The following is a 55,301-nucleotide window of genomic DNA, read 5'->3' on the forward strand; positions in this document are numbered from 1 at the left end:
GGCACGACGGCGGTTATTCGGCTGAAAAGTCCGCTTGCTCACAGTAGTAACTCCAAGACGATCATGTGATGCGCCTTAACCCGTTGCTACAAGGGGGAAGAACAGGCTGACGCTCGTATTCAACGTGGTGCGCCCGCCGCTCTCCAGGACCGCTTCCTCCACCCTGACAGGCGGTGGGAAGGGCGTACGGGAGCGCGGAAAACGCACACACAGGACTAAACAACGGTACGGGAGGCCGGGGCTCCGCGTCAAACCGGGCAGGCGGCATCGGCGTCCACATGCTGTGGGGACGGAATCCACAGCTGTGGACGAATCAGGTGTGAGGGGATCGGCCCGTCGCGCACCATCTTGCCCGCCTCATCCCCGGAACCACGGGATTCCCGCCGTGTCGCATCCCGGGCGCGCCGCCGTGCCGGCGGGGGCGATGTTATCCACCGACTGTGAATAACGCTGTGGATGACGGCTAGAATCGGAACTCCAGCGGCCCCGGCACCACGGGGGCCCGGACGCGGTCCGGATCGGACCGATCAACGACACCCGAACGACCAGCCAAGGGGCCGCATCCGTGAGTACCGACGAGTCGAACAGCGTGGGCAGCGCCTGGCGCCAGGTGGTCCGCAACCTCGAGCAGGACGACCGCGTCACGCCGCGCCAGCGCGGATTCGTCGTGCTGGCCCATCCCCTCGGGCTCATCGGAACGACCCTGCTGCTCGCCGTGCCCAACGAGTTGACCCGCGAGGTCATGCAGACCCAGCTCAAGGCGCCCCTCGATGACGCGCTGCGCCAGGTCTTCCAGGACGACATCCTGTGCGCGTTCAGCATCGACGCCGATCTGGTTCCCGAGCCGGCACCCGAGCCCGAACCCGAGGAGCAGCCGATCCGCAAGGACCGGGTCCCCGGCACGCGACCGCAGCCGACGCCGCCGTCGAACTCCCAGGAGTTCGGTCGCTTGAACCCGAAGTACATCTTCGACACCTTCGTCATCGGCGCGTCGAACCGCTTCGCCCATGCCGCTGCGGTCGCCGTCGCCGAGGCGCCCGCCAAGGCCTACAACCCGCTCTTCATCTACGGGGACTCCGGCCTGGGCAAGACGCACCTGCTGCACGCGATCGGCCACTACGCGCGCCACCTCTACAACGGGATCCGCGTCCGCTACGTGAACTCCGAGGAGTTCACGAACGACTTCATCAACTCGATCCGCGACGACGAGGGCGCGAGCTTCAAGCAGACCTACCGCAACGTCGACATCCTGCTCATCGACGACATCCAGTTCCTCGCGAACAAGGACGCGACGCAAGAGGAGTTCTTCCACACCTTCAACGCCCTGCACAACCACAACAAGCAGGTCGTCATCACATCCGACCTGCCGCCGAAGCAGCTCGCCGGCTTCGAGGACCGGATGCGGTCGCGCTTCGAATGGGGCCTGCTGACGGACATCCAGCCGCCGGAACTGGAGACGCGGATCGCGATCCTGCGCAAGAAGGCGACGGCGGAGGGCCTGTCCGCGCCGGACGACGTCATGGAATACATCGCGTCGAAGATCTCCACCAACATCCGCGAGCTCGAGGGCGCGCTGATCCGCGTCACGGCGTTCGCCTCGCTCAACAGCCAGGGAGTCGACATGGCCTTGGCGGAGCAGGTGCTGAAGGACCTCATCACGGACGAGGGCGCCCAGGAGATCACGCCGCAGGCGATCATCGCCCAGACCGCGGACTACTTCAACCTCAGCATCGAGGAGCTCAACAGCAAGTCCCGGACCCGGACGCTCGTCACCGCGCGGCAGATCGCGATGTACCTGCTGCGCGAGCTGACGGACATGTCCCTGCCGAAGATCGGGCAGATCCTCGGCGGCCGGGACCACACCACCGTGATCCACGCGGACCGCAAGATCCGCGAGCTCATGGCCGAACGCCGGGCGATCTTCAACCAGGTCACGGAGCTCACGAACCGGATCAAGCAGCAGCAGCGCGACGGCTGACCACCCCGCGGGAACGGTGCGTGGAGCCCCATCGTGCCGAAAGCCACAGCTGTGGATAATTCTGTGGATTCTTAAGTGGACGAGACGGGTCGGCCTGCGCATAACCCCACCCCCTCCTGTGGATCCCTTAAACGACGCTGATTTCTATCCACCGGGATCCTGTAGTTCACCGGAGCCGACCCAACACCTTGTCAACAGGGCAGATCCGGGGCGCCGCACGGCGCAGGCGGGTTATCCACAGCATCCACAGCAGTTATTAACACTACGAATCCCCCTTTTTCGAAGAATCCAGATAACAAGTCCCCTCCCTGCCGAACGACCCCGTTCCCCGGATGAACGCCATCCACCGATGCGGAGGATCCGGTGCGGTGCCCTGGCGCCTAGGGGCTAAGCTTGCACCGAATACTTGTCGCTCCATGGCTGTGAAAGGCGGAACACTAGGTGAAGTTCAGCGTCGAAAGGGACGTCCTTGCGGAAGCCGTTTCCTGGACCGCCCGTTCACTGTCCCAGCGTCCGCCGTCACCGGTCCTCTCGGGGATCCTGATCACCGCCGGCAACGGGATCGTCGCCCTCGCCGGCTTCGACTACGAGATCTCGGCCAGGATCGAGATTCCCGCGGACACCACGGAAGAGGGCTCCGTCCTCGTCTCGGGCAAGCTCCTCGCGGAGATCTCGCGCAGCCTGCCCCAGGCGCGGGTGACCATCGAGACCGAGGGATCCAAGGTCACCGTCAGCTGCGGACGCAGCCGCTTCCACCTCGCCACCATGCCGGTCGGCGACTACCCCGAGCTCCCGGTGCTGCCGGAACTGGCCGGGGTCGTGGACGGCGAGGCCTTCGCCCAGGCCGTGAGCCAGGTGATCGTCGCCGCGTCGAAGGACGACACCCTGCCGATCCTCACCGGCGTCAAGATGGAGATCGAGGACGACCTCATCACGTTCCTCGCCACCGACCGCTATCGCCTGGCGATGCGCGAGGTCTCCTGGAAGCCCACCGTTCCGGGACTCTCCACCTCCGCGCTCGTCAAGGCCCGCACGCTCAACGAGGTCGCGAAGACCCTGGGCGGATCCGGCGAGCTCAGGATCGCCCTGGGCGAGGACAGCGACCTGATCGGCTTCGAGAGCGGCAACCGCCGCACCACCTCGCTGCTCGTGGACGGGGACTACCCGAAGATCCGCTCGCTCTTCCCCGAGAGCACTCCGATCCACGCGACCGTGAACACGAGCGAGCTCGTGGAGGCCGTCCGGCGCGTCGCGGTCGTCGCGGAACGCAATACCCCGGTCCGCCTCGCCTTCACGGACGGGCAGCTCGCGCTCGACGCCGGCACGGGAGAGGACGCGCAGGCCGAGGAAGCCCTGGAGACGCACCTCGACGGCGAGGAGATCACCGTCGCGTTCAACCCGGCCTACCTGAGCGAGGGCCTGAACGCCTTCGACAGCGAGTTCGTGCGGTTCTCCTTCACCTCGGCCCCCAAGCCGGCCATGATGACGGCGCAGAAGACGATCGACGGCGAGGACGAGGTGGACTACCGCTACCTCGTCATGCCGGTCCGGCTGCCCACCGGCGCCTAGCTGGAGAGCCGCCGCCGGCGATCCCCGTACGGCGGCCCCATCCCAGGACCCCACCCAGGAGGACAACGTGCACATCGGACTCATCGGTCTCGGCAAGATGGGCTTCAACATGCGCGAACGCCTGCGCCGGGGAGGTGTCGACGTCACGGGCTACGACCGCAACCCGGAGGTCTCTGACGTCGCCGACCTCGACGCGCTCATCGCCGCGCTGCCGTCGCCGCGGATCGTCTGGATCATGGTGCCGGCCGGCGCCGTCACGGATTCGGTCGTGGACGACCTCGCCTCGCGATTGTCGACCGGGGATCTCGTGATCGACGGCGGCAACACCCGTTTCAGCGACGACCAGCGCCATGCGGAACAGCTGGCCGGCCGCGGCATCCGGTTCGTCGACTGCGGCGTCTCGGGCGGGGTGTGGGGCCTCGAGAACGGCTACGGGCTCATGGTCGGCGGCGCGGAGGCGGACGTCGAGGAACTCCTGCCCGTCTTCGACGCGCTGCGTCCCCAGGGCGAGCGGGCGGACAGCTTCGTCCACGTCGGGGCAGCCGGCGCGGGACACTACGCCAAGATGGTCCACAACGGCATCGAGTACGGCCTCATGCAGTCCTACGCCGAGGGCTATGAGTTGCTCGCGGCCAAGGACATCATCCGCGACGTCCCCGGGACGTTCGCCGCATGGCAGAAGGGCACCGTGATCCGCTCCTGGCTCCTGGACCTCATGGTCGAGGCGCTGCGCCAGGACCCGGAGCTGTCCCGGATCGCCGGATACGTCGAGGACTCGGGCGAAGGCCGCTGGACCGTGGAGGAAGCGATCGCCAACGGGGTCCCGGCGCCGGCGATCACCGCATCCGTGTTCGCGCGCTTCGCCTCCCGGCAGGACGACTCCCCGGCGATGAAGGCCGTCGCCGCCCTGCGCCAGCAGTTCGGCGGCCACGCCGTCAAGCGCCCGGGCGAGTGAACGGGGGTGTTCCGCCGTGTACGTCTCCCATGTCTCGCTGACCGATTTCCGCAGCTACGCGCAGGCCGACCTCGAGCTCTCGCCGGGCACCACGGTGTTGCTCGGGCCCAACGGGGTCGGCAAGACCAACGTCGCCGAGGCCATCGGCTACCTCGCGACCCTTTCCTCCCACCGCGTCTCCACCGATGCGGCGCTGATCCGCTTCGGCGCTGAGCGGGCGATCGTGCGCGCCCGCGCGGTCCGCGGGACGCAGGCCACCGCCGTCGAGCTGGAGATCACGGCGGGCAAGGCCAACCGGGCCCGCATCAACCGGGCCAATCCCGTCCGGGCCAAGGACGCCGCGGGGATCATCCGGACGGTGTTGTTCGCCCCCGAGGACCTGGCCCTCGTCAAGGGCGATCCCGGGAGCCGCCGGCGCTTCCTCGACGAGTTGCTCGTGCTGTTGCAGCCGCACCAGGCCGCGACGCGGGGCGACTACGAGCGGGTGCTCAAGCAGCGCAACGCCCTGCTCAAGTCCGCCCGGGCCGCGGGGCGCTTCACCTCGGCGCACGAGGCGACGCTCGAGGTGTGGGACCAGCACCTCGCCGAGGCCGGTGCACGCCTCCTGCGCGGCCGCCTGGACACGCTTGAACGCCTGGCACCGCACCTCGACGGCGCCTATGCGGGGATCACGGACGGGTCCAAGGACGTCGGCGCCCTCTACCGCTCGAGCATCACGGGCGAGGTGGACGACGACGGGGCCCCGGCCGGGGACGACGGCGGCGCCGGGGCGGAACTCGCCCGGGCGACGACGGCCGGGTTGGCCGAGCGCTTCCTCGCCGAGCTCGTGGCGCAGCGCCAGCGCGAGCTGGACCGGGGGCTGACGCTGGTCGGTCCGCACCGCGACGAGCTGCACCTGACGCTGGGAGGGGCTCCGGCGAAGGGCTACGCGTCCCACGGCGAGACGTGGTCCCTCGCGCTCGCGCTGCGCCTGGCGTCCTACCGCGCGCTGCTCGAGGACGATCCCCGGGAAGGGGCCGGACCGGTCCTCATCCTCGACGACGTCTTCGCCGAGCTCGACACGGGCCGCCGGGCCCGGCTCGCCGCGCTCGTCGCCGACGCCGAGCAGGTCATCGTCACGGCCGCCGTCGCCTCCGACGTGCCCGCTTCCCTCGGCGGGCGGGTCTTCGCCGTTGCACCGGGAAGCATCGGGATCCCGGCCGAAGCGGCCGGTGTCCCGCTCGGCGGGGTCGGCACGGCCGCGACCGGTCCCGCGGATCCGGGCGACGCCGATCGATCGGACCACGGCGCGGTCACGGACGGCGACGCGGCCCTCGACGACGCCGTGGTTCCGGGCGACGGGGAACCGGGGTCCTCATGAGCGCGGCGCGCGACGGCTGGGACCGGCACCGGGACGACCCGGACCGCGACGCACCGGAGCCGCTGCTGCCGCCGGCCAGGCCGGGCCCCGCCGCGGGCCGTGGCCAGGCCTTCGAGCCGGACGAGGTGGCGGAGCTGGACGCCGCCCGGGCCATGGTGAACAGGATGCGCGAGGCGGCAGCCCGCCGCGGCGAGGTGCGGATGGACGCGGCCCGCGCCCAGCGTGCGGGGGAACGCCGCGCCGCCGACCGGGCCGCCCGGAGGGCCGGACCGCGGGGCATTGAGTACGACGACGGGCGCGATCCCCAGGGGATCGGCACCGTGTTCGAGCGCATGCTCCGCGACCGCGGATGGTCCTCCCCCGTCGCCGTCGGCTCCGTCCTGACGGAATGGGACGCGCTCGTGGGAGGCCAGGTCGCCGCGCACTGCCGGCCCGAGAGCTTCGAGGGGACCACCGTCGTCGTGCGCTGCGACTCGACCGCGTGGGCGACCCAGCTCCGCCTGCTCAGCAACAGTCTCCTGAAGACGTTCGACGAGAAGCTGGGCCCCGGCGTCGTCACCGTGATCCAGGTGCTGGGACCCTCGGCGCCCAGCTGGCAGAAGGGGCGCCGGCGCATTGCCGGGCGCGGACCGCGCGACACCTACGGATGAGCCGGACGGGTCGCCGGGGCGGACCGCGGTTCCATGTGACAGGACTTCGACAGGGACGCGCCCTAGCGGCCCGTGGGGCTAGCGGGTGTGGAGACCCTCGTGGAGGGGGTGTCCAACGCGTCCTGAGCGGCATTTTTGGCTAATGGGTGGTGTTCGGGGCCGAATCGACGCGCTCCGGCGGGGCTTAAGCGGTAGAATCGTAGACGTGGCGTCTCGCCGTGAGGGTGAGACGCCGGTTCATGTGGTCTCCGCCGAGCGGCGGCGGCCCGCCGTCCCTGGACAAGGAGTCTGCAGCGCCTGTGGATACTGAGAACACCACCCCGAACGATCCGTCCGACGACGCGGCAGACACCGGGGCAGGATCCTCCGACACCGCCGCGGAGGCGCCGGAGGCCACCGGCGACGACGAGCGGATGGCCAACGGCAACCGCAAGGTGACCAACGAGTACGGCGCGAGCGCCATCACCGTGCTCGAGGGGCTCGAGGCGGTCCGCAAGCGTCCCGGCATGTACATCGGCTCCACCGGCGCGCGCGGCTTGCACCACCTGGTCTACGAGGTCGTCGACAACTCCGTCGACGAGGCCCTCGCCGGCTATTGCGACCACATCAAGGTCACCCTCCGCGAGGACGGCGGCGTCCGCGTCGTGGACAATGGCCGCGGCATTCCCGTGGACATCCACCCCACCGAGGGCAAGCCCACGGTCGAGGTCGTCATGACCATCCTGCACGCCGGCGGCAAGTTCGGCGGCGGCGGCTACGCGGTCTCCGGCGGCCTCCACGGCGTCGGCATCTCCGTCGTGAACGCGCTCTCCGTGCGCGTCGACACCGAGGTCCGCCGGCAGGGCCACGTGTGGAGCATGGGCTTCGCCAACGGCGGCGTGCCGCAGGGCGAGCTCGTCCAGGGCCCGGCGACCGCTGAGACGGGCACGACGCAGACGTTCTACCCGGACCCGGAGATCTTCGACACGATCGACTTCGACTTCGAGACGCTGCGCGCCCGCTTCCAGCAGATGGCCTTCCTCAACAAGGGCCTGCGCATCACGCTCACGGACGAGCGGGTCCTCGAGGAAGCCGGCGAGGAGATCGCCGAGGAGTCGGAGGAGGGCGCCGAGGAGGCGGCCGAGCCGAAGCACCGCGTCGTGGACTACCTCTACAAGGACGGCCTGCTGGACTACGTCAAGCACCTCAACGCGTCCAAGAAGGTGGAGCTCGTCCACGAGGACGTCATCGCCTTCGAGTCCGAGGACGAGGACAAGAAGATCTCCGTCGAGATCGCGATGCAGTGGACCACGGCCTACTCCGAGTCCGTGCACACCTACGCGAACACCATCAACACGCACGAAGGCGGCACCCACGAGGAGGGCTTCCGCGCGGCGATGACCTCGCTCATCAACCGCTATGCCAAGGACAAGGGCATCCTCAAGGAGAAGGACGAGAACCTCACGGGCGACGACATCCGCGAGGGCCTCACGGCCGTCATCTCCGTCAAGCTCGGCGAGCCCCAGTTCGAGGGCCAGACGAAGACCAAGCTCGGCAACTCGGTCGCCAAGGGCTTCGTGCAGGGAGTCGTCAACGAGGAGCTCGGCGACTGGCTCGAGCGCAACCCGAACACGGCGAAGGACATCATCCGCAAGGCGCTCTTCGCGGCCCAGGCCCGGCTCGCGGCCCGCAAGGCCCGCGACAACGCCCGCCGCAAGTCGCCGCTCGAGTCCTTCGGCATGCCCGGCAAGCTCGCGGACTGCTCCTCGAAGAACCCGGTCGAGTGCGAGGTCTACATGGTGGAGGGCGACTCCGCGGGCGGTTCCGCCAAGCGCGGCCGCGACCCCCGCACGCAGGCGATCCTCCCCCTGCGCGGCAAGATCCTCAACGTCGAGCGCGCCCGCCTCGACAAGGCGCTCGGCAACGCCGAGGTGCAGTCGATGATCACCGCGTTCGGCACGGGCATCGGCGAGGAATTCGACATGGCCAAGCTGCGGTACCACAAGATCGTCCTCATGGCCGATGCCGACGTGGACGGCCAGCACATCACGACCCTGCTGCTGACCCTCCTGTTCCGCTACATGCGCCCCCTCATCGAGAACGGCTACGTCTACCTCGCCCAGCCGCCGCTGTACCGGATCAAGTGGTCCAACGCGGCGCATGACTACGTGTACACGGACAAGGAGCGCGACGCCGCCCTGACCGCCGGCGCCGCGGCCAACAAGCGCCTGCCCAAGGACAACGGCATCCAGCGCTACAAGGGCCTCGGCGAGATGGACTACACCGAGCTGTGGGACACCACGATGGACCCCGACCGCCGCACGCTGCGCCAGGTCACCATGGAGGACGCCGCGGCCGCGGACCAGATCTTCTCCGTGCTCATGGGCGAGGACGTCGAATCGCGCCGCAACTTCATCCAGCAGAACGCCAAGGACGTGCGCTTCCTGGACATCTAGCCCGGACCGCCCGCCGAAGCCACGCAGACTTTGTGAACTGAGAGAAAGAACCCGATGAGCGACGAGACGCCCGAGACCCCGCAGGACCCGGAGCAGCAGCCCCTCGAAGGCCGTGTGACCGACCGCGTCGAGCAGGTCGACCTGCAGACCGAGATGCAGCGGTCCTACCTCGACTACGCGATGGCCGTGATCGTGGGACGCGCCCTCCCGGACGTGCGCGACGGCCTCAAGCCCGTGCACCGCCGTGTGATCTACGCGATGTACGACGGCGGCTACCGCCCCGACCGCTCCTACAACAAGTGCGCCCGCGTGGTCGGCGAGGTCATGGGCCAGTACCACCCGCACGGCGACAGCGCGATCTACGACGCCCTGGTCCGCCTCATCCAGGACTGGACCATGCGCTACCCGCTGGCGCTCGGCCAGGGCAACTTCGGTTCCCCCGGAAACGACGGCGCGGCCGCTCCCCGCTACACCGAGACCAAGATGGCCCAGCTGGCCATGGAAATGGTCCGGGACATCGACGAGGAGACGGTCGACTTCCAGGACAACTACGACGGCAAGAACCAGGAGCCGACGATCCTGCCGGCGCGGTTCCCGAACCTGCTGGTCAACGGCTCGTCCGGCATCGCCGTCGGCATGGCCACGAACATCCCGCCGCACAACCTACGCGAGGTCGCCGACGGCGTGCAGTGGTACTTGGAGAACCCCGAGGCCAGCCGCGAGGAGCTGCTCGAGGAGCTGCTCAAGCGCGTGAAGGGACCCGACTTCCCGACCGGCGCGCTGATCCTGGGCCACAAGGGCATCGAGGACGCCTACCGGACCGGCCGCGGTTCCATCACGATGCGCGCCGTGGTCAACGTCGAGGAGCTCCAGGGCCGCACGTGCCTCGTGGTCACCGAGCTTCCCTACCAGGCCAACCCGGACAACCTCTCCATCAAGATCGCCGACCTCGTCAAGGACGGCAGGATCCAGGGCATCGCCGACCTGCGCGACGAGTCCTCGGGCCGCACGGGCCAGCGCCTCGTGATCGTGCTCAAGCGCGACGCCGTCGCCAAGGTCGTGCTGAACAACCTCTACAAGCACACCGAGCTGCAGTCCAACTTCTCCGCCAACATGCTCGCGCTCGTCGACGGCGTGCCGCGCACGCTGTCCCTCGACGCCTTCATCCGGCACTGGGTGGCGCACCAGGTCGAGGTCATCGTGCGCCGGACGCGGTTCCGCCTGCGCAAGGCCGAGGAGCAGGCCCACATCCTGCGCGGCCTGCTCAAGGCGCTCGACGCCCTCGACGAGGTCATCGCCCTCATCCGCCGTTCCTCCACGGTCGAGGACGCGCGCGAGGGGCTCAAGGAGCTCCTGGACATCGACGACGTGCAGGCCCAGGCCATCCTGGACATGCAGCTGCGCCGCCTGGCCGCCCTCGAGCGGCAGAAGATCCAGGACCAGCACGCCAAGCTCGAGCTCGAGATCGCCGAATACAAGACGATCCTCGCCGATCCGGTCAAGCAGCGCGGCATCATCTCCGACGAGCTCGGGGAGATCGTCGACAAGCACGGAGACGACCGCCGCACCCGGATCCTCATGGGCTACGACGGCGACATGTCCATGGAGGACCTGATCCCCGAAGAGGAGATGGTCGTCACCATCACCCGCGGCGGCTACGTCAAGCGCACGCGCAGCGACAACTACCGTTCGCAGAACCGGGGCGGCAAGGGCATCCGCGGCGCGCAGCTGCGCGGCGACGACGTCGTGGAGCACTTCTTCGTCACGACGACCCACAACTGGCTGCTCTTCTTCACCAACCTCGGCCGCGTGTACCGGACCAAGTGCTACGAGCTCGCCGAGGGAAGCCGCGATTCCAAGGGCCAGCACGTGGCCAACGTCATGGCCTTCCAGCCCGGGGAGACGATTGCCCAGGTCCTGGATTTGCGCAGCTACGACCAGGCCCCGTACCTGGTGCTCGCCACCAAGAACGGCCTCGTCAAGAAGACCCGGCTCGCGGACTACGACACCAACCGCTCGGCCGGTGTCATCGCGATCAACCTGCGCGAGGGCGACGAGCTCGTCTCGGCGCAGCTCGTTTCCGAGACGGACGACCTCATGCTGGTCTCCCGCAACGGCCAGTCGGTCCGCTTCACCGCGACCGACGAGGCGCTGCGCCCGATGGGCCGCGCGACGAGCGGCGTGACGGGCATGAAGTTCCGCGGAGACGACGAACTGCTCAGCGCCGACGTCGTGACCGAGGGCTCCTACTCCTTCATCGTCACCGACGGCGGCTATGCGAAGCGCAGCTCCGTGGAGGAGTACCGCGTGCAGGGACGCGGCGGCCTCGGCATCAAGGTCGGCAAGTTCGCCGAGGACCGGGGGCACCTCGTCGGCGCGCTGATCGTGCAGGAGGAGGACGAGGTCCTCGTCGTCATGGAGGGCGGAAAGGTGGTCCGCTCCGCCGTGACCCAGGTGCCGGCGAAGGGCCGCGACACCATGGGCGTGATCTTCGCGAAGCCGGACAAGAAGGACCGGATCATCGCCGTGGCGAGGAACACCGAACGCGGCCTGGCGGCCGAGCCCGAGGACGATGCAGTACCGTTGGATGCAGATCAAGCCCGGGACGCCGTCGGCAGCGGTCCGTCGCAGGAAGCCCCGGCAGGTACCGCGGGATCCCCAGCGGAGGCCGCGGACGACGCCGGCCACGGCACCGAAGGCACCGAGAATGACGGAGGTAATGCGTGAGCACCCCCAACACCCCGCGCCCGGGAGCGCAGCGCCCGGCCTCCCAGCCGGGTGGCCGTCCGGCCGCACCGCGGCAGGCCCCGTCCGGCCAGCGCCCGGCGGCGCAGGGACAGCGTCCCGCCGGAACCCAGCAGCGCCCCGGACAGCCGCGTCCGGCGGGGCAGCGCCCGGCCCAGCGCCCCCAGCAGCTCGTGCGCCCGGCGCCCAAGGCCAAGGTCCGCAAGGCCCGCCTGCTCGTCAGCAAGATCGATCCCTGGTCCGTGCTGAAGATGTCCTTCCTGCTCTCCGTGGCCCTCGGCATCGTGACCGTCGTCGCCGCCGTCGTGCTCTGGACCGTCCTGGACCTCACGGGCATCTTCGACCGGGTCAACGACCTGCTGCGCGAGGTCGCCGGGACCGAGAGCAGCTTCAACCTCCAGGAGCTCGCCTCGCTCGGACAGGTGGCCTCCTTCGCGACGATCATCGCGGTCGTGAACGTCGTCCTGCTCACGGCGCTGTCGATGCTCTCGGCCGTGCTCTACAACATCTCCTCGACGCTCGTCGGCGGCATCGGCATCACGCTGACCGACGACTGAACCGCGGAACGCCTCGGCCGCTCCCCGCACGGGGGGCGGCCGATTTGTTTTCCCGCGGAATCGTCGGGTAAAGTCATATCTCGTCCTGATGGGACGGTGAGGGCGTATAGCTCAGGCGGTTAGAGCGCTTCGCTGATAACGAAGAGGTCCCAGGTTCAAGTCCTGGTACGCCCACGGAATCCCCACTGACGGTCCGGGAGGATCCCCATGAAACGACTGCTGTTCCTCGCGGCCGCGCTCGTGGGCATCGCTACCTACAATAAGTGGAAGGATGCCGAGGTGGAGAAGTCCACCTGGAGCCGGTCGACCGATTCGGTGGACTAGCCCCGTACGGGGGCATGGCGCAATTGGTAGCGCACCTGCTTTGCAAGCAGGGGGTTAGGGGTTCGAGTCCCCTTGCCTCCACCGACGACGAAGGGCCCCGGGCAGCAGCCCGGGGCCCTTCGCGCATCCCGATCGAATCCGCGAGGACAACTGCCCATTTCTCCCGAGCGTGGCATGGCGGGTCGATGCGACTCGCCGGGTTCCGGAGCACGGGAGCACCGGGAAGCGGGAAGAAGCGTCACGGATCGTGTCCGACGACGCAGCCGCCCGGCGGCGGTGGCACAGTGGTGGGGTGATCTTCCTCCTGGCGGCCATCGGCGTCCTCGGCGTCGGGGCGTCCGGCCCGCTCATCGCCGCGACACCCAGCGTGCCCCCGATGGCCATGGCCTTCTGGCGCAACGCGATCGGCGGCGTCGTCATGGCCGCACCCGTCCTGGTCCGCCGTCCCGCCTCCCTGCTCAGGGCGGGGCGGCGTGAATGGGGCTGGAGCGCGGCGGCCGCCCTCGCGCTGGCCCTGCACTTCGTCTGCTTCACGACGTCGATCCGCATGACGTCCGTCGCCGCCGCCACCGCACTCGTCTGCCTCCAGTCCGCCTGGATCGCCCTGTTCCAGGTGCTGCGCGGCGTGCGCTTCCCGCCGCTCGTGGGCATCGGCATCGGGGTGGCCTTCATCGGCGTCGTCGTCATCACCGGATTCGACCTCGGCGGCTCGGCCGAGGCCCTGCGGGGAGACCTCCTCGCCCTCGTCGGCGGGGCGCTCGCTGGCGCCTACACGCTCGCGGGGTCCAAGGCCCGCGAGACGATGTCGACCGGCGCGTACACCGGACTCTGCTACGTCCTCACGGCCCTGATCCTCCTGGCCCTGTGCCTCGTCTTCGACGAACCGCTGTGGGGCTTCCCGCCCGAGGGCTGGCTCGGGATCATCGCGCTCACCGTCTGCGCCCAGCTCCTCGGCCACAGCGTCTTCAACCACCTGCTCAACGCCCTCGGTCCGCTCACCGTGTCCACGATCATCCTGCTCGAGATCCCCGCCGCGGCGCTCCTGGCCGCCGGCTTCCTGGGCGAGCGGCTGCCCGCGGGAACCTACGGCGGGCTCGTGCTCATCCTCGCGGGCCTCGTGGCCGTCGTGCGGGGACAGCGGCGCCGTGGCCCCGGCGTCGTCCTCGCCGAACCCGGGCTCGGCGCCGACTGACGTCACGCTGCCGCTCGGCTCAGATGCCGCCGCGGCGCACCGGCTGCGAACTGCGCGCCGTGTGGAGGTAGCGCAGCATCTTCGCCGGGTAGTAGATCGACATGAAGATCAGCATCGGGATCTTCAGGACCTGCTTGTTGATCTGGTGGGCCTTGTACGTGCGGTCGAACCGCGTGACGTAGTACCGGTAGTCCTTCGGCGAGTCCTCGAGACGGCGTGCCGACATCCCCGAGACCATGGCCGGGACGTAGCGGATCAGCAGGTCGTGGTCCGCCAGGTGCAGCGAGATGTCGATGTCCTCGTGGAACTCGTCCGCCTCGTCGCGGCAGACCTCGCCCGCGATCTCGGCCCAAGCGGAGGCCCGCAGCGCCATGTTGGAACCGAAGAGGAAGTGGTACTGCTTGTAGGCGACCTTGAGGACCAGCTGGCGCATCTTGTCGTCCGCCTTCAGGCCCCAGCGGCGCATGGGCATGTCGTAGTAGACGACCGGTCCCGTGGCCGCCATGACCTCCGGGTCCATAAAGGCGGAGGAGACCTGTTCCACCCAATCCGGTTCGAGGACGGAATCCGCGTCGATGCGGCCCAGGACCTCGCCGCTCGCCTGGGCGAGGCCGAAGTTGCGGGTCGGGATCAGCCCCTGCTCACGGTCCTGGGAGACGAGCCGGATCGGGGCCTCCGGGTACTCCGCCTGCATCTGCGTCACGATGGCCGCCGTGGCGTCCGTGGACATGTTGTCCACCACGATCACCTCGTGCGCGGGTACGGTCTGGTAGATCGCGGCGACCAGGCACTGCCTGATCACGCTCTCCTCGTTGTAGGCGGGGATGACGATCGAGACGGCGGGCCTGTAGGGCCCGGATCCGCCGAAGGGTTGGTCCTCAATCACAGCGCCAATCTACCAGCGCCCGGACGCACGGAAGGGGAGGCCCGCGCCAACAGGCCTCCCCTTCCCGGACCACCGCTTGGCGGCCTCCGGGGTGCTACGTGGCGGTGTCCTCCGAAGAGGCCCGGCGCCCGCCGCGGGGACCGGGCTTCGGGGCGGCATCCTCGGCCTCCCCGGCAGCGTCGGCCGCGAGCTCGGCGTCGACGTCGCCGGCGTCCTCCGGAGCGGCGGCCTCCTCAAGGTGGGCGCGCACCTCCTCGACCGTGGACTCCGTCTCCGGGGCCTCGGGCGCCGAGGCAGCGGCGGCATCCGCCGCGGGGACATCGGCCGTGGCGGAGGTCGGGGCCGCCGAGGAGGACGGGACCGGGGCGGGCTCGACCGGGGCCGGCGCCTTCCACGGATCCTCGACCGGCTTCGAGGCGCGCCACGCGGCGACGCCCGCCGCAGCAGCGGCCGCGATGATCCCGAAGATCAGCAGTCCGCGCTTGCGTCCCTTGCGGGCCTGCTCCTTCTTGAGCTGCTTCGAGGCCTGCTTGGCGGCCTCGGCGGCGGCCGTCTGGGCGCGCTTGAGGGCCTTCTTGTCACCGGTCACGCTCGCGACGGCCTGGTGGACCGGCAGCGGGAAGCGCGCGGAGTCGAGCTTGTGGGCGGTGAAGTCCGCGGCCTCGCCGAGCTTCGCGCTGGCGGCCGGGATGTAGTCCTTCACCACGACGTCGCGGGCATGCTGCAGGGCCGGCGTCGCCTTGTCGAGCGTCTCCTGGAGCTTGGGCGATGCCTGGTCGACAACCTGCGAGATCTTCGGAGCGACCTTGTCCAGGCCTTCCTGGATCTTCGGGGTCACGCGGGCGACGCCGTCGGCGATCTCCGTGGCGGCCCGGTGCAGGCCCTCCTGGATCTTCGGCGAAGCGGTCTCGATCCCCTTCTCCAGACGGGGAACGGCCCACTGGACGGCTGCCTCCACGCGGGGTGCGGCCCAGTCGCGGGCCTCGCCGACTCCGTTGCCGACCGTCTCTCCCAGGTCGCGGGCAATGCGTTCTGTCTTCTTCACACGTTCCTCCCGATTTGTTGGAGCATCGTGGCCTAGCCTACGCCGTGGCCCCCGGGCGTGCTATTCCGTCCGGGGCATATGCGGCCCGGGCTCCCCGGTTGTTCACTGTCCGCGTAGCGGATCAGCAAGGCGGGCGGGGGCGTCGTGGAAGAATGGGGCGCATGACTGCAATCCCCACGCACAAGGCCACCATTCACACGAACCGGGGCGACATCCTGGTCAATCTCTTCGGCAACCACGCCCCGAAGACGGTCAAGAACTTCATCGGCCTCTCCACCGGCGAGCAGCAATGGGTGCACCCGGAGACGGGCGAGGAGAAGACCGGGACCCCGCTCTACAACGGGACGATCTTCCACCGCATCATCAGCGACTTCATGATCCAGGGCGGGGACCCGCTGGGCCAGGGCGTCGGCGGCCCGGGCTACCGCTTCGACGACGAGATCAACCCGGACCTCGACTTCACCCAGCCGTACAAGCTGGCCATGGCCAACGCCGGCATCCAGATGGGCCGCGGGACCAACGGCTCGCAGTTCTTCATCACGACCGTTCCGACGACGTGGCTGCAGGGCAAGCACACGATCTTCGGCGACGTGACCGACGAGGCCTCGCGCAAGCTGGTCGCCGAGCTGAATTCCGTCCCGACCGACGGCCGCGACAAGCCGCTCGAGGACGTCGTCGTCACCTCGATCGACATCGACGAGGCCTAGTCACGGCGCGGCCAGGGCCGCGCAACACGGCGGGTTCTGCCGCAGGGACCATGGAACCTGCGGCAGGACCCCTTCCGTTTAACCACCGACGATTCCACTGCAGGAGATCCCATGGCCTACGGCCTTCCCGAGCAGCAGCCAGCGGGCCAGGTCCCCGTCTGCCCCCGACACCCGGACCGCCCCTCCTACGTCCGCTGCCAGCGCTGCGGGCGCCCCGCCTGCCCCGAATGCCAGCGTCCTGCGGCCGTCGGCGTGCAGTGCGCAGACTGCGTCGACGAGGCGCGGAAGCGGATGCCGACCCAGCGCACCGCCCTCGGCGGCCGCGCCCGGGACGGCAGGCCCGTGGTGACCTACACGCTCATGGTCCTGTGCGCGGTGGTGTTCCTGGGACAGTTCCTGCTGCCCACGCTCTCCGACCGCCTGCTCTACGCGGGGGTCTACACCGGCAGCGAGCCGTGGAGGATGCTGACCGCCACGTTCCTGCACTCGACGAGCTTCCTGATGCACATCGCGTTCAACATGTACGCGCTCTTCGTGATCGGCCAGGCGCTCGAGCCGATGCTGGGCCGGATCCGCTTCCTCGCGCTGTACCTCCTGTCCGGCTTCGGCGGTTCCGTCGCCGTGCTGATGCTCGAAGACCCGAGGATCGGCGTCGTGGGCGCCTCCGGTGCGGTCTTCGGCCTCTTCGGCGCGCTGCTGGTGGTGATGCGGGCGCGTGGGGGGAACTTCACGCCGATCCTCGTGATCATCGGCATCAACCTGGTGATCGGCTTCATTCCGGGGCTCAACGTCTCGTGGCAGGCCCACGTCGGCGGACTGGCGACCGGGGCGGCGCTCGCCGCGATCATGGCGTACGCGCCGCGGGGGAAGCACCGTGCCACTGTTCAATGGGCCGGCATCGCTGCCGTCGCGGTCCTGCTGACGGTCCTGACGTGGGTGGGATGGCAGACCGTCCCCGCGCGCGTCTTCGGCGCCTGACCACGGAGCACGAACCATCCACAGGGTTTATCCACACTGTTAATAACTCACACCCGTGTAATTCACTTAGGCGTCCTTCTTCCCGTCCCCCGGGATGACGCCGCAGCAGCCCCGGCGGCCGGTTCAACGGCCCCGGGGCGCTTGAATATTCACATACTTCTGCACACCTGTGGATAACCCTTCTGCACATCCTGTGCGCGACGAATCCCCCGAGGATTAAGGGATGTGGGCCCGGCGATGCATCGACGGGCCCCCGGATTTCCACCGTTTCCCCAGCGGACAGGCGGAAATCTGTGAACAACCCCGGTGGTAGGGGTGATTTCCACAGCCTTCATCCACAGTGTTTATAACTCACACCCGTGTAACTCACCGACCCAACGGCTCCGCATCGGCCTTACGGCGGCGAATAGAACATACTTACCAACAGCTGTGTCCCCAGTTGTGGATAACCCTCTGCACACGCTGTGCGTTAAACGCGCTCTATTGATTGAATTCTCCCAATCACTGTACGCTGGACGCGCCCCACCGATCGGGCGCAGCACAATGCCGGCCGCGGGCCGGAGGAAGCAGGGAACGTGCCATGGCCCTTGAGTGGAGCACCATCACCGAGCAGGACACCGCCGAGTGGGCGCGGCTGACCAACGAACTGGCCGTGGCCGACCAGACGGAGGAGTTCTACGAACCCGAGGACCTGGCCGAGGAGCTCGAGGAGCCCGGCGTCGATCCCGCACGCGACACGTGGGCGGTCCGCGAGGACGGACGGCTCGTCGCCTTCGGGCAAGTGCGGATCAGCGACGCCCTCCGCGACGGCTTCGCCAAGGCGCACCTCGGCGGCGGCGTGCACCCGGAGCACCGGCGGCGCGGGATCGGCCGCGCGCTCATGGAGCGCCTGGAGGACCGGGCCCGCGAGCTCGGCGGCGAACGCCACGCCGGCCACCCGCTCCTGCTGGACGTCTGGGCGGGGCGCCCGGAGTCCGGCGCCGCCCGGATGGCGTCCGTCCGCGGCTACGAGCCGGCACGCTACTTCCAGGACATGAAGGTCGAGCTGGGCGGCTGGGAGGTTCCCGCGGGTGCGGCGCCCTGCCCCGGCGTCGTGTTCGATCCAGCCCACGCGGAAGGGATCCGGCGCGCGCACAACGAGGCGTTCGCCGACCACTGGGGCTCCTCCGCCCGCTCGCCGGAGAAGTGGGCGGCCCAGCTCAAGGCCCGCAGCTTCCGCCCGGCCTATAGCCGAACGGTCCTCAGCGACGACCCGGGACTCGATCCCGAGGAGGCGGTCGACGCCTACGTCCTCTCCGGCCAGTGGGTCCCGAAGGAGCTCTACGTGTCCCTCGTGGGCACGCGCCGGCGCGCCAGGGGGCGGGGACATGCAGCGGCGCTGCTGACCGACGTCGTCCGCCAGGCCAAGGAGGACGGCTACGCCTCCGTGGAGCTCGGCGTCGACTCGGACAGCCCGACCGGGGCCGTCGGCCTGTACGAGCGGGTGGGCTTCCGGCGCGTTCGGACCAACGTCGTCTACTCCCGCCGCGCCTGAGCGGCGTCCGCGTCCGGCCTTGCCGCCGGGACGGGGGCGGAGCAGACTGTGTGGCACAGCACAGCACAGCACAGCACGGTCCGGCACGGCACGGAGTGGAGGAGACGTGATCGAACCGACGGGGACGCTCGTCGAACGGGACCCGGGAGTCGACTTGGTCGTCTCCCGGTACTTCTCCGCGCCGCCCGAGGACGTCTGGGACAGCATCACCGACAGCCGGCGGACCGCCCTCTGGTTCGGTCACTGGCAGGGAGAGGGCCGGACCGGGGGCGAGATCGTGGTGACGCTGACGGCGGAAGACGGGGCCCCGACGTCGCACTTGCGCGTGGCGGCCTGCGATCCGCCCCGCCGGCTCGAGCTCGTCATGCGGGACGAGCACGGCAGCTGGGACCTCGAACTGCTCGTGGAACCCGTGGACTCCGGCGCCTCCCTGTCGCTGGTCCACCATCTGGCCGACCGGGCCGGCCTCGCGGAGATCGGGCCCGGGTGGGAGTTCTACCTCGACCGCCTCGCGGCGAGCCGGGTCGACGGACCGCTCCCGGACTTCGCCGACTACTACCCCGCGCTCACGGAATACTACGGGGCCCTCTAGTCCCCGGCCCCGGGGGCCGGGCCTCAGAGGCCGAGCAGCAGCGTGGCCGCGATGACGAGCATCGTCGCGGCCACGACGCCGTCGAGGATCCGCCAGGACGCCGGCTTCGAGAAGAAGCCGCGCAGGGCCCGCGCGCCCAGGCCCAGGGCCGTGAACCACACGACGCTCGCCGATACGGCACCCGCGGCGAACCACCAGCGCCCCGGATCCCCGTGCGACGAGGCGATGGACCCGAGCAGCACCACGGTGTCGAGGTACACGTGGGGATTCAGCCAGGTCAGGGCGAAGGCGGTGGCCACGGCCCCGCCGAGCGTCGTCCCGCCCCCGCCCTCGGCCACCGTGAGAGCCGCGGGCGCCACGGCCCGGCGCAGGGCGAGAACGGCGTAGCCCACGAGGAACGCCGCACCGCCGATGCGGGCCATGGGCAGGATCCACGAGGTGCCGTCCACGAGGGCTCCGACGCCGGCGACGCCGGCCAGGATCAGGACGGCGTCGGAGGCCATGCAAAGCAGGATGACCGGCACGACGTGTTCGCGGCGGATGCCCTGGCGGAGCACGAACGCGTTCTGGGCGCCGATCGCGGCGATGAGCGAGAGTCCCAGGCCGAGGCCGGCGAGGGAGGAAGGAAGGAAGGGCATTCCTTGACGGTAGGCTCCGGCGCATCGACAGTCCAGCTCAAGAAATTCATGATGCGTTAGAGTTCCTTATGATCGATTTCCCCGCCGACCAGCTCCGTGCCTTCGCGGCCGTCGTCGACACCGGGACGTTCGAGGCCGCGGCGCGCCGGCTGCACGTCACCCCCTCGGCCGTCAGCCAGCGGATCAAGGCCCTCGAGCGCACGGCCGGAACCGTCGTCGTCCGCCGGACGAATCCCGCTCAGGCCACGCCCGCCGGAAGGGTCCTGGTCCGGCTCGCCCGCCAGCTCGACCTGCTGGCCTCGGAGGCCGCCGCCGAGCTGTCCGCGGCCGCGGGTGGCACCGATGCGCCCACCGCGCGGGCGCCGATCGCGCTCGTCGTCAATGCGGACTCGCTCGCCACGTGGTTCGGTGCCGCCCTGCCGGTCCTGGCCGCCGACCCGAACCTCGAACTCGAGATCCTGCGCGAGGACGAGGCCTTCTCGGCCGAGCACCTGCGCTCGGGTCGCGTCATGGGCGCCGTCACCACGAGCGGGCGCCCCGTCCAGGGCTGCGCGGCGGACCTGCTCGGCAGCATGCGCTACCTGGCCGTGGCCGCCCCGGCGTTCGCGGACCGGTGGTTCGGGCCGGACGGGCCCGGGCTCGCCGGGGCGCCCGCCGTCCACTTCGACCGCAACGATGCCCACCAGCGGGACCTGATCCGCGGGCACGCGGGGGCCGCCGCCCGTCCCCCGGGACACCACGTGCCGGATTCCGTCCAGTTCGTCGAGGCGATCCGCGCCGGGCTCGGCTGGGGCATGGTGCCCGAGCAGCAGATCCCCGGCGACGGCTCGTTGCGGCTCCTCGATCCCTCGTGGGTGCACGAGGTCCCGCTGTATTGGCAGCGCTGGAAGCTGGACTCGCCGGCCCTGGCCCGGGTGACCGCCGCCGTGAAGGGGGCCGCTGCCGCCGGGCTGCCGCGGTAGGGACGGCGGCCCGGGCCACCGGACGACGCCGGTGCCGGGCTCCGCCAGGAAGCGTTCCCCCGCGCGGCGGGAACAAGGGGACGACGCCGGGGCCGCCTCGTTGACGGCGGAGCGGCACCCCGGCAGGGTGGAGCCATGAGGATCCTCGTCACCGGTGGAACCGGCACGCTCGGCCCGCACGTCGTCGAACTCCTGCGCTCCCGGGGCGACGAGGTCCGCGTCCTGACGCGCCGGAGCGGGATCGACGGCGGCGTGACCGGGGACCTCGCCACGGGAGCGGGACTCGATCCGGCTTGCGAGGGTGTCGACGGGATCATCCACCTGGCCAGCGGCGGCATGGATGCGTCGCGGTGGGAGGAAGTGGATGTCGACGGAACCCGGCGGCTCGCCGCGGCGGCCGCCCGCGCCGGCGTGCGACACGTGCTGATGATCTCGATCCTGGGCGTGGACCGCATCCCGCTTCCGTACTACCGGGCCAAGCTCGCCGGGGAGCACGCACTGGCCAGGGCCGGCGCCCCCCATACCGTGCTCAGGCTCCCGCAGTTCCACGAGCTCGTCGACACCCTGCTCGGCCACCTGGCCAAGACGCCGCTCGTTCCCGTGCCGCGCGGGGTCTCCGTCCAGCCGCTCGCCGCGCGCGATGCTGCCCGCGTGGTCCTCGAGACCCTCGACTCCGGGGCCCGCGGCACGGTCATCGCGGCCGGCGGACCGCAGGAACTGCGGCTCAAGGACGCGGCCGAGCAGTGGCTCGCCGCCCGGCACGAGGCGGGCGGGCGCGGCGGGGCGGTCGTGCAGGTGCCCTTTCCCGGCTCCGTGGTCCGGGCCCTGCGGGACGGCCACAACCTGCGGCTGGACTCCAAGCAGCCCGGCCAGTCGTTCGGCGCCTGGGCCCGGGAGCGCTTCCTCGGGCTCCCGGAGACCGGGGCCCGCTGACCGTTCCCTCCGCCACGCCGCCGTGCCAGACTGGCCCCATGCCTGAGCCGACGCCGAAGCCCCGGGACGCCCTCGACTGGAACGGCGTGCTCGCCGAGCAGCTGGAGTGGCACTGGAACCACCACTTGCGCCGCCGCTTCGAGGGCCTGACCGACGAGGAGTACCTCTGGGAGCCCGTCCGCGGTTGCTGGAGCGTGCGCCCGCGGGGAACGCACGGGCCGGAGGCCGACGGCGCCGTGCAGCTCGGCGCGGGGCCGTTCGTCCTGGACTACGCGGACCCCGAGCCGGTTCCCGCGCCCGTGACGACGATCGCCTGGCGGATCGCCCACCTCGTGGTCGGGGTCTTCGGCCAGCGCAACGCCTCCCACTTCGGCGGTCCCGCCATGGATTACGCGGGGCACCGCTACGCCGGCACGGCGGCGGAAGCGCTCGATCAACTCGAGGAGGCGCATGCGCGGTGGAGGGACGGGGTCGCAGCTCTCGGCGCCGAGGGGCTGCTGCGGCGGTGCGGCCCCGCCGAGGGCCCCTACGCCGAGGCGTCGCTCGCCGAGCTCGTGGTGCACATCAATCGCGAGGCCATCCACCACGGCGCCGAGATCTGCCTCCTGCGGGATCTCTACGCCCATACCGGACACCACGGGGCCAGGTGACGGCGGATCCGGGCCGAAGAGATGCCGAATGCCGCATGCGGAATATAACGGTGCCCTCCAGCGGTGGTCACCCCTTGGGGACCGGCGGCCCGATCATCAGCAGCACGGCGGTGATGCCCGCGACGGCGGCGAGGCCGATCACGAGCGCCGCGGCCGGGTAGCGCAGGCACAGGGCCTGGATCCCCTCGACGGGACCGCGCGGCGCGTCGCCGCCCGGTGCCAGGCGCCACCCGCCGTCGAGTAGCCCCCGCCGCACCACCGCGCGCTCGAACGGCACGGTGCAGAAGGGGACCACGGCCGAGGCCAGCCCCAGCAGCCCGAGACCAAAGCCCCAGCGCTGGTTGACCCAGACGAAGACCGTCACGATGCAGTACGCGATGAACACCACGCCGTGGACCAGGCCGAACACGGGCACAAACGCGTCGGAGGTGCCGGAGTACTTCAGCACCATGCCCGTGATGAGCAGCGCCCACGTGACCATCTCGGCGAGGGCGAGCGCCCCGTAGAGGCGCTTCGGGGAGGGGAGGCGGGTCGCGGGAGGGGCCGCGGCGGTGTTCTGGTGCATGTCGTCCTTTCGTCCGGGTTCCAGCATGTCACGACCGCGTGGCCGCCCGCTCCGGACGGTGCTATCCTCTGGCACGGAACCACCTGTTCCACCGGACGAGGGAGCCGTACCCGGAGCGCGACAAGACGGCCGTCGAAGGGAACGGTGTGTCATGGCCTGGTTGATCCTGGTGGCCTCGGGGCTGCTCGAGGCGGTCTGGGCGGTATCGCTCGGGAAGTCTGAGGGCTTCACCAAGCCCGCGCCCACGATCCTGTTCGGGGTGGCGCTCGTGCTCAGCATGGGAGGACTCGCCTACGCGATGCGGGAGATCTCCACGGGAACGGCCTACGCGGTGTGGGTCGGCATCGGCGCCTCGCTCACGGTCGCCTACGGGATGGCGTTCGGCGCGGAGTCGGTGAGCTGGCTCAAGATCCTGCTCATCACGGTCCTGATCGGCTGCGTCGTGGGGCTCAAGTTCGTCGAGTAGCCCCGGCGTCCCGCTGCCCGGGATCTTCCTCCCCCCGCGGCGTCAGCGCCAGCGCGTCGTCATGAAGAAGCCGGCCATCGCGATGCCGAAGCCGATCACGATGTTCCAGCCTCCGGCCACGACGATCGGCAGCAGGCCCTGGGAGATGTAGTAGGTCACGATCCACAGCAGGCCCAGGATCATGAGGCCGAACATCACCGGCTTGTACCAGGCGGGCAGCGGCGCGTGGCCGGCCTCCAGGTTGGCCCGGTCCTTGCTGCGGCGGACCTTGCGGCGCGTCCTTGACTCTGGCACTGCGTCTCCTGACCCCGGCGGGCGGACCTGTCCGCGGTTCCGGCCCCCGGGCGCTATCGTGGCTAGTGGACCCCGTGGGCATCCGCCCGGCGGGGGTTCCGATGGTGCCTTAATACTAGCGGGTGCCGGCAGGAGATCGTGGGCGGCGGGACGGTTCCCGCCGCGGGGTGCAAGGAGTCCCAGTGGACAGTACGACGCCGGTGCGCGCCGCGCGGTCCCGCCGCGCCCCGGGCGCGGGGCGGCGGACGCCCCGCGTCACGTTCACGGGAGTCCTCGGCGAGCTGCTCATCACGGCCGGGCTCGTGTTGCTGCTGTTCGTGGCCTGGGAGCTGTGGTGGACGAACCTCGAGGCCGACCGCCGGCAGGACACCGTGGCCGAGCAGCTCCTGCGCGGCTTCGACGACGTCCGCGTCCCCGGCCTCCCGGCCGGCGAACGGCTCGATCCGGCGGCCGAGGCGGCCAGGGACCGGGCCGAGTTCGGCGACCCGCCCATCGCCGTCCTGCCGCACGCGGGGGCGACGTTCGGCGTGATGTACGTCCCGCGCTTCGGCGCGGACTACGCGCGGCCGGTGACGGACGGCGTCGGACCCGAGGTGCTGGACCACTTGGGGATCGGCCGCTACCCGCAGACCCAGATGCCGGGCGAGCTCGGCAACTTCGGCGTCGCCGCGCACCGGCAGACCCACGGGCAGGTCTTCTGGGACATCGACAAGCTCACCGACGGTGACCGGCTCTACGTGCAGACGGCCGAGGGCTTCTACCAGTACGCCTACCGGAGCACGGAGATCGTCCACCCCAGCCAGGGCGAGGTGCTCCTGCCCGTGCCGCACCAACCGGGCGTCGAACCGACGACCTCGCTGCTGACGCTCACGAGTTGCGATCCGCCCTTCACGACGAGGATGCGGATCATCGCCTACGCGGAGCTCGAGTCCTTCCGTCCCGCGGCCACGGGACCGCAGCAGGCCATCGCCGATGTCGTCGAGAGCACCCGGGGGGACTAGCCGTGTACGCGTGGATGTTCAGCAAGCTGCCGGGCCCGCTGTGGGTGCGGATACTTATTTCCCTCCTGGTGATCGCCGCCGCCATACTGGTGCTGATGGAGTACGTCTTCCCGTGGGCCAGCCAGTTCAGCCCGTGGACCGAATCAACGATTGGCTTGGTGCTGCAGTCATGACCGCCCGGATCCTCGTGATCGACAACTACGACAGCTTCGTCTACACGCTGGTCGGCTACCTGCAGGAGCTCGGCGCGGAGACCACCGTGGTCCGCAACGACGACGTCAGCCTCGAGGAGGCGATCGAGCTCGCGTCCGTGCGCGACGGCGTGCTGGTCTCGCCCGGTCCGGGCAATCCGGCCGAGGCCGGCGTCTGCATCGACGTCATTCGCTGGTGCGGGAACGCCGGCAAGCCGATGCTCGGCGTCTGCCTCGGCCACCAGGCGCTCGCAGAGGCCTATGGCGGCACCGTGACGCACGCCGAGGAGCTCATGCACGGCAAGACCTCGCTCATCCACCACGGCGGCCACCCCGTCTTCCACGACGTGGCCAATCCGTTCACGGCCACCCGCTACCACTCGCTCGCCGCCGTGCGGGACACCGTCCCCGACGAACTGGAGATCATCGCGGAGACGGAAGGCGGGGTCGTCATGGGGCTCGCCCACCGCGACGCCCCGCTGTGGGGCGTGCAGTTCCACCCCGAGTCCGTGTTGACCGAGGGCGGCTACCAGATGCTCGGGAACTGGCTCGAGTCGCTCGGGGTCTCCGGCGCGGCCCAGCGCGCGGCCACGCTCAGCCCGCTCATCCAGGACTAGCACCGCCCGGGGGTGGTCAGCCCTCGTCCTCGTCCCCGTTGTCCTCGCCGTCCGCCGGTGGCTCCGTGCTCGGCGGCGGGCTGGATTCGTCGGCGGGCGGGCTCGACTCCCCGGGCGGATCGCTCGGGGCGGCCGGGGCCTTGGCCACGTCGATCGTGATGACGCCGTTCTGGTCCACGAGCTCGCCCGGCCGCGGGCTCTGATTGGTCACGAAGCCCGGATCGACGACGGAGTTCTCGACCTCGTTGACGACGAGCTGGAGGCCCGTGAGCGCCTCGTCCTCGAGCATCTGCCGGGCCTTCTCCTCCGTCATCCCGTCCGCCGAGAGGTTGGGGACGGTGACCTTGCCGCTCGAGAGGATCAGCTGCACGGTCGAGCCGACCTTGACCTGCTCGCCGATCGCCGGGTTGGTGCCGAGCACGTCCCGGGCCGGGACGCTCGGATGCTCCTTCTGGACCGTCTGGGGATCGACGACGAGCTTGAGCTGCTCGAGCGCGCTGCGCGCCGCGCTCTCCGAGAGCCCCTCGAGGCTCTCCGGGATCAGGACGTTCTCCGGCCCCTGCGAGAGCACCAGGACGACCTCGGACTGCACGCGCACGGATTCGCCCGCGCCCGGCGTGGTCCGGATGGCCTCGCCGTCCGGGACGTCGTCGCTGAACTCGCGCTCGATTCCTCCCAGCCGGAGGTTCGCCGCAAGGATCTCGTTCTGCGCCTGCGTCTCGGACATCCCGGAGACCTCCGGGACGGGAACGGTCGCGTTGCGGGCCTGCTCGGCCTGCGACCAGGACCAGAGGAACCAGGCTCCGGCGGCGACCACGAGGACCGCCAGCACGGTGAAGACGGTGATCCAGGCGCGCCGCCGCGAGCGTTCGTAGCGTTCCCGCTCGAGCTCGGCGGCGCGGGAGGCGGCGTCGTGCCCGTCGTCGTCGGAGAAGAGGAGCCCGCCCGCCGTGTCGGGGGATCCGGCGTCGTCCGCGGCCTCCGACGCCTCGGAGGAGTGCGCCGCGGCGACCGCTGCGAAGGAGCTCGTCGACGCGTCCTCGCCCGGGCCGACGAGGCCCGTCAGCGCCGCGGTGGGATCCGGAGGGAGGGCGTTGAGCGCCTGTGTGGAGACGGCGGCGACGGAGAGCGCCTGGGTCGCGTCGCCGAGGTCGTCCGGGAGCCCACGCCCGGCGAGGGCGGCCTCGAGGGCGTGGGCGAACGCGTCGGCGTCCTGGTAGCGCTCGTCGCGGTCCTTGCGCAGCGCCGTCGCGAGGACCTCGTCGAGCTGTCGGAAGACCTCGGGGTTGAGCCCGCTCGCGGTCGGGGCCTCCTCGCTGACGTGCTGGTAGGCCACGGAGACCGGGCTGTCGCCCGTAAAGGGCGGCCGGCCCGTGAGCAGCTCGAAGAGCAGGCAGCCGGCCGAGTAGAGGTCGCTGCGGGCATCCACCGTCTCCCCGCGCGCCTGCTCGGGGGACAGGTACTGGGCGGTGCCCACGACGGCCTGGGTCTGGGTCATGGTGGCGGCCGAGTCGGCGAGGGCGCGGGCGATCCCGAAGTCCATGACCTTGACCTCGTCGTCCCCCGTCACCATGACGTTCGCCGGCTTGATGTCCCGGTGGACGATCCCCTTGCGGTGGCTGTAGGCCAGGGCGGCGAGCACGCCGCGGGCGTAGCGGACGGAGGACTCGAGAGTGAGCTCGCCGGTCTTGATCAGCTCGCGCAGCGTCCGGCCCTCGACGAACTCCATGACGATGTACGGGACGCGCACCTCGTGCTGCTCGTCGGCCCCGAGCTCCTCCTCGCCCGTGTCGTACACCGCGACGACGGCGGGGTGGTTGAGCCCGGCGACGGCCTGCGCCTCGCGGCGGAAGCGCGCCTGGAACATCGGGTCCCGGGCCAGGTCGCGGCGCAGCAGCTTGATGGCGACGTCGCGGCCGAGCCGGATGTCCCGGCCCCGGTGCACGTCGGCCATGCCGCCGCGGCCGATGAGCTCGCCGACGTCGTAGCGTCCGTTGATGATGCGCGTCTGGGTCACGTTCCTCCTCCGCCGCTGCCTAGCCGTTGTCCGACGGCGGCGAGCTGGCTTCCCCGCTCGGATCCGGCGAGGGGCTGGTCGGCGGGGCGCTCGTCGTGGACGGGCCCGTCGAGAGCACGTAGACGACCTCGGATCCCGGGGTGGCCGGCGTGCCGCCCGAGGGGTTCGTGGAGACGACCGTGCCGACCGGCTGGTCGTTGGCCACCGAGCCGCCCGAGACCGGCGTCAGGCCGGCGGCCGAGATCGCGGCGCGGGCCGCCTCCTCGCTCTGGCCGACGAGCCCGCTCGGCACGTCGACGTCCTGCTCTTCCGGCGGGACGGCGTAGACCAGGTTGACCGTGGCGCCCTCGGCGAGGCTCCCCGTGGGGTCGATGTCGATGACGGTGTTCTCCGGCTGCGCCTCGGTCTCCCGCGGCCGGTCGGTCACGTTGAATCCGAGGCCCTCGAGGCGGGCGCGGGCGTCCTCGAGCTGCAGGCCCAGGTATTCGTTGCGGTTCACGGTCACGGTCGCCGGGGCAGGGGTGGTCGGCGACGGCGAGTCCGAGGTCGGGCTGGCCGACGTGCTCGTCGCCGAGGTGGTCGCGGCGGAGCTCGTCGGGCTCGCGCTCGTCGGGCTCGCGCTCGTCGGCGGCGGGCTCGTTTCCTCCCCGGCACCCGTGAGCAGCGGGACGAGCCACGTGCCGAGGACGGCGAAGAGCACCAGGACGATCAGGGCGATGAGCGGCCACGTCCACGGGCTCCGCTTCGGCGCCGCGGGTGCCGGTTCCGCGTCCACCGCGGCCTCGTCGTCGTCCGGGTTCCAGGTGCGGCTCGCGCCGAGGACCGAGTCGAAGTCGTCGGCCGCTCGCTGCTGCCCCGTGGCCGCGCCCGCCGCCGCACCGGCGGCCGCGGCCGTGGCGGCGGATCCGACGGCGGGCAGGGCGCTCGTGCTCGGCGCGGCCGGCTCGTTCACGGTCGTCGGGTGGGCCTGCGTCGCGGTGTCCCCGGCGGGGATCGCGGCGGTCGCGGAGGTGTCCGCGGCGAAGAGCAGCATGCCGGGAACCGCCGCCTGGGCGGCCTTGACGTTGCCGGCACGGAGGGCGTCAGCGGCCTCGGCGAGCCGGGTCGCGTCGGCGGGACGGTCCGCCGGGGACTTCGCGAGCATCGACATCAGCAGCGCCCGCACGGGGGCCGGGAGGGAATCGGGCAGTGGCGGCGGGGCGTCGTTGACCTGGGCGAGGGCGATCGCGATCTGCGACTCGCCCGAGAACGGCCGTCGGCCGGCGAGGCACTCGTAGCCGATGACGCCGAGCGAGTAGATGTCGCTCGCCCCCGTGGCCTGCTGTCCCGTGGCCTGCTCCGGCGCCAGGTACTGCGCCGTGCCCATGACCTGGCCGGTCGCGGTCAGCGGCACCTGGTTGGCGATCCGGGCGATGCCGAAGTCGGTGATCTTCACGCGGCCGTCGGGCATGATCAGCAGGTTGCCCGGCTTGACGTCGCGGTGCACGAGGCCCTGCGCGTGCGCGGCGGCGAGCGCCCGGGCGGTCTGGCCGATGATGGACAGCGTCCGGTCCGGGCTCAGGACCTTCTCGCGCTCGATGATCGAGGACAGCGGCTGGCCCGGGACGAGCTCCATCACGAGGTAGGCGGAGCCGGACTCCTCGCCGTAGTCGAAGACGTTCGCGATCCCGTTGTGGTTCAGCAGCGCCGTGTGGCGGGCCTCGGCCCGGAAGCGCTGGAGGAAGCCGGGGTCCCCGGTGTATTCCTCCTTGAGGATCTTGATGGCCACGGTCCGTCCCAGGATCTGGTCCTGGGCCTTCCAGACCTCACCCATGCCGCCGATGGCAATGCGGTCGGTCAGCTTGAACCGTCCGCCCAGGGTGATACCCGATGTTGGCCTCACTTGTTGAACACCGCCTCTAGGATCTTCTTCAGGTTGGGACTGGTCAGCGTGTGGCCGGTCGCGTAATCGATCTTCTCTACAACAATTGTGACGGCGACCTGGGGGTCGTCCGCGGGCGCGAAGCCGGTGATCCACGAATTGACGCGGTCCGTGCCGTCGCCGAGCTCCGCCGTTCCCGTCTTCGCGGCGATGTCGAGCCCGGGGATGGCGGCCGAGGCGGCCGTGCCGCCGTCGAGCGGGCCGCGCATGAGCTCGGTGACCTGTTCGGCGACCTCCGGGGTCGTGGCCGTGCTGAACTCCTCCGGCTGCGTCTCCTCCAGGACCCGCAGGTCCGGCGCGACGACCTTGCGGACCAGGTTCGGCTTCATGATCACGCCGTCGTTGGCGATGCCCATGGCGACCATGTTCATCTGCAGCGGGCTCGCCTTGACGTCGAACTGCCCGATCGAGGACTGCGCAAGCTGCGCCGCGGTCAGCTCCGAGGGGAACACCGAGGGGGCCACGCGCGTCGGGAAGTCGATCTGCTGGCCGAAGCCGAAGCGCTCGGTGACGTCCCGCAGCGCGTCCTCGCCGACCGTCCGGGAGATCTCCACGAACGGCGTGTTGCAGCTCTGGGCCATGATGAAGTCGAGCTGCGCTTGCGGCCGCTGGGTGCAGATGCCCTCGCCGAAGTTGCTGATCTCCGCGGTGGTCCCCGGGAGCTGGACGCTCGCCGGGTTCTCGAAGACCGTGTCGAGGTCGAACTCCCCGGACTCGAGCGCGGCGACGACGTCGAGGATCTTGAAGGTCGATCCGGGGGAGATCAGGTGGCCCGTGGCGGGGTTGATGTAGGGGCTCAGGCCGGGCGTCTCGAGCAGCTCGGCCATGTTGGCGGAGGCCTGGGACGTGCTGTGCACGGCGAGCTTGTTGGTGTCGTATCCCGGCTTGGAGACCATGGCCAGGATGTCGCCGGTGCGCGGATCGGAGACGATCGCGGTGGACTGGACGCCGTCGGGGAGGATGTCGTAGACCTGCTGCTGCAGCTCGCCGTCGATCGTCAGCTCCACCGAGGCGCCCTCGTTGCTGGCCCCGGAGACGAGGTTCACGAGGCGCGTGAAGAACTGGCTGTCGCTCTGGCCCGTGAGCTCGGGGTTCTTGGCCGACTCGAGGTGCGTGGAGCCGTAGGCGAGCGAGTAGAAGCCCGTGAGGTGGGAGTACTGCAGCGGCGTGTTGTAGCGCCGCTGGTGCTCGAACTGGCCGTCGGAGCGCACCGACTCGGCCACGGGCTCGCCGTCCACGAGGATCGCGCCGCGGGCCAGGTCGAAGTCGCGGTAGAGCTGGCGGTTGTTCAGCGGGTTCGCGTTGAGCTCGGCGGCGGCGAAGAACTGGATGTAGCTCAAGGCGCCCATGACGGCCAGGAAGAGCACCATCACGCCGATCCAGACGTTGCGGATGGCCTGGTTCATGCCGTGCCTCCTTCGGCGTCGCGGGTCCCGGGCGCGGCCCGCTTCGGGGTCCGGCCGGCCGGGCGGCCCCGCCGCCCGCCGCCCTCGCCGGAGGGCGCCGTCGTGGCCACCTCGAGGTCGGTCAGCGGTCCGACGGCGGCCGGGCGGCGCGCGTTGTTGGACACGAGCAGGAGCAGGGCCACGATGATCCAGTTGGACAGGAGGGAGGAGCCGCCCGCGGCGACGAACGGCGTGGTCAGGCCCGTGAGCGGGATGAGCCGCGTGATGCCACCCATGACCACGAAGCACTGCAGGCCGATCGTGAAGGACAAGCCGGCCGCGAGGAGCTTCCCGAACGCGTCGCGCGTGCCCAGGGCGGCGCGGATGCCGCGGCTGACGAGCAGGACGTAGAGCAGGATGATCGCCGTGATGCCGATGAGCCCGAGCTCCTCGCCGAGGGCGGCGACGATCATGTCCGAGTTGGCATAGGGCACCAGGTCGGGGCGCCCCCCGCCGATCCCGCTGCCGAACAGGCCGCCGTTGGCCAGCCCGAAGAGCCCCTGGACGATCTGCCCGCTGCCGCCCTGCCGGTTGATCACCTCGGGATCGAAGGCGTTGACCCAGGCGTCGATGCGGCGCGTGACGTGGCCCATGAAGCGGGCGGCCAGGACGCCGCCGACGGCGACCATGCCGAGCCCGATCACGATCCAGCTGATCCGCGCGGTGGCGACGTAGATCATGACCATGAAGAGCCCGAAGAACAGGATCGAGGAGCCCAGGTCGCGCTGGAAGACGAGCACGCCGATGCTGATGAGCCACGCCACGACCATGGGCCCCAGGTCCCGGGCGCGCGGCAGCTGCAGCGGCCCGAACTTGCGCCCCGCGAGCAGGATCAGGTCGCGGTTGTTGGAGAGGTATCCGGCGAAGAAGATCGAGAGCGTGATCTTGGCCAGCTCGCCCGGCTGGAAGGACAGCGGTCCCATGCGCACCCAGATCCGGGCGCCGTTGATCTCGGCCCCGAGCCCGGGGACGAGCGGCAGCAGCAGGAGCACGCCGCTGGCCAGGAGGAAGATGTAGGTCGCCCGCCGCAGCACGCGGTGGTCGCGCAGGGCCCACAGCGTGATGATCGCGGCCGCCATGGCCACCCCGGTCCACAGCAGCTGCCGCGTGGCCGCCGAGTCGCCCGTCGTGAGATCGAGCCGGTGGATCATGGCGATCCCGATCCCGTTCAGCGCCACGACGCACGGCAGGATGATGGGGTCGGCGTACTTCGCCCAGATCCGCAGGACGATGTGCACGGCGAGGGCGAGTCCGGCGAGGACGGCGCCCTGCTGGACGAAGTCGGGATCCGGGCCCGCCGGGTTCGTGGCGCTGGCCAGGTAGTTGGCCCCGACGGCCACGCCGAGCGCGAGCACCAGGAGCCACAGCTCCGTGTTGCGCCGGGAGACCGGGGCGGTCTGCACGTCGGTCATGGGGACACCTCGCTGCAGTAGGACGGCGGGACGGTGGGCGAGATGCCGCTTCCCGGCTCGGCGGGAACCACCACGGGACAGTTCTGCCGGGCGGTGGTGAGCAGCTCGGTGACGATGTCCTGGGCGTGTTCGAGGTCCCGCGCGGGCAGCGAGGACTTGATCCGCTGCTGGGTGTAGGCGGGGAGGGCCTCGAGCGGGATGTCGGTGGTCTGGTCCAGCCGCGAGAGCCTGATCGGCCCCAGGTCCTGCGAGACGCCGTTGAAGATCGCGACGCGGCCGGCGTTGTTGCCGACGTAGTACTGGGTCTGCGTCCACGCGTAGCCGAACCACAGCACGGTGGCCAGGATCAGGCCCATGAGCCCGAGGAAGGCGGGGATCAGCCAGGGGCGGGACGGGGCCTTCGCCTGGAAGGTGGACTCGGCCTCCGGGCCGGACTGCCCGGCGGGCACGGCGGCCTTGTGGGTCAGGATGGCCGCGGCGCGCTTCTCCGCGGAGCGGGTCGTCACCATGGGGATGTGCCCGGTCTGCGTCGCGAGCAGGGCCGAGCCGACGAGGACGTGGGGCCGGTGGGAGAGCTCGTGGCGGATCACGGCGGCGCTCGCCTCGACGTCGCCCTCCCGGGCTATCTGGAGGATCCCCGTGTCCGGGGCCGCCTCGGTCGCGGTGGCCTGCCCCGCGCCGCCGGTGGAGGAGAACGACGCCGGTGCGGCACCGTCGTCGTCCTCGTCCGCGACCTCGATGACCACGACGGTGACGTTATCGGGGGCGCCGTTGGCGAGGGTGACGGCGACGAGGTCGTCGGCCGTCTCCTGGAGGGATGCGGTCCCGCGCACGATCTGCTCGGTGATGGCGTCCGGGACGACGGCGTTGAGGCCGTCGGAGCACAAGAGCCAGCGCTCGCCCGGGGTGACGGGGTACTGCGCGATGTCCAGCTCGGGACTCGCGTCCGAGTCGCCGAGGACCCGCATGAGCACGTTCTTGTGCGGGTGGTGCTCGGCCTCCTCGGGGCGCAGGCGGCCCTCGTCGACGAGGCGCTGGACGAACGTGTGGTCGCGGCTGATCTGCTCGAACTCGCCGTTCTTGAGCCGGTAGGCGCGGGAATCGCCGATGTGCGCGTACTGGAAGACGCCGCCCGTGAGCAGCAGCGCCGTGACGGTCGTGCCCATGCCGGAGAGCTTCGGGTTGGCGCTCACGAGCTCGTTGAGGATCGAGTTCGCCGTCTGGATCTCATCCGGCAGCACCGTCTCGATGTCCTGCGTGGTCTCCTGGTCCAGGTGCACCAGATCCAGCACCGTGGACGCCGAGGCGACGTCCCCGCCGACATGGCCGCCCATGCCGTCGGCGACGACGGCAAGGTAGCGCCCGGCGTAGGCGGAGTCCTGGTTGTTGGACCGGATCCTGCCCACGTCGGTCGCGGCGGCGAACCGGAGGGTGAGGGCCATGCTACGGCCTCAGCTCCATGACCGTCTTCCCGATCCGGATCTTCTGGCCGAGCTCCACGGGCTGGGCGCGGGTGAGCTGGGAATCGCCGAGGAACGTGCCGTTGGTGGAGCCCAGGTCCTCGATGAACCAGCGGCTGCCCTGCGGGAAGAGGCGGGCGTGGCGGCCCGAGGCGTAGTCGTCCTCGAGCACGAGGGTGGCCTCCTGGGCGCGGCCGAGCAGGATGGGGCTCGCCGCGAGCTCGAGGCTCGTCCCCGTGAGCGGTCCCTCCAGGACCTCGAGGCTGCGGGCCTGCTGGCGCGGCGGCTGCTCGGGCTCGGCGCGGGGTGCGACCCCGGCGGCGGGCGCCGCGGAGGCCGTCCCCGTCCCGGTGCGGGCGCGTTTGCCGATGATGAGATCGCGCCGTAGCGCGGCCACGATGCTCAGGATCAGGATCCACAACAGGATCAGGAAGCCCAGGCGCAGGGCCGTCAGGACGAGTTCGGTCACGGGCGGCCTCCGGAACGTTGGGGGAGCAGCCGGAAGGTGATGCGGGTGCGGCCCATCGCGATGACCGAGCCGTCGAAGAGCTCCTCGCGGCCGTCCACCTTCTGGCCGTTGACGTAGCTGCCGTTGGTCGAGCCGAGGTCCACGGCCCACGCGCGGCCGCGCTCGCTGCGGATCTCCAGGTGGCGGCGCGAGACGCCCGGGTCCTCCACGGGGATGTCCGCGTCGGAGGAGCGCCCCAGGACCACGGAATCGGAGTTCAGGGCGTAGCGCTGACCGCCCAGGTCCAGCACGGGCTGCAGGCGGGCTGGCTGCCGTTCCGGAGCGGCGGGCGGGGCGGGACGCGAGGGGGCGGAGTCCTTGGCGATCGAGGTCTCCACGGCGACGTCGCCCGGGCGGGCGTCGGCGTCCTTGGAGAAGGACACGCGCACGGCGCCCTGCAGGGTGTAGCGCTGGCTCTTGGCGTGCTCGATCGCGACGTCGCACAGCTCCTCGGCGAGGGCGGGGCCCCACTGCCGCGCCTTGGCGTAGTCGGAGGCGCCGAGCTTGACCTCGAAGACGTTGGGGGCGAGCGTGCGCCCCTGCGAGAGGGAGAGCGTGTTGCGGTCCATCTGGTTGCGCAGCCGGCTCGCGATCTCCACGGGCTGCACGCCGGAGGATCCGGAACCGCGGAAGACGCTGGTGACCAGCTTCTCCAGGCCGCGCTCGACGTTGTCCACCAAGCCCATGGCGCTGCTCCTCTCGGGTCCGATCTTCCGTTCCGTGTGGCCTCCCGTGGCGCGGCCGGGCCGCGGGGCGGGCTGGCCCGTGCTTGTTCGATACTACTGGTCTTGCCCCGGGTTGGGTTCGAGCCGGGTGCAATCGCCTCCAATTCGAAACGTCCCGCCGGCGTCCCGGGTTCCCCGCGTGGCCCGGATCACGGGCCGGAGCCGATTAGGAGGATCGCGCCCCTGGTGCTTATGATTGATCTCGCTGTTCTACGGGAAGCCGGAGAATCACGCACTGCGCGAGTGGCGGAATTGGCAGACGCGCTGGCTTCAGGTGCCAGTGCCCGCAAGGGCGTGGGGGTTCAAGTCCCCCCTCGCGCACGAACAGAAAATGGCCTCTGACCTGGGGTTTAGATCCCCGGGTTGGGGGTCATTTTCGTGCCATGTGCTGAGATATGTGCTAAGCCCCACCGAGATGGGCCGCGAAGCGGTCTGCTGCGGCTTTCTGCATCGTCGGGGTGACATGGCTGTAGATGTTCATCGTGGTTGTGATGGTGGAGTGCCCCAGGCGCTCCTGTACTACCTTGGGATGCTCGCCAAGCTCCAGCAGGAGTGTGGCGTGCGTGTGGCGCAGCCCCTTGATCGTCACGCGGGGCAGCGTCGGGTGTGCCTTGGCGAGCCAGTTCATGCGGCGATCCCAGCGGCTCGTCATGGCGTCGGGTGAGCGCAGCTTGCCCTCGTCGTCACCGAACACATACGCATCGGCTTTCGCCAAATCGAACGACACTTCGGCGCGGGCGACCTTGTAGGAGGCGAGCACTTTGAGGGTCGCGGCGTCCACGTCGATCACGCGGGCGGTGCCCGTTTTCGTGGTCTTGGTGGTCGTCCAGTCCTCGGTGTTCACCGCTCGCCGGATGCTGATGCGCCCGGTCTTGGTGTTGATGTCGTTCCATCTGAGCGCGAGAGCTTCGGAGCGTCGCATCCCGGTGTAGGCGATCAGTCGCCACAGTGGGAACAGTTCGTCTTGCAGTTCCTTCTCGTTCCAAGTGAGGAACGTCTGTAGCTGCTCGCCCGTCCAGGTCACGATTTCCGGTTTCTGCGCTCGAACCTGTGACGACTTCGGGGCGTTCACGGTGCGCTTCTTCTTTGCCGGGTTGACTTGGATCAGCCCATCGTCGATTGCGGCGTCGAGGATCGCGCCGAGGACGACGTGCACCTTGTGGATGCTGTTGGCCGAGAGTGGTTTGCCTTTGCCGTACGCGTCCTTGCGCCCGCTCTTTTCCAACTCCCGGTAGTGGGAGCCGATGCGGGTGGCGGTGAGCTTGTCGATCCTGATGCGACCCAGGTCGGGGGTGATGTGGTTACGGATGATCTTCCGATACCCCTTGATCGTGGAATCGGCCAGCCGCAAGCTCGACATCCAATGCTCGGCGTACACACCGACCGTGGGGGTCTTGCCCTGGAACTTCTCGTTCCTCGCTTTCTTTCGTAGCGCCTCGGTGAGCGCGGCCTGTGCTTCTTCGAGGTCGGTGAACCCGCCACGGGTGAGCCGCTTCTCGCCCAGCTCGGGCTTCTCCGGGTCGATCAGCACATAGATTTGGAACTTCCACCGTCGCCCCTTGCGGGTCTGGTAGTCGCCCAGCGATCCCTGATGCCGCGACCGGGAACGTCGCTGCTGCTTCTGCTTCACCCCCTCAACGCTGCTCGGTGCCGCCTCGTCCGGCGGCGGGTGACTGGCTGGTGCCATAGACCTTGCTCCTTTCTCTCGTGGTGGTTCGTTACTCGAACGCGAGTGAGGCGTTCGGGTCGAGTTGCAACAGCCTGCCGGTGGCGTGTTCCTCGCGGGCGGTCTGCACGTCGTAGCGTTCCTGGTACACCTCGCGCGGAGTGATACCAACCTGGCCGCGGTCGTACTTGGCGAGTATTTCCTCGGCCCAGTGCGCCGAGTTGATCGCTTGGAAGCGTTGCTCTTTCCAGTAGCGCACCAAGTCCTCGGTGGTGAGCTTCACGGCGCCTGCGACCCATGCCTGTATCTCTTCGGGTAGGAACGACTCGGGCACCCCGGTCAGCGTGACCGCCTCAGCAAGCGGGGTAAGAAGAGCTGCGGGTGTGGTGCGGAGGATGTAGGCGAGGGCGGTGAGGTCGTCCACGTCCACGCGCCGGTCGCCGTTCTCGATCTTGCTGATCCCCGACGGGGCGAGCTTTCGGCCCGCCTCGGTCATCAGCCGGGCGGCGGTGCGCACGTCCATGCCGATGGCCTGGCGTGCGGTGCGGAGGTTCTGGGCGACGTGCTCGTGCGTGATCCCGGCGGGGTTTCCCCGCACTCGTTCTGTTTCCATACTAGGAACGTACATGCCCGCTCTTGACTCGTCAAGCACCATACTGTACTTTATTGGGAACTCAGGACTCTTGATTAGGGACGGCAGGCAGGGCGATGAGAGACATATCGGTGACATTGGACGACTTACGGGCCTCCCGTAACGCGGTCATTACACGGGCGGAGGCTGCGGCGGCGCTCGGGGTCGATCCCCGCACGATCACGGCGAGCATCGAGAACGGGTCGATCCCGTCCGTGAAGCTCGGCAGGCGGGTCGTGATTCCACGAGAGAAGTTCCTGCGCATCTTCGACGGCGACGACGCACACTCCACGGTTCCCGGCACCCCCGCGCGGTGAACAGGGCTGGTGGTGCCGATTCGGCACTCCCGTGCTGGTCGTCCGGCGCTTTGTCGGACGTGCCGCGTAGACTGAACTCACGAAGCCGACCACAAGGAGGCACCCCATTATGGCGACGAAGACTCGCGTATCCGAGGCGCACGTTCAGTGCGTGCTCACTGAGGTGCAGGCCGGGCAGCAGACCGCCGGTGAGCAGATGACCCCCGAGGGGCTGGAGCTTCTGGCCCGCCAGGTGCGCGGCGAGATCACCGTGGACGAGGCTGTCGAAGTGATCGCCGCCCGTACCCGCGCACGCCTGGCCGCTCGCACCGCCTGAACCGCTCGGCGTCGCGATGCCTGATCGGTACACCTATCCGGGCAGCGATGTTCTGGTCAACACGTTCGGCATCACCGACTACGACGACTGGAAAGATGCTGAGGCCGACTTCATCGGTGCCCGCATGGGTGCGCTACGCGAGCACCCCGTCGCTGGTGGCTACGATCTGCCGCACTTGCAAGCGATCCACGCCTACCTGACGCAAGATATGTACTCCTGGGGTGGCGAGATTCGCGCCACCGACACCCATCCCGGCGGCACCGGCATTGCGCATTGCCGCCCGCAGTTCATCGTTCCCGAGACGGAGCGCGTGTTTGGTGCGCTCGCCCAGCGCGACTACCTGCGCGACCTGGACGTGGATGCGTTCTCGGATGGGCTGGCGTGGGTGTGGGGTGAGACGACGGCGATCCATCCGTTCCGTGACGTGAACACGCGCAGTCAGCATGTCTTCTTCAACCAGCTCGCCCGCGATGCCGGGTGGGTGATCGACTGGTCGCAGATCCCCGGCGACGTGTTCGCCCATGCCCGCACCCTCGCCATCGTGGAAGATCACTCCGGGCTTGACGCGCTGATCCGCCCGAACCTCGTCACCGTCGAAGACGCCGCACGCTCCGACCGGCTCACGGCGAGCCTGGACGGGCACGCACAGGGCTTCACCACTCGCCGGTCGGTGCGCGACCCGGAGACGTTGGATCGCGCGCTCGACGCCGCCCGGCAGCGCCGCTGGAACCTCCAGCCGCCTGAGGCGTTCGGTGGCGCGTCGCCCTGTGATCCGCGCAGCGGCCCCTCGCTCGGCCTATAAGCCCAGGCTCGGGCCGTCACGCCGTGGCTCTGTGCTCGGGTGGTTCTGCTCGACCGTGCCGCGCAGTCGCCGCGCGCGGTCAGCGGCAAGCTGCCGGACCTGCTCTGCCGCTGCACGCTTCACTTCGACCAGTGCGGCGGCTTGCTCGGGCGGCAGGGCGCGCAATTCCTCGGCATCGCGCCGCGCCACCGCCGCCTGTGCGTGCACGTTGCGGGCTTCGCGGTCGGGGCGGATGAACCGTGCTCGTATCGGGTCACGACGCACCCGTTCGACCCCCAACTCTCGCGCGAGCAGCGTGAGGCGTTCGCGGTTGTGCTGGTCTTTGAGCGCCGCCCGCCCAGACTGCGCATCCGCGAGGCGGCGGTCAGCGTCGATCACTCGCGGGTCGTTCTCGGCACGCCGCTCGGCAGCGGTGGTGGCCCACTCGGTGAGGCCGTCACCGTGGCGCGGTAGTACACCCCAGGCGTCGCGCACCTGCTCGCGTGCCGTGTGGGTGCGCTCGGTCGCGGCCTGGTACTCCTGTCGCGCTCGGCGTCGTCCGAACCTGCCCGACGTGGCGAGCCGTTCCGATGTGGTGCTCTCGGCGGTGACGGCTGTGAGGTAGGTTTCGCCGTCCTCGACGGCCTGCGGCACCAACTCCGCGACGACCTCGGCGCGGGCTTGGGCTGTGTGAGTCTCGGCGGCGCGGATCATCTCGGCGCTTTGCTCGTCCTCCGCCTGGTGGTTGGCCTGCTGCTGGTCGAGCCGCTCCGCGATCTGCTCCCACTTCTCGGCCGTTCGCTCGGCGCGCTCAGCGTCACGCAGGAGTCGGACAACCTCGTCGTTGACGAGCTTCACCGGGCCGTCAGCGACGAGGCCGCGCACTGCTTCGGCCGCGCGTTCGGTCGCGTCGGCGAGTCCTCGGTCTGCGCGGTCGCGTTCGATCGCCTCGATGAACTGCGCTCGGGCGTCGGCCATGCTTTCCGCGACGACGTGCAGGGTGTTCTCGTTTCGGCCGCGGGTCATGCCAACATAGACGGTCGCGCCGCCCATCTGCTCGGTGAGGACGGTGTGTGAGGCGGGCACGGTAACGCCCTGCACCCCATAGGCGGTCGCGGCATAGGAGAGGTGGGTGTGCTCGCGCACATACTCGGCGGGCAGGCGGATTGAGTGTTCGCGTTTGCGGTCGCTGTGCGCGTCACGCACCCAGAGCGACCCATCCTGCTCGACTCGTTGGACGATCCACGGTTGCCGGTTCGCCACGCCCAGGTCGGCGCGGTTCTGCCGGGTCTGGATCAGATCACCGCGCCCGATGCTGAGGCTGTCGCTGCCGGTGGTCGTGGTGGTGTCGTCGACGATGCCCGCGCGGGTGCGTTCGTCTCGGATGCGATCATTCAGCCGGGCCGCCTCGTCATTCGATGCGACGGTGACGGCGTCGCCGTCGTGTCTGCTGGTGGCGAGGTCTTCGCGCAGTTCGTCGGCATCGGTGTGGAGCCGGATCAGCCCGAGCTTGCGCAGCCGGTCGAACACCTCGCCGGGGTTGCGACGGTCGCGCATCTGCACGGTGGCCTCGGCGTAGGCGGGGTTGGTGAAGCGGTGTACCTCATCCATGTCGAACGTGCGGCCCCTGAGTTGTGCGGCCATGTCGAGCACGCCGCCCCTGCCGACTGCGGGCAGTTGCGCGCGGTCGCCGACGAGCGCGAGGGTTGCGCCCGTCTCGGCTGTGACGGTGAACAGGGCGAGTGTGGTGTCTTGGTCGAGCATCCCGGCCTCGTCCACGACGATCCGCTCGCCACGGCGCAACTGCGCGTCTCGGGGTGGGCCGGTGTAGGTTCCGCCAGTCATCGGATCGGTGTCGCCTGGGGCGAGGCGTGTCCATACGCCGTCCTGGTTCCAGCGCCATCCGTACGCGTAGACGAGGGCGGCGACGCTTTCGGCGGGCACGCCAAGTTCTTGGTGCGCGACCTCGGCGGCACGCTTGGTCGGCGCAACCACCCGCACCCTGCCGCCGCGCTGCTCAGCGGCGCGGATCGCGGTGGCGAGCATCGTGGTCTTGCCCGCGCCTGCGGCGCCCTCCACGATCACCAACGGATCAGTCGAGGCGACCGCTGCGGCCGCGACGAGCTGGCCAGGGTCAAGCTGCTGCCCGAGTGCGGCCGCGTGCTCGCGCACGTCGCCGTGTTTCGGCTCGCGGTCGGGTGTTCGGGCGGTGATGAGGTCGCGCAGTTCCGTCTCTACCTGCACCACCCGCAAACTCGTGAGGTGCGCGACATGCTCCGGGGTAGCGGTGTCAGGCGGCAGGATCGAGAAGCAATCCTCGAGCGCGAGCGTCGTTGCAACGGTCACCAGTTCGCGCAACTCCTGCGGGGTGGCACGCACGCCCGCCTCGGTGATGATGCGGGTGGCGTGTTCCTGCACGGTGTGGCGAGTCCATGCCGACTCTGCTGCGGCGCAACGATCCAGCGCACGCGATGCGATCCGCTGCACCGAGACTTCATCCGGTGATACCGGCACACGCGCCGGCATGCGGGCCAGGTGTTCGGGGTCGTAGCCGACCTCGCGGAGCTCGGTCAGCCAGGCTTCCTCTTCCCGCAAGGTCGTGGGCTTCTTCGCGGGGCGCTCATACGCCCACGCCTGCGCTGTCAGCCGAGATGAGACGACCGGCCCCATCGTCTCGCCCGGATGCGCCGTCTCCCACTCGGCTTCGAGCCGTTCCAGGTTCTTCCGCACCTGCTCGCCGCGCTTCGACATGAGCGCGTTGAACGGTTCGAGTTCGGTGACTTCGCCAGTCACCGGGTCGAGGAGGAGGCCGTGACGGTCGAGCACTTCTGCGAGTTCGGGGCTGGCGGCGATCACGGCAGTACCGAGGGCGCGGATCGCGCCTTGCTGCCGGAACGTCGCCGCCGTGTCGAGCGCCCGCCACTTGCCCGCCGCCCAGACACGGGCGCCGATCTGCATGTGGATATGCCGGTGAGGATCACCGGCCCGGCTCGTCCGGTGCGTGATGCCGACCACCTGCATGTGCTCAATAGGTACGACCTCCTGCTTGCCGCGCGGGCCGACACGAGTCACGGAGTACTGGGCGAGCCACCGCTGAATCTCCGCCAGGGCGTCCTGCTGTGCTGCGTCCAGCGCCTTGGATACCTCGGGATGCAAGGCGGCAGCGACGGACAGGCTCTTGGGGGTGTTGATGACCATTTCCGCGAACCGGGGCGACCCCTGCCGATCCAACCCTGCGAGGCGAGGCCTTCCCATCTGCTCGCCGGTATCGGGATTGATCCAGTCCACCCATCCCGCATACTCGTCAGCGGTCAGCACCCGACTACTCACGGCCTCGCCCGAAGCGTCGAGCACCGCGTACTGAACCCCGGTGCTGTCAGACAGGTAGTAGTCGTCAGCACGCGAGCGATCGGCCTCGACATAGCGCAGCGCATCAGCCCCGGTGCCCCGGAGCAAGATCACGCCGCCCTGCATCGCTCTCACCACCAATGTTTCTAAACTAGAAACTCTATCTATCTACCACGGTAGCATACGTTCATTCAGAAGTCAGCAGAGCGATCTTAGAATCGCACTGTGCGACACGGAAGGTTCGCGTAAGTCGGTGACGGCTTCTGGGCCGCGAGTGAACACTGCGTGAATGCAGCGCGGCGAGTAGCGCCAGTCCCGGATGGTGCCCCATTCTGAGTAAGAAATGTTATCCGCAGAAGGTGGCCGTCGAACCGACTTTGGCGCGCCATTGCTGGTCCTTCTGGTGTTCTTGAGGTTAGGGTGCACGTCGTTCGGTGGCCCGGTCGCTCATCTTGGATATTTTCGAGCAGAGTTCGTCGAGCGACGCAGATGGCTGGGTGATCGCGCGTATGCGGATCTTGTCGCATTGTGCCAGTTTCTTCCCGGCCCGGCATCAAGCCAGGTCGGCATGGCGATCGGTTTGCAGAGAGCTGGAATACTCGGTCTTGTCGCGGCATGGCTCGGGTTCACACTGCCATCTGCGGTATTGCTGTTCGGGTTCGCGCTCGGCGTATCGACCCTTGGCGACGTATCGCAGGCTGGATGGGTGCTGGGCCTGAAGGCTGCGGCGGTCGCGGTCGTGGGTCATGCTGTGCTCGGGATGGCAAAGTCACTCACGCCTGATGCGCGACGAGCGACGATTGCTGTCGGGGTGCTCACTGTCGTGCTGCTCGTACCCGGCCCGCTGACGATGTTCGGCGCGATGGCCTTGGCCGGGATCGCGGGGTTCTTCGTCTGTCGATCCCCGAGCACGACCGAGAACGATGAACCGCGTTTCCGGGTGCGCCTGCGGCCCGCAGTCGGATGGTTGAGCCCGGCTGTGTTCGTCATGCTGCTCGCAGGGTTGCCGATTTTTGCTGTGTTCACCGGCAACGCCACGGTAGGCCTGATTGACACCTTCTATCGTGCGGGGTCGTTCGTGTTCGGCGGCGGGCATGTCGTGCTCCCGCTTTTGCAGGCTGAGACAGTGCAGACTGGACTGGTGGAGCCGGGTGCGTTCCTCGCGGGGTATGGTGCCGCGCAGGCGGTGCCAGGGCCGCTGTTCACCTTCGCCGCGTTTCTCGGAGCGGTCACCACGGGCGGCCCGAGTGGGCTGCTCGGCGCATCCATTGCGCTGCTCGCGATCTTTCTGCCGTCTGCGCTGCTCGTGATGGGGGTGCTGCCCTTCTGGGAGCGGTTGCGTCGTGCGCCGAGAGTGCAGCGTGTGCTGACGGGCGTGAACTCCGGAGTCGTCGGGCTGCTCGCCGCCGCGCTGTACGACCCCGTATTCACCGCGGGTGTCACGAACGCCGCATCACTCGTCGTCGCGGCACTCGCGTTTGTCGCACTCACGTCCTGGAAAACAGCGGCATGGGCGGTAGTGCTCGGGGCCGCAGGAGCCGGGGCATTGCTGCTCTGAACGCGCTACGCGGATACTCAGGCGAGGCTGGCCAACAATGCGAGAAGCGTGCCCGCCTGGGAGGATTGAAGCATGAGCCGTTTTTCATCTCTGGTCAGGGCATATCCACTCGTGATCGCAACACTGTTGGTGGCTATGATCGGGTTGGTTCTTTTAGCGACTCCGGCCATTGAGTCGGCCAGCTGGATTGTGGGTGCGTATGCGCTCGTGATTGCCGGGTGGGAGGCGGTCGGGATGATCCGGCAGCTCATCCGAGGGCACGCCGGGCTCGACATTCTTGCGGTGACGGCAATCACCGCTGCAGTGCTCGTTGGGGAGCCGTGGGCGGCGCTCGTGGTGGTGCTGATGCTCACCGGCGGGGCGGCCCTCGAAGATTACGCTGAGAACCGTTCGAAGCGGGAACTGACCGCGCTGCTGCGTAAGGCACCCCAGCAGGCCACGCGCATCCTCGCCCCAAGCGCACCCGGCGCGGACATGCACGGGCATACTGCCGAGGTCACGACCGAGGACATACCGGTCGAAGAAGTCGAGGTGGGTGATCTGTTGTTGGTGCGGCCGGGTGCACTCGTGCCTGTGGACTCGATCCTCGTCTCCGAGCACGCCGTGTTCGATGAGTCGTCATTGACCGGTGAAAGTCTGCCCGTTGAGCGTGACGCGGGAGAGAAAGTGTCGAGCGGTGCGGTGAATGGACAAGCCGCAGTCACCATGCGGGCTGCGGCTCCGGCCGCCGAGAGCGAGTATCAGCAGATTGTTCGGCTCGTCGAACAAGCCGCGGGGAGCAAAGCCAAAGTCGTGCGGCTCGCAGATCGGTACGCGGTGCCGTTCACAGTGCTCGCGCTCGTGATCGCCGGGATCGCGTGGGCGGTCAGTGGAGAGGCTGTCCGGTTTGCCGAGGTGCTGGTGGTGGCGACCCCATGCCCGCTGCTGATCGCCGCGCCGGTCGCGTTTCTCGGTGGCATGAGCCGTGCCGCGAGGTTCGGGCTGATCGTCAAGGGCGGCGGCACCCTCGAACAGCTTTCACGAGCCCGCTCGGCGGCATTCGATAAGACCGGCACCATCACTACCGGCAAGCCAGTGCTCGAACGCCTTCTGCCCGCCGACCGCGCCAGCGAAGACGAGCTGCTGCGTTTCGCAGCCTCAGCGGAGGTGTACTCCTCTCACGTGCTTGCGGACTCCGTCGTGCAGGCCGCGAAACAGCACGGCTTGTCGCTCGTCGAAGCCGAACATGCCGAGGAGATCGCGACAAACGGAGTCGCGGCTGTGTTCCGCACTCCTGACGCACCTGAGGCAGTGACGGTTCGTGTCGGCAAGCCCTCCTGGGTGCGCCACTCCGCGCCGGACCTCGTGCTGGCAGACCTTGCTCCTGGGGAACTCGCAATCTACGTCTCAGTCGATGGCCGTTTCGCCGGAGCCATCGTCATGCGCGACCAAGTGCGCGAAGAAGCAGCCCAGGCTCTCCGTCAGCTGAGCGCACTCGGTATCGAGCGTACGCTCATGGTCACCGGAGACGTTGCAGCCACCGCCGAACCCATCGCGCGGCGCCTTGGAATCAGCGAGGTGCACGCGGAGTGCCGCCCCGGCGACAAAGTTCGCATTGTCAGTAGCGTGCAGCCCCGCCCGCTCATCATGGTCGGTGACGGCCTCAACGATGCCCCGGTGCTCGCTGCTGCGGATATTGGCTTCGCAATGGGGGCGCGCGGTGCAACCGCAGCATCGGAGTCTGCGGACATCGTGAACCGCTACGACACGCTCTCGGCCCTGCCGCGCGCGGTGAGCATCGGCAAGGACACCGTGCGGATCGCACTGCAAAGCATCTGGCTCGGCATCATCATCAGCGTCGGCCTCATGCTCATCGCCGCCTTCGGGTTCCTCCCAGCACTCCTCGGCGCGTGGCTGCAAGAAGTCGTTGACCTGGTGGCCATCCTCGGCGCACTCCGTGCAGTCGGCCCACGATCTGAGCGAATCACACGATCATCACCAGTCGCATCGACGGAACAACTTCACTTCAGCACGACCCAAGACAGGAAATGAACAATATGGCATCCAACTCAAGCACCACGCCGCATCCCGGCGAAGCCCACCTGCAGAACGTGGGCCAACGTTTGAACTGGCTACGTGCAGGGGTGCTCGGCGCAAACGACGGCATCGTCTCTACCGCGGGTGTCGTCGTCGGTGTCGCTGCCGCTACACCAAACAACGTACTGGCAATCGCGACGGCCGGTATCGCCGCCGTAGTTGCCGGGGCGTTCTCAATGGCTGGCGGAGAGTATGTTTCGGTGAGCACCCAACGCGACACAGAGAAAGCGCTCATCGCAAAAGAACGGTGGGAGCTCGAAACCATGCCCGAGGAGGAGCTTGAAGAACTCACCGAGCTCTATCGACAGCGGGGCCTCTCAGATGACCTCGCACATCAGGTCGCGGTGCAGCTTACCGAGACGGACGCTCTCGCCGCTCACGCAGAGGTCGAACTCGGAATCGACCATGAAGAGTTCACAAGCCCGTGGGCAGCCGCCGTGTCATCGTTCATTGCGTTCGCCGTTGGAGCGCTGATCCCACTCATCATGATCTTGCTCCCCGTCGGCGGACACCGAGTTTGGATCGCAGCCATCGCAGTTGTGATCGGCCTCTTCCTCACCGGTTGGATCAGCGCTGCGCTCGGTGGCGCGCCGCGCGGTCGCGCAATTCTCCGGAACGTGGTCATGGGCTCAGCGACCATGATCGCCACATACGCCATTGGGGCACTCTTTGGCGTGGCCATCGGATAGGCCGCTTCTCGTGATCCGGCCCGATTTCATGTGCTAACTCATGTGCTACCGACGCTGCTAGGTTGTGAATCGCGGTGCAGTTATCCACAGGTGGGCCTCGCAGAAAGCGCGGAATCATGCGGCAGAACGCCGATTCACGATTTCGTGTGCGAGGGGGAACGGATCAGTTCAAGTCCCCCCTCGCGCACACGAGTCGCGAAGGCCCCGGATCGGATGATCCGGGGCCTTCGCCGTTCCCCCGCATCGGCTGGCGGCGCAACGATGCGGAAACCATCACTTACCAATCCGCCCCTGGGCTGGGATGATGGCGATACCGGCCTTCCTGTGAGACCGTCCACCCGGAGACGCATCCGGGCGCACTGCTTCAATGCGAGGTACGTGGCCATGGACATCCTGGGCTCTCTCTGGAGCATCATCGTCTTGTTCTTCTGGGCTTTTGTCTTCATTTCTGCGCTGTTCGCGGTCATCGCCGTGGTCAGCGACCTCTTCCGGGACAAGGAACTGGGCGGCTGGTGGAAGGCGCTCTGGCTCGTCTGCCTCGTGTTCCTGCCGCTCTTGACGGCGCTCGTCTACCTCGTCGTCCGCGGCCGCACCATGGCCGTGCGCACGAGTCTGCGCCAGCAGGAGGCCCAGGAGGCCACCGAGCACTACATCCGTTCCTTCACCGCGCCGAGCCCGGCCGAGGAGATCTCCCGGGCCAAGGCGCTGCTCGATTCCGGAACCGTCTCGGCGGACGAGTTCGAGCAGCTCAAGAAGCGCGCCCTCGCGGGCGCCCCCGCCTAGGGGAGGGAAGAGGCCATGATCCGCCTGCTCCTGTCCATCGCCGTCAACCTGATCGGCTCCGCCCTCGCGCTCCTCGTGGCCTCCTGGGTCATCGAGGGCGTCACGCTCCAGCTCGGCGGCTTCCTCGTAGCCGTCGGCATCTTCACGGCCGCGCAGGCCATCCTCGCGCCGTTTGTGTTCAACATGGCCCGTAAGTACGCCTCCGCCGTCCTCGGCGGGATCGGCCTGGTGTCCACGCTCCTGGCGCTGTGGGTGGCCACCCTGTTCCCGGGCGGGCTCGAGATCACCGGGGGCCTCGCGTGGGTCGCCGCCACCGTGCTCGTCTGGCTCGTCACCGCCCTCGGCGCGTGGATCCTCGCGGCCCTCGTGATCGACCGCTGGTGGCAGCGCCGCCAGGGGACGCCCCGGCAGCAGCGCCACCGCCCGGCCTGAGTTGGCGCGCAGGGGACCCGATCCCCGCGCACGCGCCTCGTCGGCGCGGAAACGGCGGACGACGCCGGCGCCCACCCCGGGGGGTGGGCGCCGGCGTCGTCCTGTTCGGCCTTCAGCGCTCCAGGACCACGTCCTCCGTGTTCGGGAAGAGGTACTTGTAGCTCAGGCCCGCGATCGCCGCGCCGATCAGCGGTGCCACGATGAACAACCACACCTGGCCGAGCGCCTCGGGACCGGCGAACCAGGCGACGCCGAGGGAGCGGGCCGGATTCACGGACGTGTTGGTCACCGGGATCGAGACGAGGTGGATCAGGGTCAGCGCCAGGCCGATCGCGATCGGCGCGAAGCCCGCGGGCGCCCGTGAGTCGGTCGCCCCGAGGATCACGAAGAGGAACACGGCCGTCAGCACCACCTCGATCAAGAGCGCCGCGGCCAGCGAATAGCCGTCCGGTGACCGCTCCCCGAAGCCGTTGGACGCGAACCCCGACGCGACCGGGTCGAAGCCCTCCTTGCCCGTCGCGATGAGCAGCAGGAGGGCGCCGGCGACGGTCGCTCCCACGAGCTGCGCCACCCAGTAGGGGAGCACCGAGCCGCGGTCGATCCGCCCCGCGAGGAGCGCCCCGAGCGTCACCGCCGGGTTGAAGTGGCCGCCCGAGATGTGTCCGACGGCGTAGGCCATGACCAGCACGGTCAGGCCGAACGCGAGGGCCACCCCGAGGAAGCCGATGCCCATGTTGATGTCCTGGTCCGTGACCACGCTGGCCGCGAAGACCGCGGCTCCGCAGCCGCCGAAGACCAGGACGAACGTGCCCAGGAACTCCGCCCCGAGCCTCGATGCGAGTGGTGATGGATTCATTGCCGGTCCTTCCCCTGCAGGCCGATGGTGATCCCCAAGGTAGCCCCCGATGGCCGTCCTTGTCACCGGCCTGTCCCGTGCGGGCGTTGACGGCCCCGCATAGACTGGCCGGGTACCGGGAACCGCAACCTCGGAAGGAGCCTGCGTGGCCGAGAAGACCCCGCACCAGAACACCGCCTTCGACTCGGCGGGCACGCCCGCCCACGGCTACCTCGCACTGCCGGAGTCGGGCTCGGGCCCCGGCGTGATCGTCATCCAGGAATGGTGGGGCCTCACGGACCACATCCGGGACGTCGCGGACCGGCTCGCGGCCGAGGGCTTCGTCGCGCTCGCGCCGGACCTCTACGGCGGCTGGATCACGCACGACGGCGACGAGGCCGTCGAGATGATGTCCCGCCTGCCTGCCGAGGACGGCGCCCGCCTGCTCGCCGGCGCCGTGGACCACCTGCTCTCCCTCGACGCCGTGACGTCGGAGACCGTCGGGGCGATCGGCTTCTGCATGGGCGGTGGATTCGTCCTGGCGCTCGCCGCGCAGCAGGGGCCCAGGGTCTCGGCGGCCGTCCCCTACTACGGCGTGGGCCAGGCCGTCCCGGACTCCTACGCGCGGCTCACCGCCGCGGTCCAGGGCCACTACGCCGAGCAGGACGGCTTCTACCCCGTGGAGCAGGCCCGCGCCCAGGAGGAGCAGATCCGCCGCGAGTCCGGGGCCGACGTCGAGTTCTTCTACTACGACGCCCCGCACGCCTTCCACAACGACGCCAACCCGCAGGGCAACTACCGCCCCGAGGCGTCCCGCCAGGCCTGGGAACGCTCCCTCGCGTTCCTGCACCAGCACGTCAAGTAACACCAACCCAGGAGGAACACATGTCAGGAACGGTCATCGTCGGGGTCGACGGCAGCGAGACGTCCTTCAAGGCCGCCTCGCGGGCGGCCACCGTCGCCGCGGGCCTCGGCGCGACGCTGCGCGTCGTCACCGCCCACGCAAAGGACAACACCGAGGTGGTGCAGATCGGCAGCGATACCTGGATCCTCGACGACGCGGAGCAGGCGCAGAAGCTCGCCGAGAAGACCGCCGTGAAGCTGCGCGAGCAGGTCCCCGGCGCCCAGGTCGAGGCCGTCGCCGTCAAGGGCAAGCCGGCCGAGGCGCTCGTCGAGGAGGCCACGCGCAGCAGCGCCCAGCTGATCGTCGTCGGCAACGTCGGCATGAAGGGGCTGGGCCGCGTGCTCGGCTCGGTCGCGAGCGCCACCGCGCTCAACGCCCCCTGCGACGTGTACATCGTCAAGACGGCCAGCTAGCGGGCCGCGGTCCTTCGGGGGCGGGCACCAGGGCCGGGTACGACGCCGGGGCCCCCTTCCGGACGGAAGGGGGCCCCGGCGTCGTGCTGTCTTCGGGTCCGCCCGTCAGGCGTCGGCGGGCCCTGAACCCTGCTTCGCCGCGGCGGCCTCGCGGACGCGCTTCTCCTCGGCGCGGACGGCGGCCATGTTGGCGCGCTCGGCCTGGAGCCACTCCGGACGGTCGGCGAGCAGCGCCTCGATCTCGGCGGTCGTCAGGGCCTCGGTGATGCCAGCGCGGGCCAGACCGGAGATGGAGACGTTGAGCTTCTGCGCCACGACGGGGCGCGGGTGCGGACCGTTCTGGCGCAGGTCCACGAGCCACTGCGGCGGCTCGTTGAGGAGCTCGTTCAGCGCCTCGCGCGTGACCCCGTTCTCCTGGAACTCCGCGGGTGCGGCGGAGAGGTAGATGCCGAGCTTCTTCGCGGCGGTGGCAGGCTTCATGGTCTGCGGGGTCTTGGGACTCATGACCTCAAGGGTACCGGCCGCGGCGGTAGGGTGGGTGCGTGCCAGGACTGAGAATCGCGTTCGTCCCCGGGGTCACGCCGGGCAAGTGGCTGGACCGCTGGCGGGACCGCTATCCCGACGCGCCCGTCGAGGCCCGACTGCTCGAGTCCGGCGACCCGCTCGAGGTGCTCGAGGGGGGCGGGGCCGAGCTCGTGTTCCTCCGCTTCCCCGACGGGCAGTCCCCCGCGGGGGCGGCGCTCCACGTCATCCCGCTCTACGAGGAGCTTCCGGTCGTGTGCGCACCGAAGGAGCACGACGTCGAACTGTACGACGACGAGGTCCCCGCCTCCGAGCTCGCCGGCTTCACCGTCCTGGACCTCGACGACTACCCGCCCGAGATCGGCGGGGTGCGGATGGCGCTCGAGGTCGTCGGTTCCGGCGCCGGGGTCGTGGTGCTGCCCCTGTCCGTGGCCCGCCAGTACCAGCGCAAGGACGTGGTCCACCGCGTGCTCGCCGGGGCGCCGACGACGCGGATCGGCCTGGCGTGGCGCCGGCCGCAGGGCGACGATCCCGAGGATCCGCTCATCGAGGAGTTCGTGGGGATCGTGCGCGGGCGCGGCGCCAATTCGTCCCGGCAGCCGTCCGTGCAGGAGCGCCAGCAGGCCGAGGCCGCGAAGGCGCAGAAGCGGCGGCAGTCCTCGGCCGCCCCGTCGACCCGGGGCGGCCAGCGTGCCGGCGGATCAAAGGGTGCGGGGCCGTCCAAGGGCTCCGGGAAGCCGAAGGGCTCCGGCAAGGGCGGCCCGCGCAAGCCCGGGGGCCGCGGCAAGCGCTGAGCGCCGGCCGCGGCCCGGGCGTCAGCCGATCGAGGCCAGGGCGAAGATACCGGCCGCGATTCCGAAGCCCATGACGCCGATGAGCGTCTCGAGCACGGTCCACGTCTTCAGGGTCGTCTTGACGTCCATCTCGAAGAAGCGGCCGACGAGCCAGAAGCCCGAGTCGTTGACGTGCGAGGCGATCACCGAGCCCGCGGCGACGGCCACGACCATCGTGGCGAGCTGGAAGTCGTTCATCCCGGCGGCCGCGACGGCGGTCGTGAGCAGCCCCGCGGTCGTCGTCAGGGCCACGGTCGCCGAGCCCTGGGCGATGCGCAGGACGCCGGAGATCAGGAAGCCGGCCAGCAGGAGCGGGACGCCGAGGTCGCCCAGGACGTCGGCGAGTGCGTCGCCGATGCCGGAGGTGCGCAGGACGCCGCCGAACATGCCGCCGGCGCCCGTGATGAGGATGACGGAGCAGACGGGGCCGAGCGCCTGCTCCATGACCTGCTCGATCGCGGTGGAGTTCATGCCGCGGCGCAGCCCGAGTGCGAGGGCGGCAACGAGGAGGGAGATCAGGAGCGCGACGGGGGTGTCGCCGAGCGTGCGCAGGACCTGGTACCAGAGCGTGTCGGCGGAGCCCTCGGGCAGGACGCCCGCGGAGTTGAGCGTGTTCAGGCCCGTGTTGAGGAAGATCAGGAGCAGCGGGAGCAGCAGCACGGAGACCACGGTCGCGAAGCGCGGCGGGTTGGCCTCGTGCTCGGCGTCCGCCTGGCCGAGGATCGACGGGATCGGCAGCACCCACTTGCGTCCGGCCCAGAGGCCGAACAGGTAGCTCGTGACGTACCAGGTGGGGAGGGCGACGATCAGGCCGACGATCATCACGTGGCCGACGTTCGCGCCGAAGAACTCGCTCGCGGCGACGGGCCCGGGGTGCGGCGGGACGAAGATGTGCATGACGGAGAACGCGCCGGCGGCGGGCAGGCCGTAGCTGAGCACGGAGCCGCCGAGCCGGTGTCCGACGGCGAAGACGACGGGCAGCATGACGACGAGGCCGGCGTCGAAGAAGATCGGGAAGCCGAACAGCAGCGACGCGACGCCCAGGGCGAACGGCGCCCGCTTCTCCCCGAACTTGTCGATGAGGTAGTCGGCGAGGACCTTGGCGCCGCCGGAGGTCTCGACGATCCGGCCGAGCATCGCGCCGAGGCCCACGAGGAGGGCGACGCTGGCCAGCGTGGAGCCGAAGCCCCCCGTGAGCACGGAGACGATCCTCCCGGCGGGGATGCCGGTCGCGAACGCGGTGAGGAGGCTGACGACGATGAGCGCGATGAACGCGTGCATCCGCAGCTTCATGATGAGGAACAGCAGGACGGCGATGGCCGCGGCGGCGATGCCGAGCAGGGGTCCTGCGCCCAGGGTCTGGGTCCAACCTTCGAGGGTCATGGGGTCTCCGTGGTCGTGGGTGAGGGGGTGGGGTGGAGGTCGAGGGACGCGAGGGCTCGCCGCAGCAGGTCTTCCTCGCTGGAGTCGTTGACGAGGACGACGCCGGACTCGTCGCCTTCCAGCGCCTCGAGCGTCTCGAGCTGGCTGGGGAGGAGCCCGGGGGGCATGAAGTGCCCGGCGCGGTGTTCCATGCGGTCCGTGATGAGCGCCGGATCGCCGGTGACGTGGAGGAAGAGCACGCGGCCCGGGGCTTCGCGGAGGAGGTCGCGGTAGCTGCGCTTGAGGGCGGAGCACGTGACGATGCTTCCGGCGTGCCCGGTCCCCTGCCCGGCCATCCAGTCGCGGATCGAGCGCAGCCAGGGCCAGCGGTCGTCGTCGGTGAGCGGGGTCCCGGCGGCCATCTTGGCGATGTTGTCCCGGGAGTGGAAGTCGTCGGCCTCGGCGGCCGGCCAGCCGAGGCGGCGGGCCAGGTGGGAGGCGAGGGTGGTCTTGCCGGACCCGGAGACGCCCATCACCACGAGGTGGGTCGCGGGCGGGGGTGGCGGTTCTGCCATGGGGGCTCCTGGGAGGACATCGTTGGCCTGGGTCCACGGGCGTGGGCCGGATTCGGATAAAAGATAGCACCTTTGAATCCGCAAAGGTAGTACCTGTTCTGGCCGAGTGGCGCCGTGCTGGCTAGGATCGGAGCATGAACCTGCCCGCCGGTGCCGACGTCCTCCAGGAGCGCCTCATCGAGGAGCTCGGCCGCGAGATCGTCGACGGCGTCCTGGCCCCGGGATCCCGGCTCACGCTCGGCGGGCTGCAAGAGCGCTTCGGCGTCTCCCGCACCGTCGTCCGCGACTGCATGCGCGTGCTCGAGTCCCTGCGGCTCGTCTACCCCAAGCGGCGCCTCGGGCTCGTCGTCCACGATCCGCGCCACTGGAACCGCTACGACCCGCGCGTCATCGCGTGGCGCCTCGCCGGTCCCGGGCGCCAGGAGCAGTTCACGGAGCTCACCCAGCTGCGCATCGCCGTCGAGCCCCTCGCCGCCGCGGGTGCCGCCCGCCTGGCCGCCGACGAGGCCCGGACGCGCCTGACCGACCTCGCCGGCGAGCTGCGCCGGCTGGGCGAGGCCGGCGACCTCGAGGGCTTCCTCGCAGTCGACACCGCCTTCCACCGGCTCCTGCTCGAGGAGAGCGGGAACTCGATGTTCGCGGCGCTGCACGAGGTCGTGGCGGAGGTCCTGGCCGGCCGCACGCACCAGGGCCTGATGCCCTTTAATCCCCGCGAGATCGCGCTCAAGCGGCACGAGGAGGTCGCGGCCGCCGTCGCCGCGGGGGACTGTGCCGCGGCCGAGCGCCACATGCAGGAGCTCGTCGACGAGGTCCGCGCGGCCCTCGACGCCGGGCTCCACGGCCCCCACGCCGAGACCTCCGGGGCGTAGCCCGGGCCGGCCTACGATCCCTCGAGCCGGTCCTCGAGCAGCCCGGCGAGCGAGGCGTGCGTCGAGCATTCGCCCGCGAGCTGGTAGCGGATCCCGGCCGGGCCCGCCGTGAGGGCCGCGCGGCGTCCATCGTCCCGCAGCCCCGTGGTGCTCGCCTGGCCGTCCGGGCCGATCCCCGCCCCGTCGAGCAGCGTGTAGCCCCGCTCCACGAGGAAGGCCTCCGCCACCGCCAGCGCCTCCTCGGCGGAATCCTGGGCGGGCCCGAAGAGCGCGAGGCGGAACTGGAAGACGTCCTCCTGCGGGCCGGCGCAGCGCTGCGGGACCAGTCCGTCGCGGTAGTCCCGGGCCGCATAGGGGGTCCCCTCGCGGCCCGTCCAGGTCCCGGGGAAGGCCTCCATGAGGGCCTCGGCCTCCTCGAGCGCCGAGCCCATGAGCTCCTCGGCGCTCGCGTTGCCGGGCGCGGCGGGGCCGCCCGCGGACCCGGATCCGGTGGTGGGGTTCATGGCGGTGGAGCCTCCTGGGGATGGTTCGGCGGCGGGGGAGCAGGCGGCGGCACCGAGCGCGAGCCCGGCCGCGATCAGGGTGGCGGCGAGCCGGACGACGGCGGTGCGGGACAACATGGAGCCCACGCTACGGTAACCGGCCCGCCGGGCGGACCCGGGCGACACGGCGCCCCGCGGGAGGGGACGGGCCCCCACGGCCGTCCGTCCGGCGTCGTCCTCCCGGGCGGGGTTAGAGGGGATTGAGGCCATCGAGGAACTTCCTTCCACGATCCATGGCGGCTTCGACGTCGAACCCCTCGGTGCGGGTGAGGTGCTCGACGACGCGCCGCGTCCCCGTCACCGCGTCCTTCCCGGCCTCGACCAGGCCGTCGTGCACCCGCTCCGCGCCGCCCTGGAGCGCGTCCGTGCCGCCGTTGCCGAGGTCCTGGAGGGCCTCGAGCCCGCCGTGGCCCGCCCCCTGCAATCCGTCGACGGCCAGGTTCACGAGCCCCTGGCCCGCGTCCACACCCCTGTTCACGACGTGCTGGCCGGCGTCGATCCCGGCGTCGAGCACCGACTGACCCGCGTCCACGCCCC

55 protein-coding genes, 3 tRNA genes and 1 riboswitch (2 of these 59 running past the window's edge) are annotated in these 55,301 nt (G+C 69.7%); of the genes, 36 read left to right on the plus strand and 22 right to left on the minus strand.

The genetic code is table 11. The features are described from left to right. A protein-coding gene (gene rpmH, locus AC0QR5_RS12220) for a 50S ribosomal protein L34 (protein ID WP_127513203.1) crosses the window boundary here: on the minus strand, positions 1–42 show its 5' end (the start). 96 nt of this gene lie to the left of the window's left edge; 42 of the gene's 138 nt are visible here — the first part of the coding sequence; the start codon lies at positions 40–42; its stop codon lies beyond the left edge, outside the window. 523 nt (positions 43–565) lie between these two features. Here rpmH and dnaA point away from each other — a divergent pair. The 12 genes from dnaA (at position 566) to AC0QR5_RS12280 (ending at position 13,765) form a co-directional block, all read left to right on the plus strand. Beyond that, complete coding sequence (gene dnaA / locus AC0QR5_RS12225; RefSeq protein ID WP_329861988.1) at positions 566–1,978, plus strand: chromosomal replication initiator protein DnaA; 1,413 nt, start codon at positions 566–568, stop codon at positions 1,976–1,978. 441 nt (positions 1,979–2,419) lie between these two features. Then, positions 2,420–3,547 (plus strand): DNA polymerase III subunit beta, encoded by a 1,128-nt coding sequence (gene dnaN / locus AC0QR5_RS12230; protein WP_329861987.1) that lies wholly within the window; start codon positions 2,420–2,422, stop codon positions 3,545–3,547. 67 nt (positions 3,548–3,614) lie between these two features. Next, positions 3,615–4,502, plus strand: coding sequence for a phosphogluconate dehydrogenase (NAD(+)-dependent, decarboxylating) (gene gnd / locus AC0QR5_RS12235; RefSeq protein WP_329861986.1), 888 nt, complete (start codon positions 3,615–3,617; stop codon positions 4,500–4,502). 16 nt (positions 4,503–4,518) lie between these two features. Beyond that, entirely contained in the window at positions 4,519–5,862 is a 1,344-nt protein-coding gene (gene recF, locus AC0QR5_RS12240) for a DNA replication/repair protein RecF (RefSeq protein ID WP_329861985.1), read from the plus strand. Further along, positions 5,859–6,512 carry a DciA family protein gene (locus AC0QR5_RS12245; protein ID WP_430970700.1) on the plus strand — a complete coding sequence of 218 codons (654 nt, stop codon included), beginning with the start codon at positions 5,859–5,861 and terminating at the stop codon, positions 6,510–6,512. Before recF ends, AC0QR5_RS12245 begins: the two co-directional genes overlap by 4 nt. A 413-nt stretch (positions 6,513–6,925) precedes the next feature. After that, entirely contained in the window at positions 6,926–8,947 is a 2,022-nt protein-coding gene (gene gyrB, locus AC0QR5_RS12250; RefSeq protein WP_329862018.1) for a DNA topoisomerase (ATP-hydrolyzing) subunit B, read from the plus strand. Between the two features lie 54 nt (positions 8,948–9,001). Beyond that, positions 9,002–11,674: a DNA gyrase subunit A gene (gene gyrA / locus AC0QR5_RS12255; RefSeq protein WP_329861984.1), complete on the plus strand. Its 2,673-nt coding sequence runs from the start codon at positions 9,002–9,004 to the stop codon at positions 11,672–11,674. Continuing rightward, a complete protein-coding gene (locus AC0QR5_RS12260; protein WP_329861983.1) occupies positions 11,671–12,249 on the plus strand; it encodes a DUF3566 domain-containing protein in 579 nt (192 codons plus the stop codon). The genes gyrA and AC0QR5_RS12260 overlap by 4 nt, the downstream gene beginning before the upstream one ends. 100 nt (positions 12,250–12,349) lie before the next feature. Further along, positions 12,350–12,423, plus strand: a tRNA-Ile gene (locus tag AC0QR5_RS12265). A 33-nt stretch (positions 12,424–12,456) separates the two neighbouring features. Continuing rightward, positions 12,457–12,573, plus strand: a complete 117-nt coding sequence (locus AC0QR5_RS12270) for a DLW-39 family protein (RefSeq protein WP_329861982.1) — start codon at positions 12,457–12,459, stop codon at positions 12,571–12,573. A gap of 8 nt (positions 12,574–12,581) precedes the next feature. Next, positions 12,582–12,654 (plus strand) — tRNA-Ala (locus AC0QR5_RS12275). Positions 12,655–12,865: 211 nt separating this feature from the next. Further along, positions 12,866–13,765 carry a DMT family transporter gene (locus AC0QR5_RS12280; protein ID WP_329862017.1) on the plus strand — a complete coding sequence of 300 codons (900 nt, stop codon included), beginning with the start codon at positions 12,866–12,868 and terminating at the stop codon, positions 13,763–13,765. A 19-nt stretch (positions 13,766–13,784) separates the two neighbouring features. Here AC0QR5_RS12280 and AC0QR5_RS12285 read toward each other — a convergent pair whose 3' ends face one another. Together AC0QR5_RS12285 and AC0QR5_RS12290 are read right to left on the minus strand one after the other, a co-directional pair. Then, complete coding sequence (locus AC0QR5_RS12285) at positions 13,785–14,651, minus strand: glycosyltransferase family 2 protein (RefSeq protein WP_329861981.1); 867 nt, start codon at positions 14,649–14,651, stop codon at positions 13,785–13,787. A gap of 94 nt (positions 14,652–14,745) precedes the next feature. Further along, positions 14,746–15,696, minus strand: coding sequence for a hypothetical protein (locus tag AC0QR5_RS12290; protein ID WP_329861980.1), 951 nt, complete (start codon positions 15,694–15,696; stop codon positions 14,746–14,748). Between the two features lie 161 nt (positions 15,697–15,857). On the opposite strand from AC0QR5_RS12290, the gene AC0QR5_RS12295 reads away from it, so the two are divergent. The 4 genes from AC0QR5_RS12295 (at position 15,858) to AC0QR5_RS12310 (ending at position 19,507) form a co-directional block, all read left to right on the plus strand. Next, entirely contained in the window at positions 15,858–16,403 is a 546-nt protein-coding gene (locus tag AC0QR5_RS12295; protein ID WP_329861979.1) for a peptidylprolyl isomerase, read from the plus strand. A 111-nt stretch (positions 16,404–16,514) separates the two neighbouring features. Further along, positions 16,515–17,381, plus strand: a complete 867-nt coding sequence (locus AC0QR5_RS12300) for a rhomboid family intramembrane serine protease (RefSeq protein WP_329861978.1) — start codon at positions 16,515–16,517, stop codon at positions 17,379–17,381. A 580-nt stretch (positions 17,382–17,961) separates the two neighbouring features. Then, a complete protein-coding gene (locus AC0QR5_RS12305) occupies positions 17,962–18,915 on the plus strand; it encodes a GNAT family N-acetyltransferase (RefSeq protein WP_329861977.1) in 954 nt (317 codons plus the stop codon). A 106-nt stretch (positions 18,916–19,021) separates the two neighbouring features. Next, positions 19,022–19,507, plus strand: a complete 486-nt coding sequence (locus AC0QR5_RS12310) for an SRPBCC family protein (protein ID WP_329861976.1) — start codon at positions 19,022–19,024, stop codon at positions 19,505–19,507. A gap of 23 nt (positions 19,508–19,530) precedes the next feature. Here AC0QR5_RS12310 and AC0QR5_RS12315 read toward each other — a convergent pair whose 3' ends face one another. Continuing rightward, positions 19,531–20,145 (minus strand): LysE/ArgO family amino acid transporter, encoded by a 615-nt coding sequence (locus AC0QR5_RS12315; RefSeq protein WP_329861975.1) that lies wholly within the window; start codon positions 20,143–20,145, stop codon positions 19,531–19,533. A gap of 68 nt (positions 20,146–20,213) precedes the next feature. Between AC0QR5_RS12315 and AC0QR5_RS12320 the strand changes: the two genes are divergently transcribed. The 3 genes from AC0QR5_RS12320 to AC0QR5_RS12330 all read left to right on the plus strand — a co-directional run bounded on the left by AC0QR5_RS12320 (position 20,214) and on the right by AC0QR5_RS12330 (position 22,690). Then, positions 20,214–21,107 (plus strand): LysR family transcriptional regulator ArgP, encoded by an 894-nt coding sequence (locus AC0QR5_RS12320; RefSeq protein WP_329861974.1) that lies wholly within the window; start codon positions 20,214–20,216, stop codon positions 21,105–21,107. Positions 21,108–21,242: 135 nt separating this feature from the next. Further along, a complete protein-coding gene (locus AC0QR5_RS12325) occupies positions 21,243–22,040 on the plus strand; it encodes an SDR family oxidoreductase (RefSeq protein WP_329861973.1) in 798 nt (265 codons plus the stop codon). A 38-nt stretch (positions 22,041–22,078) separates the two neighbouring features. Beyond that, on the plus strand, positions 22,079–22,690 hold the full coding sequence (locus tag AC0QR5_RS12330; protein WP_329861972.1) for a DinB family protein: 612 nt from the start codon (positions 22,079–22,081) through the stop codon (positions 22,688–22,690). A 67-nt stretch (positions 22,691–22,757) separates the two neighbouring features. Here the strand turns inward: AC0QR5_RS12330 and AC0QR5_RS12335 are convergent, their stop codons facing one another. After that, positions 22,758–23,255, minus strand: coding sequence for a DUF3817 domain-containing protein (locus AC0QR5_RS12335; RefSeq protein WP_329861971.1), 498 nt, complete (start codon positions 23,253–23,255; stop codon positions 22,758–22,760). Positions 23,256–23,325: 70 nt separating this feature from the next. Then, positions 23,326–23,389: riboswitch (guanidine-III (ykkC-III) riboswitch) on the plus strand. Positions 23,390–23,406: 17 nt separating this feature from the next. Here AC0QR5_RS12335 and AC0QR5_RS12340 point away from each other — a divergent pair. Further along, the gene (locus AC0QR5_RS12340; protein ID WP_329861970.1) at positions 23,407–23,721 is read left to right on the plus strand and encodes a DMT family transporter; all 315 of its coding nucleotides are present in this window, start codon (positions 23,407–23,409) and stop codon (positions 23,719–23,721) included. A 42-nt stretch (positions 23,722–23,763) separates the two neighbouring features. On the opposite strand, the gene AC0QR5_RS12345 is transcribed toward AC0QR5_RS12340, so the two are convergent. Further along, positions 23,764–24,015: a cell division protein CrgA gene (locus AC0QR5_RS12345; RefSeq protein WP_329861969.1), complete on the minus strand. Its 252-nt coding sequence runs from the start codon at positions 24,013–24,015 to the stop codon at positions 23,764–23,766. A 182-nt stretch (positions 24,016–24,197) separates the two neighbouring features. On the opposite strand from AC0QR5_RS12345, the gene AC0QR5_RS12350 reads away from it, so the two are divergent. The 3 genes from AC0QR5_RS12350 to AC0QR5_RS12360 are packed head-to-tail and all read left to right on the plus strand — an operon-like array spanning position 24,198 to position 25,824. Then, complete coding sequence (locus AC0QR5_RS12350) at positions 24,198–25,016, plus strand: class E sortase (protein WP_329861968.1); 819 nt, start codon at positions 24,198–24,200, stop codon at positions 25,014–25,016. Between the two features lie 14 nt (positions 25,017–25,030). After that, positions 25,031–25,189, plus strand: a complete 159-nt coding sequence (locus AC0QR5_RS12355) for a hypothetical protein (protein WP_329862021.1) — start codon at positions 25,031–25,033, stop codon at positions 25,187–25,189. Then, positions 25,186–25,824: an anthranilate synthase component II gene (locus tag AC0QR5_RS12360; protein ID WP_329861967.1), complete on the plus strand. Its 639-nt coding sequence runs from the start codon at positions 25,186–25,188 to the stop codon at positions 25,822–25,824. Before AC0QR5_RS12355 ends, AC0QR5_RS12360 begins: the two co-directional genes overlap by 4 nt. A gap of 16 nt (positions 25,825–25,840) precedes the next feature. Here the strand turns inward: AC0QR5_RS12360 and pknB are convergent, their stop codons facing one another. Genes pknB through AC0QR5_RS12395 form a run of 7 tightly spaced genes read right to left on the minus strand, consistent with a single transcriptional unit; the run spans position 25,841 to position 35,273 of the window. Then, positions 25,841–27,841, minus strand: a complete 2,001-nt coding sequence (gene pknB, locus AC0QR5_RS12365) for a Stk1 family PASTA domain-containing Ser/Thr kinase (RefSeq protein WP_329861966.1) — start codon at positions 27,839–27,841, stop codon at positions 25,841–25,843. Between the two features lie 19 nt (positions 27,842–27,860). After that, positions 27,861–29,723, minus strand: coding sequence for a protein kinase domain-containing protein (locus AC0QR5_RS12370; protein ID WP_329861965.1), 1,863 nt, complete (start codon positions 29,721–29,723; stop codon positions 27,861–27,863). After that, on the minus strand, positions 29,720–31,168 hold the full coding sequence (locus AC0QR5_RS12375) for a peptidoglycan D,D-transpeptidase FtsI family protein (RefSeq protein ID WP_329861964.1): 1,449 nt from the start codon (positions 31,166–31,168) through the stop codon (positions 29,720–29,722). The genes AC0QR5_RS12370 and AC0QR5_RS12375 overlap by 4 nt, the downstream gene beginning before the upstream one ends. After that, positions 31,165–32,619, minus strand: a complete 1,455-nt coding sequence (locus AC0QR5_RS12380; protein WP_329861963.1) for an FtsW/RodA/SpoVE family cell cycle protein — start codon at positions 32,617–32,619, stop codon at positions 31,165–31,167. Before AC0QR5_RS12380 ends, AC0QR5_RS12375 begins: the two co-directional genes overlap by 4 nt. After that, on the minus strand, positions 32,616–34,061 hold the full coding sequence (locus tag AC0QR5_RS12385) for a protein phosphatase 2C domain-containing protein (protein ID WP_329861962.1): 1,446 nt from the start codon (positions 34,059–34,061) through the stop codon (positions 32,616–32,618). Before AC0QR5_RS12385 ends, AC0QR5_RS12380 begins: the two co-directional genes overlap by 4 nt. 1 nt (position 34,062) lies before the next feature. Further along, on the minus strand, positions 34,063–34,548 hold the full coding sequence (locus AC0QR5_RS12390; protein WP_329861961.1) for an FHA domain-containing protein FhaB/FipA: 486 nt from the start codon (positions 34,546–34,548) through the stop codon (positions 34,063–34,065). Then, a complete protein-coding gene (locus AC0QR5_RS12395; protein ID WP_329861960.1) occupies positions 34,545–35,273 on the minus strand; it encodes a DUF3662 and FHA domain-containing protein in 729 nt (242 codons plus the stop codon). Before AC0QR5_RS12395 ends, AC0QR5_RS12390 begins: the two co-directional genes overlap by 4 nt. A gap of 276 nt (positions 35,274–35,549) precedes the next feature. On the opposite strand from AC0QR5_RS12395, the gene AC0QR5_RS12400 reads away from it, so the two are divergent. Further along, positions 35,550–35,633 (plus strand) — tRNA-Leu (locus AC0QR5_RS12400). Positions 35,634–35,712: 79 nt separating this feature from the next. Here the strand turns inward: AC0QR5_RS12400 and AC0QR5_RS12405 are convergent. Continuing rightward, entirely contained in the window at positions 35,713–36,999 is a 1,287-nt protein-coding gene (locus tag AC0QR5_RS12405; RefSeq protein ID WP_329861959.1) for a tyrosine-type recombinase/integrase, read from the minus strand. 31 nt (positions 37,000–37,030) lie between these two features. Beyond that, the gene (locus tag AC0QR5_RS12410) at positions 37,031–37,591 is read right to left on the minus strand and encodes a helix-turn-helix domain-containing protein (RefSeq protein ID WP_069600596.1); all 561 of its coding nucleotides are present in this window, start codon (positions 37,589–37,591) and stop codon (positions 37,031–37,033) included. A 110-nt stretch (positions 37,592–37,701) separates the two neighbouring features. On the opposite strand from AC0QR5_RS12410, the gene AC0QR5_RS12415 reads away from it, so the two are divergent. The 3 genes from AC0QR5_RS12415 (at position 37,702) to AC0QR5_RS12425 (ending at position 39,044) form a co-directional block, all read left to right on the plus strand. After that, positions 37,702–37,926: a helix-turn-helix domain-containing protein gene (locus AC0QR5_RS12415; RefSeq protein WP_240513601.1), complete on the plus strand. Its 225-nt coding sequence runs from the start codon at positions 37,702–37,704 to the stop codon at positions 37,924–37,926. A 109-nt stretch (positions 37,927–38,035) separates the two neighbouring features. Further along, complete coding sequence (locus AC0QR5_RS12420) at positions 38,036–38,242, plus strand: hypothetical protein (protein WP_329861958.1); 207 nt, start codon at positions 38,036–38,038, stop codon at positions 38,240–38,242. 16 nt (positions 38,243–38,258) lie between these two features. Further along, on the plus strand, positions 38,259–39,044 hold the full coding sequence (locus AC0QR5_RS12425) for a Fic/DOC family protein (RefSeq protein WP_124894434.1): 786 nt from the start codon (positions 38,259–38,261) through the stop codon (positions 39,042–39,044). On the opposite strand, the gene mobF is transcribed toward AC0QR5_RS12425, so the two are convergent. Continuing rightward, a complete protein-coding gene (gene mobF, locus AC0QR5_RS12430) occupies positions 39,039–42,497 on the minus strand; it encodes a MobF family relaxase (RefSeq protein ID WP_329862016.1) in 3,459 nt (1,152 codons plus the stop codon). The two genes, AC0QR5_RS12425 and mobF, sit on opposite strands and share 6 nt — an antisense overlap. A gap of 217 nt (positions 42,498–42,714) precedes the next feature. Between mobF and chrA the strand changes: the two genes are divergently transcribed. The 5 genes from chrA (at position 42,715) to AC0QR5_RS12455 (ending at position 47,909) form a co-directional block, all read left to right on the plus strand. Then, positions 42,715–43,929, plus strand: coding sequence for a chromate efflux transporter (gene chrA / locus AC0QR5_RS12435; protein WP_329861957.1), 1,215 nt, complete (start codon positions 42,715–42,717; stop codon positions 43,927–43,929). A gap of 72 nt (positions 43,930–44,001) precedes the next feature. Next, positions 44,002–45,960, plus strand: a complete 1,959-nt coding sequence (locus AC0QR5_RS12440) for a heavy metal translocating P-type ATPase (RefSeq protein ID WP_054682432.1) — start codon at positions 44,002–44,004, stop codon at positions 45,958–45,960. Between the two features lie 5 nt (positions 45,961–45,965). Next, positions 45,966–46,694 carry a VIT1/CCC1 transporter family protein gene (locus AC0QR5_RS12445; protein WP_329861956.1) on the plus strand — a complete coding sequence of 243 codons (729 nt, stop codon included), beginning with the start codon at positions 45,966–45,968 and terminating at the stop codon, positions 46,692–46,694. A gap of 384 nt (positions 46,695–47,078) precedes the next feature. Then, on the plus strand, positions 47,079–47,477 hold the full coding sequence (locus tag AC0QR5_RS12450) for an SHOCT domain-containing protein (protein ID WP_329861955.1): 399 nt from the start codon (positions 47,079–47,081) through the stop codon (positions 47,475–47,477). 15 nt (positions 47,478–47,492) lie between these two features. Continuing rightward, positions 47,493–47,909 (plus strand): hypothetical protein, encoded by a 417-nt coding sequence (locus AC0QR5_RS12455; protein ID WP_329861954.1) that lies wholly within the window; start codon positions 47,493–47,495, stop codon positions 47,907–47,909. A gap of 112 nt (positions 47,910–48,021) precedes the next feature. Here the strand turns inward: AC0QR5_RS12455 and aqpZ are convergent, their stop codons facing one another. Next, on the minus strand, positions 48,022–48,765 hold the full coding sequence (aqpZ, locus tag AC0QR5_RS12460) for an aquaporin Z (RefSeq protein ID WP_430633725.1): 744 nt from the start codon (positions 48,763–48,765) through the stop codon (positions 48,022–48,024). A 145-nt stretch (positions 48,766–48,910) separates the two neighbouring features. Between aqpZ and AC0QR5_RS12465 the strand changes: the two genes are divergently transcribed. Together AC0QR5_RS12465 and AC0QR5_RS12470 are read left to right on the plus strand one after the other, a co-directional pair. After that, positions 48,911–49,609 (plus strand): dienelactone hydrolase family protein, encoded by a 699-nt coding sequence (locus tag AC0QR5_RS12465; protein WP_329861953.1) that lies wholly within the window; start codon positions 48,911–48,913, stop codon positions 49,607–49,609. Positions 49,610–49,629: 20 nt separating this feature from the next. Next, positions 49,630–50,061 (plus strand): universal stress protein, encoded by a 432-nt coding sequence (locus tag AC0QR5_RS12470; protein WP_329861952.1) that lies wholly within the window; start codon positions 49,630–49,632, stop codon positions 50,059–50,061. A 105-nt stretch (positions 50,062–50,166) separates the two neighbouring features. Here the strand turns inward: AC0QR5_RS12470 and AC0QR5_RS12475 are convergent, their stop codons facing one another. After that, positions 50,167–50,565: a DUF5997 family protein gene (locus tag AC0QR5_RS12475; protein ID WP_329861951.1), complete on the minus strand. Its 399-nt coding sequence runs from the start codon at positions 50,563–50,565 to the stop codon at positions 50,167–50,169. A gap of 38 nt (positions 50,566–50,603) precedes the next feature. Here AC0QR5_RS12475 and AC0QR5_RS12480 point away from each other — a divergent pair, with 38 nt between their 5' ends. After that, on the plus strand, positions 50,604–51,377 hold the full coding sequence (locus tag AC0QR5_RS12480; protein ID WP_329861950.1) for a substrate-binding domain-containing protein: 774 nt from the start codon (positions 50,604–50,606) through the stop codon (positions 51,375–51,377). Between the two features lie 21 nt (positions 51,378–51,398). Here AC0QR5_RS12480 and AC0QR5_RS12485 read toward each other — a convergent pair whose 3' ends face one another. Beyond that, complete coding sequence (locus tag AC0QR5_RS12485) at positions 51,399–52,799, minus strand: GntP family permease (protein ID WP_329861949.1); 1,401 nt, start codon at positions 52,797–52,799, stop codon at positions 51,399–51,401. Further along, positions 52,796–53,353, minus strand: coding sequence for a gluconokinase (locus tag AC0QR5_RS12490; RefSeq protein WP_329861948.1), 558 nt, complete (start codon positions 53,351–53,353; stop codon positions 52,796–52,798). Before AC0QR5_RS12490 ends, AC0QR5_RS12485 begins: the two co-directional genes overlap by 4 nt. A 134-nt stretch (positions 53,354–53,487) precedes the next feature. Between AC0QR5_RS12490 and AC0QR5_RS12495 the strand changes: the two genes are divergently transcribed. Next, positions 53,488–54,222: a FadR/GntR family transcriptional regulator gene (locus tag AC0QR5_RS12495; protein ID WP_329861947.1), complete on the plus strand. Its 735-nt coding sequence runs from the start codon at positions 53,488–53,490 to the stop codon at positions 54,220–54,222. A gap of 11 nt (positions 54,223–54,233) precedes the next feature. Here the strand turns inward: AC0QR5_RS12495 and AC0QR5_RS12500 are convergent, their stop codons facing one another. After that, a complete protein-coding gene (locus AC0QR5_RS12500) occupies positions 54,234–54,842 on the minus strand; it encodes a hypothetical protein (RefSeq protein ID WP_329861946.1) in 609 nt (202 codons plus the stop codon). A 112-nt stretch (positions 54,843–54,954) separates the two neighbouring features. Further along, positions 54,955–55,301: the final stretch of an alpha/beta hydrolase gene (locus tag AC0QR5_RS12505; protein ID WP_329861945.1), read on the minus strand. It continues 2,089 nt past the right edge of the window; the window shows 347 of its 2,436 coding nt (coding positions 2,090–2,436); its start codon lies beyond the right edge, outside the window — the gene reads right to left on this strand; the stop codon is at positions 54,955–54,957.

It is taken from the genome of Arthrobacter sp. J156 (assembly GCF_056172865.1).

Coding starts and splice junctions, on each gene's coding strand:
- AC0QR5_RS12245 (WP_430970700.1), top strand. CDS start 5,859: ATGAGCGCGGCGCGCGACGGCTGGGACCGGCACCGGGACGACCCGGAC.
- gyrB (WP_329862018.1), top strand. CDS start 6,926: ATGGCCAACGGCAACCGCAAGGTGACCAACGAGTACGGCGCGAGCGCC.
- gyrA (WP_329861984.1), top strand. CDS start 9,002: ATGAGCGACGAGACGCCCGAGACCCCGCAGGACCCGGAGCAGCAGCCC.
- AC0QR5_RS12270 (WP_329861982.1), top strand. CDS start 12,457: ATGAAACGACTGCTGTTCCTCGCGGCCGCGCTCGTGGGCATCGCTACC.
- AC0QR5_RS12295 (WP_329861979.1), top strand. CDS start 15,858: ATGACTGCAATCCCCACGCACAAGGCCACCATTCACACGAACCGGGGC.
- AC0QR5_RS12300 (WP_329861978.1), top strand. CDS start 16,515: ATGGCCTACGGCCTTCCCGAGCAGCAGCCAGCGGGCCAGGTCCCCGTC.
- AC0QR5_RS12305 (WP_329861977.1), top strand. CDS start 17,962: ATGGCCCTTGAGTGGAGCACCATCACCGAGCAGGACACCGCCGAGTGG.
- AC0QR5_RS12315 (WP_329861975.1), bottom strand. CDS start 20,145: ATGCCCTTCCTTCCTTCCTCCCTCGCCGGCCTCGGCCTGGGACTCTCG.
- AC0QR5_RS12320 (WP_329861974.1), top strand. CDS start 20,214: ATGATCGATTTCCCCGCCGACCAGCTCCGTGCCTTCGCGGCCGTCGTC.
- AC0QR5_RS12325 (WP_329861973.1), top strand. CDS start 21,243: ATGAGGATCCTCGTCACCGGTGGAACCGGCACGCTCGGCCCGCACGTC.
- AC0QR5_RS12330 (WP_329861972.1), top strand. CDS start 22,079: ATGCCTGAGCCGACGCCGAAGCCCCGGGACGCCCTCGACTGGAACGGC.
- AC0QR5_RS12335 (WP_329861971.1), bottom strand. CDS start 23,255: ATGCACCAGAACACCGCCGCGGCCCCTCCCGCGACCCGCCTCCCCTCC.
- AC0QR5_RS12340 (WP_329861970.1), top strand. CDS start 23,407: ATGGCCTGGTTGATCCTGGTGGCCTCGGGGCTGCTCGAGGCGGTCTGG.
- AC0QR5_RS12355 (WP_329862021.1), top strand. CDS start 25,031: ATGTTCAGCAAGCTGCCGGGCCCGCTGTGGGTGCGGATACTTATTTCC.
- AC0QR5_RS12360 (WP_329861967.1), top strand. CDS start 25,186: ATGACCGCCCGGATCCTCGTGATCGACAACTACGACAGCTTCGTCTAC.
- AC0QR5_RS12375 (WP_329861964.1), bottom strand. CDS start 31,168: ATGAACCAGGCCATCCGCAACGTCTGGATCGGCGTGATGGTGCTCTTC.
- AC0QR5_RS12380 (WP_329861963.1), bottom strand. CDS start 32,619: ATGACCGACGTGCAGACCGCCCCGGTCTCCCGGCGCAACACGGAGCTG.
- AC0QR5_RS12385 (WP_329861962.1), bottom strand. CDS start 34,061: ATGGCCCTCACCCTCCGGTTCGCCGCCGCGACCGACGTGGGCAGGATC.
- AC0QR5_RS12395 (WP_329861960.1), bottom strand. CDS start 35,273: ATGGGCTTGGTGGACAACGTCGAGCGCGGCCTGGAGAAGCTGGTCACC.
- AC0QR5_RS12405 (WP_329861959.1), bottom strand. CDS start 36,999: ATGGCACCAGCCAGTCACCCGCCGCCGGACGAGGCGGCACCGAGCAGC.
- AC0QR5_RS12410 (WP_069600596.1), bottom strand. CDS start 37,591: ATGGAAACAGAACGAGTGCGGGGAAACCCCGCCGGGATCACGCACGAG.
- AC0QR5_RS12420 (WP_329861958.1), top strand. CDS start 38,036: ATGGCGACGAAGACTCGCGTATCCGAGGCGCACGTTCAGTGCGTGCTC.
- AC0QR5_RS12425 (WP_124894434.1), top strand. CDS start 38,259: ATGCCTGATCGGTACACCTATCCGGGCAGCGATGTTCTGGTCAACACG.
- mobF (WP_329862016.1), bottom strand. CDS start 42,497: ATGCAGGGCGGCGTGATCTTGCTCCGGGGCACCGGGGCTGATGCGCTG.
- chrA (WP_329861957.1), top strand. CDS start 42,715: ATGTTATCCGCAGAAGGTGGCCGTCGAACCGACTTTGGCGCGCCATTG.
- AC0QR5_RS12440 (WP_054682432.1), top strand. CDS start 44,002: ATGAGCCGTTTTTCATCTCTGGTCAGGGCATATCCACTCGTGATCGCA.
- AC0QR5_RS12445 (WP_329861956.1), top strand. CDS start 45,966: ATGGCATCCAACTCAAGCACCACGCCGCATCCCGGCGAAGCCCACCTG.
- AC0QR5_RS12450 (WP_329861955.1), top strand. CDS start 47,079: ATGGACATCCTGGGCTCTCTCTGGAGCATCATCGTCTTGTTCTTCTGG.
- AC0QR5_RS12455 (WP_329861954.1), top strand. CDS start 47,493: ATGATCCGCCTGCTCCTGTCCATCGCCGTCAACCTGATCGGCTCCGCC.
- aqpZ (WP_430633725.1), bottom strand. CDS start 48,765: ATGAATCCATCACCACTCGCATCGAGGCTCGGGGCGGAGTTCCTGGGC.
- AC0QR5_RS12470 (WP_329861952.1), top strand. CDS start 49,630: ATGTCAGGAACGGTCATCGTCGGGGTCGACGGCAGCGAGACGTCCTTC.
- AC0QR5_RS12475 (WP_329861951.1), bottom strand. CDS start 50,565: ATGAGTCCCAAGACCCCGCAGACCATGAAGCCTGCCACCGCCGCGAAG.
- AC0QR5_RS12485 (WP_329861949.1), bottom strand. CDS start 52,799: ATGACCCTCGAAGGTTGGACCCAGACCCTGGGCGCAGGACCCCTGCTC.
- AC0QR5_RS12490 (WP_329861948.1), bottom strand. CDS start 53,353: ATGGCAGAACCGCCACCCCCGCCCGCGACCCACCTCGTGGTGATGGGC.
- AC0QR5_RS12495 (WP_329861947.1), top strand. CDS start 53,488: ATGAACCTGCCCGCCGGTGCCGACGTCCTCCAGGAGCGCCTCATCGAG.
- AC0QR5_RS12500 (WP_329861946.1), bottom strand. CDS start 54,842: ATGTTGTCCCGCACCGCCGTCGTCCGGCTCGCCGCCACCCTGATCGCG.